General features: G+C 69.0%; 54 protein-coding genes, 1 tRNA gene and 2 riboswitches (2 of these 57 cut by a window edge). Of the genes, 19 read left to right on the top strand and 36 right to left on the bottom strand.

Annotated features, from left to right (window positions below; genetic code table 11):
• Positions 1–490, top strand: partial view of an RlpA-like double-psi beta-barrel domain-containing protein gene (locus QSK25_RS16195; protein ID WP_285639135.1) — the 3' portion only. The gene continues 209 nt to the left of window position 1, outside the view; only the last 490 of its 699 coding nucleotides appear in the window; its start codon lies beyond the left edge, outside the window; the stop codon is at positions 488–490.
• A gap of 133 nt (positions 491–623) precedes the next feature.
• Entirely contained in the window at positions 624–1,208 is a 585-nt protein-coding gene (locus tag QSK25_RS16190) for a hypothetical protein (RefSeq protein WP_285639134.1), read from the top strand.
• An 18-nt stretch (positions 1,209–1,226) separates the two neighbouring features.
• Here the strand turns inward: QSK25_RS16190 and recQ are convergent, their stop codons facing one another.
• Positions 1,227–3,218 carry a DNA helicase RecQ gene (recQ, locus tag QSK25_RS16185; protein WP_285639133.1) on the bottom strand — a complete coding sequence of 664 codons (1,992 nt, stop codon included), beginning with the start codon at positions 3,216–3,218 and terminating at the stop codon, positions 1,227–1,229.
• A 39-nt stretch (positions 3,219–3,257) separates the two neighbouring features.
• Positions 3,258–5,108, bottom strand: a complete 1,851-nt coding sequence (locus tag QSK25_RS16180; protein ID WP_285639131.1) for a Xaa-Pro dipeptidyl-peptidase — start codon at positions 5,106–5,108, stop codon at positions 3,258–3,260.
• A 98-nt stretch (positions 5,109–5,206) separates the two neighbouring features.
• On the opposite strand from QSK25_RS16180, the gene QSK25_RS16175 reads away from it, so the two are divergent.
• From QSK25_RS16175 to QSK25_RS16160, 4 genes are all read left to right on the top strand, one after another.
• Positions 5,207–6,145, top strand: coding sequence for a maleylacetate reductase (locus QSK25_RS16175; protein WP_285639129.1), 939 nt, complete (start codon positions 5,207–5,209; stop codon positions 6,143–6,145).
• 91 nt (positions 6,146–6,236) lie between these two features.
• Positions 6,237–7,529 carry an alpha/beta hydrolase gene (locus QSK25_RS16170; protein WP_285639127.1) on the top strand — a complete coding sequence of 431 codons (1,293 nt, stop codon included), beginning with the start codon at positions 6,237–6,239 and terminating at the stop codon, positions 7,527–7,529.
• Positions 7,526–9,976, top strand: coding sequence for a bifunctional lysylphosphatidylglycerol flippase/synthetase MprF (locus QSK25_RS16165; protein WP_285639126.1), 2,451 nt, complete (start codon positions 7,526–7,528; stop codon positions 9,974–9,976). The genes QSK25_RS16170 and QSK25_RS16165 overlap by 4 nt, the downstream gene beginning before the upstream one ends.
• 64 nt (positions 9,977–10,040) lie before the next feature.
• Positions 10,041–12,206, top strand: coding sequence for an ATP-binding protein (locus QSK25_RS16160; RefSeq protein ID WP_285639125.1), 2,166 nt, complete (start codon positions 10,041–10,043; stop codon positions 12,204–12,206).
• Between the two features lies 1 nt (position 12,207).
• On the opposite strand, the gene QSK25_RS16155 is transcribed toward QSK25_RS16160, so the two are convergent.
• The 4 genes from QSK25_RS16155 to QSK25_RS16140 form a co-directional block, all read right to left on the bottom strand.
• Positions 12,208–12,687 (bottom strand): LysE family translocator, encoded by a 480-nt coding sequence (locus QSK25_RS16155; protein ID WP_285639124.1) that lies wholly within the window; start codon positions 12,685–12,687, stop codon positions 12,208–12,210.
• Positions 12,633–12,815: a hypothetical protein gene (locus tag QSK25_RS16150; RefSeq protein WP_285639123.1), complete on the bottom strand. Its 183-nt coding sequence runs from the start codon at positions 12,813–12,815 to the stop codon at positions 12,633–12,635. Before QSK25_RS16150 ends, QSK25_RS16155 begins: the two co-directional genes overlap by 55 nt.
• A gap of 19 nt (positions 12,816–12,834) precedes the next feature.
• Positions 12,835–13,443, bottom strand: coding sequence for a LysE family translocator (locus tag QSK25_RS16145; protein ID WP_285639121.1), 609 nt, complete (start codon positions 13,441–13,443; stop codon positions 12,835–12,837).
• Positions 13,444–13,521: 78 nt separating this feature from the next.
• Positions 13,522–13,995, bottom strand: a complete 474-nt coding sequence (locus QSK25_RS16140) for a DUF4232 domain-containing protein (protein WP_285639120.1) — start codon at positions 13,993–13,995, stop codon at positions 13,522–13,524.
• 6 nt (positions 13,996–14,001) lie between these two features.
• Between QSK25_RS16140 and QSK25_RS16135 the strand changes: the two genes are divergently transcribed.
• The gene (locus QSK25_RS16135; RefSeq protein ID WP_285639119.1) at positions 14,002–14,568 is read left to right on the top strand and encodes a Rossmann-fold NAD(P)-binding domain-containing protein; all 567 of its coding nucleotides are present in this window, start codon (positions 14,002–14,004) and stop codon (positions 14,566–14,568) included.
• 58 nt (positions 14,569–14,626) lie between these two features.
• Here QSK25_RS16135 and QSK25_RS16130 read toward each other — a convergent pair whose 3' ends face one another.
• Together QSK25_RS16130 and QSK25_RS16125 are read right to left on the bottom strand one after the other, a co-directional pair.
• Positions 14,627–15,298: a response regulator gene (locus tag QSK25_RS16130; RefSeq protein ID WP_285639118.1), complete on the bottom strand. Its 672-nt coding sequence runs from the start codon at positions 15,296–15,298 to the stop codon at positions 14,627–14,629.
• Positions 15,295–16,866 (bottom strand): ATP-binding protein, encoded by a 1,572-nt coding sequence (locus QSK25_RS16125; RefSeq protein WP_285639117.1) that lies wholly within the window; start codon positions 16,864–16,866, stop codon positions 15,295–15,297. The genes QSK25_RS16130 and QSK25_RS16125 overlap by 4 nt, the downstream gene beginning before the upstream one ends.
• A 142-nt stretch (positions 16,867–17,008) precedes the next feature.
• Here QSK25_RS16125 and QSK25_RS16120 point away from each other — a divergent pair, with 142 nt between their 5' ends.
• The 3 genes from QSK25_RS16120 to QSK25_RS16110 are packed head-to-tail and all read left to right on the top strand — an operon-like array spanning position 17,009 to position 19,960.
• A complete protein-coding gene (locus QSK25_RS16120; RefSeq protein ID WP_285639115.1) occupies positions 17,009–17,983 on the top strand; it encodes a Bug family tripartite tricarboxylate transporter substrate binding protein in 975 nt (324 codons plus the stop codon).
• Positions 17,980–18,471: a tripartite tricarboxylate transporter TctB family protein gene (locus QSK25_RS16115; RefSeq protein ID WP_285639113.1), complete on the top strand. Its 492-nt coding sequence runs from the start codon at positions 17,980–17,982 to the stop codon at positions 18,469–18,471. Before QSK25_RS16120 ends, QSK25_RS16115 begins: the two co-directional genes overlap by 4 nt.
• Positions 18,464–19,960: a tripartite tricarboxylate transporter permease gene (locus QSK25_RS16110; RefSeq protein ID WP_285639112.1), complete on the top strand. Its 1,497-nt coding sequence runs from the start codon at positions 18,464–18,466 to the stop codon at positions 19,958–19,960. Before QSK25_RS16115 ends, QSK25_RS16110 begins: the two co-directional genes overlap by 8 nt.
• Here the strand turns inward: QSK25_RS16110 and QSK25_RS16105 are convergent.
• Both QSK25_RS16105 and QSK25_RS16100 read right to left on the bottom strand, forming a co-directional pair.
• Positions 19,957–20,547: a TetR/AcrR family transcriptional regulator gene (locus QSK25_RS16105; protein WP_285639111.1), complete on the bottom strand. Its 591-nt coding sequence runs from the start codon at positions 20,545–20,547 to the stop codon at positions 19,957–19,959. The two genes, QSK25_RS16110 and QSK25_RS16105, sit on opposite strands and share 4 nt — an antisense overlap.
• 10 nt (positions 20,548–20,557) lie before the next feature.
• Positions 20,558–21,349 (bottom strand): SDR family NAD(P)-dependent oxidoreductase, encoded by a 792-nt coding sequence (locus QSK25_RS16100; RefSeq protein WP_285639110.1) that lies wholly within the window; start codon positions 21,347–21,349, stop codon positions 20,558–20,560.
• A gap of 245 nt (positions 21,350–21,594) precedes the next feature.
• Between QSK25_RS16100 and QSK25_RS16095 the strand changes: the two genes are divergently transcribed.
• On the top strand, positions 21,595–21,957 hold the full coding sequence (locus tag QSK25_RS16095) for a helix-turn-helix domain-containing protein (RefSeq protein WP_285639108.1): 363 nt from the start codon (positions 21,595–21,597) through the stop codon (positions 21,955–21,957).
• 48 nt (positions 21,958–22,005) lie between these two features.
• On the opposite strand, the gene QSK25_RS16090 is transcribed toward QSK25_RS16095, so the two are convergent.
• From QSK25_RS16090 to QSK25_RS16070, 5 genes are all read right to left on the bottom strand, one after another.
• Entirely contained in the window at positions 22,006–22,596 is a 591-nt protein-coding gene (locus QSK25_RS16090; protein ID WP_285639107.1) for a ClpP family protease, read from the bottom strand.
• Positions 22,593–23,204: a ClpP family protease gene (locus QSK25_RS16085; protein ID WP_285639106.1), complete on the bottom strand. Its 612-nt coding sequence runs from the start codon at positions 23,202–23,204 to the stop codon at positions 22,593–22,595. Before QSK25_RS16085 ends, QSK25_RS16090 begins: the two co-directional genes overlap by 4 nt.
• A gap of 76 nt (positions 23,205–23,280) precedes the next feature.
• The gene (locus QSK25_RS16080) at positions 23,281–23,985 is read right to left on the bottom strand and encodes a lasso peptide biosynthesis B2 protein (RefSeq protein ID WP_285639105.1); all 705 of its coding nucleotides are present in this window, start codon (positions 23,983–23,985) and stop codon (positions 23,281–23,283) included.
• Positions 23,978–25,657: an albusnodin/ikarugamycin family macrolactam cyclase gene (locus QSK25_RS16075; RefSeq protein ID WP_285639104.1), complete on the bottom strand. Its 1,680-nt coding sequence runs from the start codon at positions 25,655–25,657 to the stop codon at positions 23,978–23,980. Before QSK25_RS16075 ends, QSK25_RS16080 begins: the two co-directional genes overlap by 8 nt.
• A gap of 44 nt (positions 25,658–25,701) precedes the next feature.
• Positions 25,702–25,860 carry a lasso RiPP family leader peptide-containing protein gene (locus QSK25_RS16070; RefSeq protein ID WP_285639103.1) on the bottom strand — a complete coding sequence of 53 codons (159 nt, stop codon included), beginning with the start codon at positions 25,858–25,860 and terminating at the stop codon, positions 25,702–25,704.
• Positions 25,861–26,201: 341 nt separating this feature from the next.
• Between QSK25_RS16070 and QSK25_RS16065 the strand changes: the two genes are divergently transcribed.
• Both QSK25_RS16065 and QSK25_RS16060 read left to right on the top strand, forming a co-directional pair.
• A complete protein-coding gene (locus tag QSK25_RS16065) occupies positions 26,202–27,416 on the top strand; it encodes an ROK family transcriptional regulator (RefSeq protein WP_285639102.1) in 1,215 nt (404 codons plus the stop codon).
• Positions 27,417–27,662: 246 nt separating this feature from the next.
• Complete coding sequence (locus tag QSK25_RS16060) at positions 27,663–29,315, top strand: hypothetical protein (RefSeq protein WP_285639100.1); 1,653 nt, start codon at positions 27,663–27,665, stop codon at positions 29,313–29,315.
• Here the strand turns inward: QSK25_RS16060 and QSK25_RS16055 are convergent.
• From QSK25_RS16055 to QSK25_RS16025, 7 genes are all read right to left on the bottom strand, one after another.
• Positions 29,312–31,453 carry an AAA family ATPase gene (locus tag QSK25_RS16055; protein ID WP_285639099.1) on the bottom strand — a complete coding sequence of 714 codons (2,142 nt, stop codon included), beginning with the start codon at positions 31,451–31,453 and terminating at the stop codon, positions 29,312–29,314. The genes QSK25_RS16060 and QSK25_RS16055 overlap by 4 nt on opposite strands.
• A 133-nt stretch (positions 31,454–31,586) precedes the next feature.
• Positions 31,587–32,435, bottom strand: a complete 849-nt coding sequence (locus QSK25_RS16050) for an SMP-30/gluconolactonase/LRE family protein (RefSeq protein ID WP_285639098.1) — start codon at positions 32,433–32,435, stop codon at positions 31,587–31,589.
• Positions 32,432–33,337: a sugar kinase gene (locus tag QSK25_RS16045; RefSeq protein WP_285639096.1), complete on the bottom strand. Its 906-nt coding sequence runs from the start codon at positions 33,335–33,337 to the stop codon at positions 32,432–32,434. The genes QSK25_RS16050 and QSK25_RS16045 overlap by 4 nt, the downstream gene beginning before the upstream one ends.
• The gene (locus QSK25_RS16040) at positions 33,334–34,113 is read right to left on the bottom strand and encodes a hypothetical protein (protein ID WP_285639094.1); all 780 of its coding nucleotides are present in this window, start codon (positions 34,111–34,113) and stop codon (positions 33,334–33,336) included. The genes QSK25_RS16045 and QSK25_RS16040 overlap by 4 nt, the downstream gene beginning before the upstream one ends.
• Before the next feature lie 90 nt (positions 34,114–34,203).
• Complete coding sequence (locus tag QSK25_RS16035) at positions 34,204–35,097, bottom strand: cellulose-binding domain-containing protein (RefSeq protein ID WP_285639092.1); 894 nt, start codon at positions 35,095–35,097, stop codon at positions 34,204–34,206.
• A 387-nt stretch (positions 35,098–35,484) separates the two neighbouring features.
• Positions 35,485–35,558 (bottom strand) — tRNA-Leu (locus QSK25_RS16030).
• A gap of 52 nt (positions 35,559–35,610) precedes the next feature.
• Positions 35,611–35,892, bottom strand: a complete 282-nt coding sequence (locus QSK25_RS16025) for a metal-sensitive transcriptional regulator (protein WP_090067635.1) — start codon at positions 35,890–35,892, stop codon at positions 35,611–35,613.
• A gap of 325 nt (positions 35,893–36,217) precedes the next feature.
• Between QSK25_RS16025 and QSK25_RS16020 the strand changes: the two genes are divergently transcribed.
• On the top strand, positions 36,218–36,559 hold the full coding sequence (locus QSK25_RS16020) for a histone-like nucleoid-structuring protein Lsr2 (RefSeq protein WP_053737894.1): 342 nt from the start codon (positions 36,218–36,220) through the stop codon (positions 36,557–36,559).
• A gap of 111 nt (positions 36,560–36,670) precedes the next feature.
• Here the strand turns inward: QSK25_RS16020 and pabB are convergent, their stop codons facing one another.
• The 3 genes from pabB to QSK25_RS16005 form a co-directional block, all read right to left on the bottom strand.
• Entirely contained in the window at positions 36,671–38,656 is a 1,986-nt protein-coding gene (pabB, locus tag QSK25_RS16015) for an aminodeoxychorismate synthase component I (RefSeq protein ID WP_285639087.1), read from the bottom strand.
• Positions 38,657–38,747: 91 nt separating this feature from the next.
• Positions 38,748–39,578 (bottom strand): hypothetical protein, encoded by an 831-nt coding sequence (locus tag QSK25_RS16010; protein ID WP_285639085.1) that lies wholly within the window; start codon positions 39,576–39,578, stop codon positions 38,748–38,750.
• The gene (locus tag QSK25_RS16005; protein ID WP_285639084.1) at positions 39,575–40,072 is read right to left on the bottom strand and encodes a SigE family RNA polymerase sigma factor; all 498 of its coding nucleotides are present in this window, start codon (positions 40,070–40,072) and stop codon (positions 39,575–39,577) included. Before QSK25_RS16005 ends, QSK25_RS16010 begins: the two co-directional genes overlap by 4 nt.
• Positions 40,073–40,161: 89 nt before the next feature.
• On the opposite strand from QSK25_RS16005, the gene QSK25_RS16000 reads away from it, so the two are divergent.
• From QSK25_RS16000 to QSK25_RS15985, 4 genes are all read left to right on the top strand, one after another.
• Positions 40,162–41,346, top strand: a complete 1,185-nt coding sequence (locus QSK25_RS16000; RefSeq protein ID WP_352235927.1) for a metallophosphoesterase — start codon at positions 40,162–40,164, stop codon at positions 41,344–41,346.
• 108 nt (positions 41,347–41,454) lie between these two features.
• The gene (locus tag QSK25_RS15995; protein ID WP_285639083.1) at positions 41,455–42,621 is read left to right on the top strand and encodes a type III PLP-dependent enzyme; all 1,167 of its coding nucleotides are present in this window, start codon (positions 41,455–41,457) and stop codon (positions 42,619–42,621) included.
• A 34-nt stretch (positions 42,622–42,655) separates the two neighbouring features.
• Complete coding sequence (gene speD / locus QSK25_RS15990; protein ID WP_285639082.1) at positions 42,656–43,051, top strand: adenosylmethionine decarboxylase; 396 nt, start codon at positions 42,656–42,658, stop codon at positions 43,049–43,051.
• A 29-nt stretch (positions 43,052–43,080) separates the two neighbouring features.
• Positions 43,081–43,896: a spermidine synthase gene (locus tag QSK25_RS15985; protein ID WP_285639396.1), complete on the top strand. Its 816-nt coding sequence runs from the start codon at positions 43,081–43,083 to the stop codon at positions 43,894–43,896.
• Between the two features lie 51 nt (positions 43,897–43,947).
• Here QSK25_RS15985 and QSK25_RS15980 read toward each other — a convergent pair whose 3' ends face one another.
• The 3 genes from QSK25_RS15980 to QSK25_RS15970 all read right to left on the bottom strand — a co-directional run bounded on the left by QSK25_RS15980 (position 43,948) and on the right by QSK25_RS15970 (position 48,075).
• The gene (locus QSK25_RS15980) at positions 43,948–45,996 is read right to left on the bottom strand and encodes a S9 family peptidase (RefSeq protein WP_285639080.1); all 2,049 of its coding nucleotides are present in this window, start codon (positions 45,994–45,996) and stop codon (positions 43,948–43,950) included.
• A gap of 85 nt (positions 45,997–46,081) precedes the next feature.
• A complete protein-coding gene (locus tag QSK25_RS15975) occupies positions 46,082–46,852 on the bottom strand; it encodes a DUF1295 domain-containing protein (protein WP_285639079.1) in 771 nt (256 codons plus the stop codon).
• Positions 46,849–48,075: an SAM-dependent methyltransferase gene (locus tag QSK25_RS15970; protein WP_285639395.1), complete on the bottom strand. Its 1,227-nt coding sequence runs from the start codon at positions 48,073–48,075 to the stop codon at positions 46,849–46,851. The genes QSK25_RS15975 and QSK25_RS15970 overlap by 4 nt, the downstream gene beginning before the upstream one ends.
• Positions 48,076–48,235: 160 nt before the next feature.
• On the opposite strand from QSK25_RS15970, the gene QSK25_RS15965 reads away from it, so the two are divergent.
• The gene (locus tag QSK25_RS15965) at positions 48,236–48,907 is read left to right on the top strand and encodes a COG4315 family predicted lipoprotein (protein WP_285639077.1); all 672 of its coding nucleotides are present in this window, start codon (positions 48,236–48,238) and stop codon (positions 48,905–48,907) included.
• 170 nt (positions 48,908–49,077) lie between these two features.
• On the opposite strand, the gene glyA is transcribed toward QSK25_RS15965, so the two are convergent.
• The 8 genes from glyA to QSK25_RS15925 form a co-directional block, all read right to left on the bottom strand.
• Positions 49,078–50,343 carry a serine hydroxymethyltransferase gene (gene glyA, locus QSK25_RS15960; protein WP_285639076.1) on the bottom strand — a complete coding sequence of 422 codons (1,266 nt, stop codon included), beginning with the start codon at positions 50,341–50,343 and terminating at the stop codon, positions 49,078–49,080.
• A gap of 13 nt (positions 50,344–50,356) precedes the next feature.
• On the bottom strand, positions 50,357–51,451 hold the full coding sequence (gene gcvT / locus QSK25_RS15955; protein WP_285639075.1) for a glycine cleavage system aminomethyltransferase GcvT: 1,095 nt from the start codon (positions 51,449–51,451) through the stop codon (positions 50,357–50,359).
• A gap of 99 nt (positions 51,452–51,550) precedes the next feature.
• Positions 51,551–51,638: riboswitch (glycine riboswitch) on the bottom strand.
• A gap of 1 nt (position 51,639) precedes the next feature.
• Positions 51,640–51,730: riboswitch (glycine riboswitch) on the bottom strand.
• Positions 51,731–51,775: 45 nt separating this feature from the next.
• Positions 51,776–52,078 carry a DUF3817 domain-containing protein gene (locus QSK25_RS15950; protein WP_285639074.1) on the bottom strand — a complete coding sequence of 101 codons (303 nt, stop codon included), beginning with the start codon at positions 52,076–52,078 and terminating at the stop codon, positions 51,776–51,778.
• Positions 52,079–52,092: 14 nt separating this feature from the next.
• Entirely contained in the window at positions 52,093–52,416 is a 324-nt protein-coding gene (locus QSK25_RS15945; protein ID WP_285639394.1) for a hypothetical protein, read from the bottom strand.
• A 234-nt stretch (positions 52,417–52,650) separates the two neighbouring features.
• The gene (locus tag QSK25_RS15940; protein ID WP_089917100.1) at positions 52,651–53,142 is read right to left on the bottom strand and encodes a transcriptional regulator; all 492 of its coding nucleotides are present in this window, start codon (positions 53,140–53,142) and stop codon (positions 52,651–52,653) included.
• A 164-nt stretch (positions 53,143–53,306) separates the two neighbouring features.
• Complete coding sequence (locus QSK25_RS15935) at positions 53,307–53,486, bottom strand: hypothetical protein (protein WP_266041674.1); 180 nt, start codon at positions 53,484–53,486, stop codon at positions 53,307–53,309.
• Positions 53,487–53,823: 337 nt separating this feature from the next.
• A complete protein-coding gene (locus QSK25_RS15930; protein ID WP_285639072.1) occupies positions 53,824–54,948 on the bottom strand; it encodes a CaiB/BaiF CoA transferase family protein in 1,125 nt (374 codons plus the stop codon).
• Positions 54,945–55,640: the 3' portion of an acyl-CoA dehydrogenase family protein gene (locus QSK25_RS15925; RefSeq protein ID WP_285639071.1), read on the bottom strand. The gene runs 441 nt beyond the window's last position; 696 of the gene's 1,137 nt are visible here — the last part of the coding sequence; the start codon falls outside the window, past its right edge; the stop codon is at positions 54,945–54,947. Before QSK25_RS15925 ends, QSK25_RS15930 begins: the two co-directional genes overlap by 4 nt.

The raw sequence follows: 55,640 nt of genomic DNA, 5'->3' as shown, positions 1-55,640 counted from the left end.
TCAACTACGGCTCACCAATCCCGCCAACGGCCGCGTGATCACCGTTTCGGTCATCGGCCCTTCCGCGCATTGCGCGATCATCAACACCGCGGCGCTGGATTCCCTGTGGTCCGACGAAACGGGCGAGGGCGGCGTGGACAGCGTTCTCCGCCGAATCCGCGTGGAGATCGTCGGAAACGCACCCGCCCCCACTCCTACCACCCGGGCCTCCGTTTCGCGGGTGCGTCCCTCCGGTGTCGTGGGTCGGGTCGTCTGCGACGGCGCGACCGTCGGCCTGTCCTCGGTGGGCGGCGAACCCGGTGCGTTCTCGTCGCAACTCCCGGTCGGGTCCGCGGTCCGGGTCACGAACCTCGACAACGGCCGGCAGACGACCGTGCGCATCCTCGGCGTCGGCCCGTCGTGCGTGGTGCTGAACAGCGCGGCCTTCGACCTCGTCGGGGAGTCCGGGAAGACGCTGATCACACGCGCACAGATCGAGAAGGTGACCTGACTTATGCTTCCTCCCGACCTGGGGGGTTGATGTGTTCCGACGTGCGCTGATCCTTGCCGTTCTCCTGGCAGGCTGTTCCACACCGCCGACCGCGCCACCGCCGTCCTCGACGGCACCGTCACCGAGCACGTCGGTGCCGGAGAAGTGGAATCAGCTGTCGGACCGCGCCGTGGCCGCGCTCGTGCCCAAGGACGCGTTCGCCCCGGACGCTCCCTGGAGCAAGGACATCCCGGCTGCCCCGGGCGAGATCGTCGCCCAGACATCGGGCGTGGCCGGCCTGTGCGGCGACGTCGAGGTCAAATCCGGCATGAGGGTGACGCGCCACAGGTTCTGGAGCGGCCCGCACAAGGTCGTGTGGGAAGACGTGCACGCCCTGTCCGAGGACAAAGCCGCCGACCTGCTCGACAGGGTCAGGGAGAAGGCACGCGCCTGCACGAGCTACGTCCGCAAGGAAGGCAAGCCGGAGCGGGTCGTGACCCCGGACGTGGCCATGGACCCACCGCCGGCCGGCTTCGACGACCTCTACGCCTTCTGCGAGACGGCACCGGACGTGCAGGAGGGCCAGCACAACTGCCAGGCCTACCTGGCCCGCGGCAATCTGCTGGTCAACTTCGGCACCAGCGTCTTCTCCGACGACCCCGTCCTCACGCGGGGAACGGCGCAGCAGCAACTGAAGGAGATGCTCCCGATCGTGGCCCAGGCAGCGGCGGCGGCCTGAGCCACGATCGGGAGCGGATCACCAGTCGATCGACTCGTCCGGCTCTTCCGGTTCTGGCCACTCGTCGGCCGCCTCGCCCGAGCCCCACGCCGCGCCGCCCTGGATGGCGGTGCGGGACCTGGGTTTGGCGGGCTCGGCGGCGGATGGGGTGGACTGGGTGGTGGCGGGTGCGGCTGGGCCCGCGGCCACCACCTCGAGGATCTGTTCGCCGTACTTGGTCAGCTTGGCCTGGCCCACGCCGCTCACGCCGCCCAGGGCGGAGAGGCTGGTGGGGCGGCTCGCCGCGATGGACTTCAGGGTGGCGTCGTGGAAGATCACGTAGGCCGGGACGCTCTGTTCGCGGGCCTGCTGGGCACGCCATTCGCGCAGGGCCTCGAAGAGCGGCGTCGCCTCGGCCGGGAGGTCGACCTTCTGCTTGGTGCCGCTCGACGACGGGGACTGGGCAGTGGTCCTGGTGCGGGCCGGGGCAGGGTCCTTGCGCAGCTTCACCTCGCGTTTGCGGCCCAGGACCTCGGAACTCGCCTGGGTCAGCACGAGGGTCGAGTACTCGCCCTCCACGGCCAGCAGGCCCTGGGCGAGCAGCTGGCGGACGACGCCGCGCCACTCGCTCTCGTTGAGGTCCTCGCCGATGCCGAAGGTGCTCAACTGGTCGTGGTCGAACTGGATCACCTTGGCGGTCTTGCGGCCCAGCAGGATGTCGATGGCCTGGCCGGCGCCGAACTTCTGGTTGCGCTCCTTGCGCAGGCGGTAGACCGTCGAGAGGAGCTTCTGGGCGGCCACCGTGCCGTCCCAGGACTCGGGCGGCGTCAGGCACGTGTCGCAGTTGCCGCAGGGAACGCCGGACTCGCCGAAGTAGTCGAGGAGCATGCTGCGGCGGCAGGTGATCGTCTCGCAGAGCGCGAGCATCGCGTCGAGGTGCGCCTGGGAACGGCGGCGGAACGCCAGGTCGCCTTCCGAGGACTCGATCATCTTGCGCTGCTGCACGACGTCGGAGAGGCCGTAGGCGAGCCAGGCGGTGGACGGCTGGCCGTCGCGGCCCGCGCGGCCCGTCTCCTGGTAGTAGCCCTCGACCGACTTGGGCAGATCGAGGTGGGCGACGAAGCGGACGTCCGGCTTGTCGATGCCCATGCCGAACGCGATGGTGGCGACCATGACGAGGCCGTCCTCGCGCAGGAACCTCGCCTGGTTGCGCTGGCGCACCGAGGCGTCCAGGCCCGCGTGGTACGGCAGGGCCGGGATGTCGTTGGCCACCAGGAACTCGGCGGTCTTCTCGACCGAGGCGCGGGAGAGGCAGTAGACGATGCCCGCGTCGCCCTTGTGCTCGCCGTGCAGCAGGTCGAGGAGCTGCTTCTTGGGCTCCTTCTTGCCGACGATGCGGTACTGGATGTTCGGGCGGTCGAAGCTGGAGACGAACTGGCGGCCCTCGGTCAGCTCCAGCCTGGTGAGGATCTCGGTGCGCGTCGCCTCCGTCGCGGTGGCGGTGAGCGCGACGCGCGGGACCTTCGGCCAGCGCTCGTGCAGGTGCGTCAGCGAGAGGTAGTCGGGCCGGAAGTCGTGGCCCCACTGGGAGACGCAGTGCGCCTCGTCGATCGCGAAGAGCGCGATCTCGCCCTGGTCGAGCAGGCGCAGGGTGGCCTCGGACGTCAGCCGTTCCGGGGCCAGGTAGAGCAGGTCCAGCTCGCCGTTGACGAACTCGGCCTCGACGAGCCGCCGTTCGTCCCAGGACAGCGAGGAGTTCAGGAAGCCCGCGCGCACGCCCAGGGCGCGCAACGCGTCCACCTGGTCCTGCATCAACGCGATCAGGGGCGAGATCACCACACCCGTGCCGGGACGGACCAGTGCGGGCACCTGGTAGCACAGGGACTTGCCGCCGCCGGTCGGCATGAGCACGAGCGCGTCGCCGCCCGAGATCACGTGCTCGACGATGGCGGCCTGGTCGCCGCGGAACTCGGGGTACCCGAAGACGCGCTGCAGGACCTGCAGCGCGTCTCCGTGCTCGGTTGAACCCATGGCGCCGATGCTAGCGAGCAGCACCGACAGTCCGGTTCGCTAGCCCAGCGCGCTCTTCGTACCAGCGGAAACGCTGGCGACGACGAGCGGAGCGACCGAGGCGGACGGCACGGTGCCCTTCAGCGGGACCCGCACCGAGGTGTCCGCCAGGTCGACGGTGAGCCGCGGCAGCTGGCTCGGCCGCACGATGGCGGTCGTGTCGGTGCCGCCGATCACCAGGCCCAGCCGGTGGCCCGCCGGAACGACCCAGTCCGTTGTGGACAGTCGGAACGTCATGCGGTACTTGGTGCCCGGCGTGATCGTGCGCGGGGTCGTGAGCGACTGGTAGTTCGCGAGGTCCGCCCAGCCGCGCGCGATGATCTGCGCGTCGACGTTGCCCGTCGTGGCCTCCGTGTTGCGGTAACACGCGTCATCGCCCGTGCGGCTCTCGCCCCAGCACGACTCCGTGGTCAACGTGCGGATGCCTTCGCCCGTGCGCACGCGCGCCGGTCCGTAGTCGACGAGGTACGCCGTGAGGTGCGCGGTCGACGTCGACGACGACACACCCACCGTGATCGACGACGTGCCGGCGATGCGCAGGTCCGAAGCCAGCGCGGCGGTCGACCAGATCGCCCTGCCGGTGTTCGAACCGGAGATCCAGTTCGTCGGCGTGCCACTGCCGTTGTCGGTGAACGCCGACGTGCCCGTGCCCGCCGCCGTGCCGAGTCCGGAAGAAGAAGGACGCAGCACGGTGCTGACGGTGCCGGCGGGTGGCCACGTCTGATCGGTCGCCCACACGTCCGGCGCGCGCTCCGCGGACACCTGAGGCTCGTTCTCGATGCCGTTCTGCACGTCCAGCAGCCAGCGGTCGAACCAGCGGTGCAGCGTCGGCACCCACTCGCTGCGCCGGAAGTCGAACGGGTCGACGTGCGCGGTCTGCGAGAACCACAGCTTCTTCGGCACCGTGGCGGGCACCGCGTCCCAGAACTGGCCGTACTGCAACGTCTTCACGTTGAGGTCGTTCAGCCCGTGGATCGCGAAGATCGACGCCTTCACCTTCGACGCGTTGCGCACGAAGTCCCGTGTCTGCCACATCGCCGTGTAGTCGCCATTGGCCGGGGAACCGTTCGTCATCTGCGAACGCACGGCAGCACACCGCGAGCGCGCGTTGGAGTTCTCGAACTGCGACCCGAGCCCGGTCGGAGAGCTGTAGCCGGGGTAGGCGACACCGTCCGAGCGGAACCAGTCGTACCAGGAGCTGATGGCCGCGATCGGCACGATCGTCTTCAGGCCGTCGACACCGGTGGCCGCGACGCCGTTCGCGATCGAGCCGTCCCACGACTTGCCGATCATGCCGACGGCGCCGGTCGACCAGGACGCCGACTTGGTCGTCGAACCGGTCAGGGTCGAGTAGCCGGTGCGCCGGCCGTTCAGCCAGTCGATCACGGCGGTGCCGGAGGCGATCTCGGACTGGCCGCCGACGTCGACGCAGCCGCGCGACCGGTTCGTGCCGAGGAAGTCGACCAGCACGACGGCGTACCCGCGGGGCACGAAGTAGTTGTCGTAGAAGAGCGGGAACTTCACCGGCACACCGGCGGAGTCGTAGGTCTTGACCTCGCTCTCGTTGCCGCGGCCCGCGCTCTGGTAGTAGGGACTGGCGTCCATGATCACGGGCACGCGCCCGGTCGTGGACGGCCTGATGATGTCGGCCGCGACCCGGTCGCGGGTGCCGTCGCCGTCGAGGTCGAGCCCGGAGTCGACGTAGACGGTCTCGCGGACCGCGTCGGCCATCGAGTGGATCGGCGCGGTGACGCCGCCGGACAGCTGGAACGCTGGTGTCGCCGCTGTGGCAGGGATTGGCGTCAGGGTCAGGGCCCCTGCTAACGCCACTACAACACGAACACGCTTCATGAAGATTCACGCTAAGGAGTGACGAAGTCACCCGTCAGAGCCGAAAGGCTTGACCCTCTGGTGTTGCGCCGGGCTCGCGCCTCACGTATTCGTCCTGGGTGAGCTTCACCTTCGAACCCGGCCGCACCCGCGTGGTCTTCGGCCGCGGCACCGCCTCCACCGTCCGCGCCGAGGCCGAACGGCTCGGGGCGACGCGCGTGCTGCTGATCGCCCGCCACGGCGGTGACAAGGTGGCCGCCGAACTCGGCGCGCTGCTGGTCACGCGGTTCACAGGCGCTGCGATGCACACGCCGATCGAGGTCACAGAGCGCGCGCTCGCGTTGTTACGCGAGCACGACGCGAACGGCATCGTGTCCGTCGGCGGTGGATCGAGCACGGGCCTGGCGAAGGCCCTGGCGATCCGCACCGGCGTGCCGCAGATCATCATCCCGACGACCTACGCGGGGTCCGAGGTCACCCAGGTCCTCGGCGAGACGGCGGCCGGGCTGAAGAAGACGCGGCGCGACCCGGCGATCCAGCCGGACACCGTGATCTACGACGTCGACTTCACGCTGGACCTGCCCCTCGACGTCACGGTGACGAGCGCGCTCAACTCTCTCGCGCACGCCGTCGCGGCCCGCGGCAACGAGAACCCGTTGATCGACGCCATCGCCACCAGAGCGATCGAGGGCGTTTTGCACGCTTTGAGCGGAAATCCGTCCACTGTGGATGCGCGCACCGAGCTCTTGTCCTCGGCCTGGCTCGGTGGCACTTGTCTCGCGTCCGTCCCCATGAGACTGCACCACAAGCTCGCGCACGTTTTGGGCGGTACATTCGGTTTGCCGCACGCCGCCACACACACGGCGCTGCTCCCCCACACGGCACCTGAGGATCTGGCGGGTCGCATCCACGACACGGCCAGCCGGTTCGGTGCCGTGACATCGTTGCGGGAACTGGGAATGGCGGAGTCCGATTTGTCCCGAGCCGCGGAGATCGCCGACCACCCGGACGCACTGAGGACGCTCACGAACGCCTGGCGCGACGCACCACGCGTCTGATGGGTTGTCATTCTTAAGGCTGATGTTCACGGCTCTGAACAGAGACGATCCTCCGATGCGGTTCCTGAAGACTTCCTGAAGCATTGAGCGCATGCTCAGCCCGTTGGACCTGTCCCTGATACACGGACCGGTCCCGAAGGCCGCCACGGTCGCGGCCGTGCTCGCCCTCACCTACCTGGCGATTCAGAAGAACCGGACCTGGTGGGCCCGCGTGGTGCCGATCGTCGTGCTCACGTGCGCGCTCTTCGTGACCGGTCTGACGCTGGTGGTCGACCACCTGTGGAAACCGTGGCCCGAGCCGCTGCCGATCGTTCTCATGGTCTGGCTCGGCGCCGCGCTCGTCGCCCTCGCCTTGGCCGTGGCACGCCTACGGCCGTCACGGTGGTACGGGCGTGTGCTGAGCGTCGTCGCCGCGATCGTCGTCCTGGCGAGCGCGGTCACGGCCACGAACGCGTACTACGGGCAGTACCCCACCGGACGGGCCGTGCTCCAGGTCTTCCACAACCCGAGCGTCGACCTGCCGGACACCGCGCCGCCCTCGGACGTGCTCGAGGTGCCGGAGGGCAAGACGCTCGCCGACGTCTGGACGGCCACGGGCCTGCCGGACAAGGGCACGATGTCCGAGGTCCCCATCCCCGGCGCCTTCAAGGCGCGTCCGGCCTGGATCTACCTACCGCCCGCGTACGCGGCCACGCCGCGGCCCCGGCTGCCGGTGATCGTGCTGCTCTCGGGCCAGCCGGGCACGCCCCGCGACTGGTACGACGCGGGCGGCATCGTCGAGAACATGGACGCGTTCGCGCGCGCCCACAACGGACTCGCGCCGATCGTCGTGATGGCCGACCAGATCGGCGCGACCACGGCGAACCCGCTGTGCCTCGACTCGAAGCTGGGCCAGACCGAGACCTACCTGGCCAGGGACGTGCCCAACTGGATCAAGGAACGCCTCACGGTCGACGAACGCCGGGAAGCCTGGACCATCGCGGGCTTCTCGCACGGCGGCACGTGCTCCGTGCAACTCGCAGTGCGCGCGCCTGACGTGTACGGCAACTTCATCAACCTCTCCGGTCAGCGCGAGCCGACGCTCGGCACGCGCGAGGAGACGGTCAAGGTCGCTTTCGGGGGCGACGCGGCGGCGTTCGCCCGCGTCAACCCCCTCGACATCCTCGCCCGCGAGAAGTTCCCGCGCACCGCGGGCGTGATCGTGGCGGGCAAGGACGACGCTCTGTACCGCCCGGCCGACGCCGAGGTGTTCGAGGCCTGTCGCAAGGCCGGAATGGACGTGCAGTGGAAGGAACTCCCGGGAGGACACGACTGGAACGTGTGGCGGCCGGGCCTGTACAGCTCGCTGCCGTGGCTCGCACAGCGAACAGGGCTGGTCAGATGATCGCCAAGCTGTTCCGCGCCGCGCCGCTGACCTGCGCGTTCCTCATCGTCTTCTGGACGGTCGGGACGCTCACCGGCGCGGTCGGCGGCGCGAGCGACGACCTGCTCGCGCGCACCGCGTTCGGCACCGGGAGCCCGTGGTGGACCGTCCTCACCTCCGCGCTGTGGTCGATGGACCTGCTGGGGTACGCCGGGACCACGGTGCTACTGCTGGTCGGCGGAGTGCTGGCGGAACGCGAGTTCGGCGCGCTGCGGACGGCCGCGATCTTCCTCGCCTCGCACGTGCTCGGTTCGTTCCTCGGGCTCGGCCTCGTACTGCTCGGGCGCGACCTGCACTGGGGCTGGCTCGAGTCGCTCGTGGGCGAGGTCGCGGCCGGTCCGTCGATCGGCGGGGTCGGGCTCGTGCTGGTGCTGACGTTCCGGATGCCGCCGCTGTGGAGGCGGCGCGTACGCCTGCTGATGATCTTGTCGGTGCTGGTCCTTACCCTGTACTCGGGTTGGCTCGAAGACGTGCTCCGACTGTCCGGTGGCGTGGCCGGACTGCTGATCGGGGCGCTGCTGCTGAGGACCGGGCCGGTGAGCAGGGCGCGTTCCTTGCAGGAGACGCGAGTGCTGGTGGCGTTGCTGATCGCGGCGTCCGCGCTCGGGCCGGTGGTGTCGATGATGTCGCCGTACCCGAACGGACCGCTGTGGTGGTTCGCCGACGTGGTGGCGGTGACCCAGCCGCTGCAGGACGACGTCGACGCGACCTGCCTGGCCGACATGGTCGAGCAGTGCCGGACAATGACCGTCCAGCTGTCGTACGGCCGGTTCCCTGCGATGGTGATGTCGTTGCTGCCGGCGTTGCTGTTGCTGGTGCTGGCAGAAGGTCTGCGACGTGGACGGCGGTTCGCGTGGCGGACGGCGCTGGTGTTCAACCTGGCGTTCGCGGCGTTCATCGGTTCGTACGTCGTGTACGTCGCGCAGTTCCCCGATGCGAGCTTGCTGGAGTTGTCGGTCTCGTTCGGTGTGCCGATGCTGGCTCCGCTGGCGATCATCGTGGTGCTGCTGGTGACCCGCGGGCACTTCGACGTGCGGCTGCCCCGTCGTGCCGTCGTGAAGTTCTGGCGGTTCACGGCGATCAGCGTCGCGGCGCTGTCGGCGTTGTACGTCTTCGGCGGGTACCTGGTGCGCGAGGAGTTCACGCCGGAGCCGAGCTTCGGCGCGCTGCTCGCGGACCTGCCGACGCGGTTCCTGCCGCCGGGGTACCTCGACCTGGTGCCGTTGCGGTTCGCCGCGGACGGGTTCTTCGGCACGCTGCTGTTCGAGTACACGGGCGTGGTGTTCTGGCTGATCGTGCTCGCGGGCATGCTGATGGCGTCGTGGCGGGCGTGGCCGTCCTCGTGCGAGGAGTCGGCAGAGCGCGCACGTGACCTCATGCGGCGGCACGGTGGTTCGTCGTTGTCGTACATGACGACGTGGCGCGGCAACCAGTACTGGTTCACGCCCGACGGTGAGAACGCCATCGCGTACCGGGTGGTGGCGACCATCGCGCTGACGGTCGGCGATCCGATCGGCCCGGCGCGGGTGGACGCCGTGCGCGGGTTCGCGGAGTTCTGCGCGCACAACGGCTGGACGCCGTGTCTTTACAGCGTGGGCGCGGAAACGCGGACCGCGGTGGAGGGGCTCGGCTGGTCCGCGGTGCAGGTCGCCGAGGACACCGTGATCGAGCTGGACGAGCTGAGCTTCACCGGCAAGAAGTGGCAGGACGTCCGCACGGCGCTGAACAAGGCCGGCAAGGCCGGCATCACCGCCGAGTGGTGCACGTACGCCGACGCTCCGTACGCGATCACCGACCAGATCCGGTCGATCTCGGCGGAGTGGGTGGCGGACAAGGGGCTGCCCGAGATGGGCTTCACCTTGGGAGGCCTGGAAGAGCTGGCCGGTGACGGCGTGCGCTGCCTGCTGGCGATCGACGCCGACCGGACGGTGCACGGCATCACGAGCTGGCTGCCGGTGTACTCCGATGGCGAGGTCGTCGGGTGGACGCTCGACTTCATGCGGCGCCGCTCGGACGGGTTCCGCGGCTCGATGGAGTTCCTGATCGCCTCGGCGGCGATGGAACTCCAGGCGGAGGGCGCGCGGTTCCTCAGCCTGTCCGGGGCTCCCCTGGCCCGGCTGGACCGGGGCGAACGGCCTCGGGCGTTGCAGCGCGTCCTGGACTTCACCGGGCAGGTGCTGGAGCCGGTGTACGGGTTCCGCTCGCTGTTCGCGTTCAAGGCGAAGTTCCAGCCGACCTACCAGCCGATGTTCATGGCGTACCCGGACTCGGCGGCGTTGCCGCGCATCGCGAACGCGGTGAGCCGCGCGTACCTGCCGCACCTCAACGCGCGGCAGGGGCTGCGGCTCGCAAGCAAGATGATCATCCGCACGCGCGACCGCGTGACCACGCATGGTCGAACTCGCTAGACCGAAAGGGTGGTGAGGCGATCCTCTCCGTCACACTTCGGTGCTGCTAGGCGAAGATGCGCCGATGACCGTGCGGGGCAATCTGCCTGCTCAGACCACGACGTTCGTCGGCCGCGGGGCCGTGCTCGCCGACACCGAGGCGCTCCTGCGCCGGTCGCGGCTGGTCACGCTCGCGGGGGCGGGTGGAGCGGGCAAGACCCGGATCGCGGTGGAGACGGGCCGTGCGCTGGTGCGGGCGGCGGCGTTCCAGCACGGGGTCTGGCGGGTGCGGCTCGGCGACCTGCACGACCCGGCGGCGCTGACCCGCACGGTGGCGACCGAGTTGCGGATCGTCGACAACTCGCCGGAGCCCGGACTCACCCGGCTCGTGGAATCGTTGTACGACAAGCACTTGCTGCTGATCCTCGACCACTGCGAGCACCTGCTGGAGGCGGTCCGCCACCTGGTGCACCACCTGTTGCGCGACTGCGAGGGCCTGACGATCCTCGCGACCTCGCGGGAGCCTCTCGGCGTCTACGGCGAGCAGTTGCTGCACGTGCCGCCGTTGAGCATTGACGACGCGGCACGCCTGTTCAGCGAACGGGCCGAGGCCGTGCCGGAGGACGTGAACGCGTTGTGCCGGGCGGTGGACGGCCTCCCGCTCGCGATCGAGCTCCTCGCGATGTTGCAGGCCGGGGTGGTGACGGCGGAGGCGGCACACCTCCCCGAACCCGCCACGCTGGAACAGGTGCTGGAGTGGACGGCGCAGGAGTGCACCGACGAGGAACGACGGCTGTGGGCGCGGCTGTCGGTGTTCCCGGCCGACTTCGACCTCGCCGCGGCCGAGGCGGTGGCGGACGCGGACGTCCTGAAGCCGTTGTCCGCCTTGGTGACCAGGTCGATCGTGGGAACGGCGACCAGCCCGGTCACCGGGGAGACCCGCTACCGGCTGCTGGACACCGTCGCGCAGTTCGGCGCTCGTCTGCTGACGGACGCCGACGAACCGTTGCGGCGTCACGCCGTGCACTACAGCGAGTTCGTGGACGCGGCTGCTCGCTCGTGGTTCTCGGCCGACGACGCGAGGTGGACGGGCAGGCTGTGGGAGGAGTGGCCGAACATCCGCACGGCCGTGGCGCACGCGCTCCGCGTCCCTGATCTGGCCGCGATGGGCGCTGCCGTGACGATGAACGTGCAGCGGGCCCGGTTCACGTCGTTCGCGGGCATGCTCGGCCAGGCCTGGGACCTGCTCGCGGCCGCCCGCGCGGTGATCACCGACGCGCCGCTGCGCACGTCGTTGCTGGCGCACTGCGCGTACATGGCGCAGGCGCGCGGCGACGGCGCGTTGGCGTTCCCGTTGATGAACGAGGCACGCGCGTTGCCCCGGCAGCCCATCACCGACCTCCACCTCGTCCTCGCCGAGGCCACGCATCTCTTCTTCGTGGACGGCTCACCGGACTGCGTGCCGTTGTACGCGCACGTCGTGGAACTCTGCCGGCAGCACTCGGCCCCCGGCGACGTCTACATCACCGAGCTGATGCACGCGATGGCGGCGTGCTTCCTGCTCGACGCCGAAGACGCGGACAAGGCCACCACGGCCCTGGCCCGGCAGGCCGAGGACAACGGCGTCACGTGGTCGCACGCCTGGGGACTGTGGCACCGCGGCCTCTACGAACTGCTGCACGGCGACCCGGCCAGGGTGCACCCGCTGGTGATCGAGGCGTTGCGGGTGCAGCTGACGCTCGGCGACACCTGGAGCGCGCCCTTCAGCCTGTGGCTGCTGGCCTGCACGTGCGCGGAACTCGGGGCGTTCGACCGCGCGGCACGGCTGCTCGGCGCGCTCCGGTCGCAGGAACGGATCTCACGGCTCTCGTTCGCCGGCATGAGCCCGTTCCGCCGGCAGCTGGACCGCGCGGACCGCACCGTCCGGCGGTCGCTGGGCGACGACTACCAGGTGATCACGACGCTCGGCGCCGACCTGCGCCCCGACCAGGCGATGGCGTTCGCGCTCGAACCGGTGCCCGACTCCGAACGGCGACCGGCGAAGCCCCTGCTGCCGGGTGGGTTGACGAGGCAGGAGTTCACGATCGCCGGGCTGGTCGCGGAGGGCCTCACGTCGAAGCAGATCGGGGCGCGGCTGTTCATCTCGCCGCGGACCGCCGACCGGCACGTGGTCAACATCCGGGTGAAGCTGGGCCTGTCGAGCAGGGTGGCGCTCGCGGCCTGGCACCGCTCCGCCGCCGGGGGACGCTGACTCAGCGGGCGTCGAGGGCCAGCGTCAGACCGAGGCCCACGAACACCGACGCCGTCAGGCGGTCCAGCAGAAGGCGTTGGCACAGCAGGAAAGCACGCGCGCGGTCGGCCACCAGGACCAGCAGGGGCAGCCAGACGAGGCCCAGTCCCAGGTGGATCGCCACCAGTGCCGCGCCCCAGGCCGGTTCGCCGGCCGGCATGAACTGCGGCAGCAACGACAGGTAGAACACACCCACCTTGGGGTTGAGCAGGTTCGTCAGCAGGCCCACGCGCAACGACGCCGCCGCGCCCGGCACCGGGCGGGTGTCCTCCGGCGAGGTGGCCTTGCGGGAGTCCCACAACGCCTTGGCGCCCAGGTACATCAGGTAGGCGGCGCCGAGCCAGCGTACGACGTCGTAGGCCAGTTCGGACGCCTGCAACAGCGCGGTCAGCCCGGCCAGGCCCGCCACACCCCAGAGCAGGCAGCCCAGCGTGATGCCCACGACCACGCCCAGGGCCGCGCGTTGCTGCTGAGCAGGGCGGTGCGCAGCACCATCACCGTGTCCAGGCCGGGCGTGAGGACGGTGAGCAACGCGACCAGCGTGAAGCTCAGGAGTGTGGCGGCCGGCATGGGGAGAGGAGATCACACGTCAGCGTGCGTCGGCCGCGGTCTTCAAGCCGAACGCGATCAGCGCTGTGGCGGACAGCCGGTCCAGCAGGATGCGTTGGCGCAGCAGGAAAGCGCGGGTGCGGGCGGCGGCGCTGATCAGGACAGGGAACCACAGCAGGCCGATGCCCAGGTGGATGGCCACCAGCACGCCGCCCCACGCCGGTTGCCCGACGGGCAGGAACTGGGGCAGCAGGGAGATGTAGAAGACACCCGGCTTGGGGTTGAGCAGGTTGGTCAGCAACCCGACCCGCACGGCCGCGCGCACCGACGGGACCGGGGCGGGTTCGTCCACCTCAACGGGGCGCCGGGAGTTCCACAAAGCCTTGCCGCCCAGGTAGATCAGGTACGCCGCACCGAGCCAGCGCACGATGTCGTACGCCAGTGCGGACGCCTGCAGCAACGCGGTCAGACCCACCAGGCCCGCCGTCGCCCACACCAGGCAGCCCAGCGTGCTGCCGACCACCACGCCCATCGCGGCGCGGCGGCCGACCAGCAACGCCGTGCGCAGCACCAGCAGCGTCTCCAGACCGGGCGTGATGACCGTCAGCAACGCGACCAGCGTGAAGCTCAGGAGTGCGGTGGTCGACATGCCGCCATCAGAACACGGAACGGCGGCGCCGCCGCAAGAATTAACACGCCGGACACGGTGCGCCCGGCGCCGCAACGGTCAGCGGTACCAGGCCCGCACGCCCAGGCGGCCGGTGCTGCCGAGGTCGATGAGGACCGCGCTCTGCGGGGACGTCGCCACCAGCGGCTGCCAGGCGCCGCCCGGTGCGGTCGCGATGTCGACGTGCCTGCCCACCAGCGGCGGATCTGCCGACGCGTGTGTGTTCCGCCACACGAACGCGCTCTTCGCGCTCTCCCCAGGTGCGACCGTGATCGGCTGCGGCGGGGTGTCGAAGCCGTCGATCGCGGCGATGCCGCCGGAGCCTTCGAGGATCGCGACGTCCAGCCGCGCCCGCCCGGCGTCCAGCACCTGCACCTGCGGATAACCGTTGATCTGCACCGGTTCTGTGCCGCAGTTGGTCACCTCGACGACCATCAGGCGCAGGCCCGTCGCAGCGCCGGTGCCACTGGTGGTGAACCGCACGCCGGAGTCGCACGGTTGGGTCGCGGACGAAGTCGGTGCGCCTGCTGCCATTGCGACGTGCTGATCGGCGCCGACGGCATCCGCTCGACCGTCCGCACGCTGATCGACCCGCACGCCCCGAGCCCCGAGTACGTCGGCCTGCTCGGTTTCGGTTCGTACGCAACGGGAAGCGGCGTCCGGGCCGACGCCGAGACGATGTACTTCGTCTTCGGCGGCTCGTTCCTCGGCTACTGGGCCGAACCCGACGGCACCATCGCGTGGTTCACCAACCTCGCCGTCCCCGAACCCCTGGCGACGGCCGAGATCGCGAACACCGTGATCGGCGCCGGGCCGATGGAGATCATGCCCAGCGTCCCCCGCTGGCACCGCGACCGCATGGTCCTCGTCGGCGACGCCGCGCACGCCCCGAGCGCGAGCTCCGGCCAGGGCGCGTCACTCGCCGCGAATCCGCCGTGCAGCTGGCGCGGTGCCTGCGCGACATCCCGGACGTCCCCGAGGCTTTCGCGGCCTACGAACGCCTGCGCCGCCCTCGGGTCGAGGCGATCGCGGCCCGCGCGGCCCGCACCAACAGCACCAAGCGCGGCATCGGCCCCGTCACGCGCCTGCTCATGCCACTCGTCATGAAAACCTTCGGCAAGCGCGCCTTCACCAGGGACCAGAACTACCGCGTCGACTGGGACGCTCAGGTCAGCCGATAACCGTGCGCGGGGCGGTTCGCCATGCCGTAACGCGGCTGCACCTCCGCCTTGCCGATCGTCACCAGGTGCTCCAGGTACCGTCGCGCGCTCACGCGGGACAGCCCCGCCCGGTCCCCGACCTCCTGGGCCGACAGGTCGTTCTCGCTGTCCCGCAACGCGTCCGTCACGAGCCGCAGCGTCACGGCGGACAACCCCTTGGGCATCGCCGGGGTGCGCGGCCGGTGGTGCATCAGCGAGTCGACCTCGTCCTGGTCCAGCACCTGCCCGAGCCGCTGCACCTCGATCCGCTGCGCCAGGTACTCGCGCATCCGGTCCAGGAACGCCGTGCGCGTGAACGGCTTCACCAGGTAGTTGTCTACGCCCCGGGACATGGCCTGGCGCACGGTCTCCCGTTCGCGCGCGGCCGTCACCGCGATCACGTCGACCGGCGGCCCGCCCCGTGCCCGCAGCCGCGACAGCACCTCGAGGCCGGACATGTCCGGCAGGTGGATGTCGAGCAGCACCAGGTCCGGGCGCAACGACTCGACGGCGCGCAACGCCTCGCCACCGCGGTGCGCCTCGCCGACCACCTCGAACTCGGGCATCGCCTCCAGGAACCCGCGGTGGATCGCCGCCACGGCGAAGTCGTCGTCGACCACGAGCGTCCGCACGCTCATCGGTTCCCCGTTTCCGGCAGCCACACGTCGAACGACGCGCCGCCGAGTTCCGAGTCGGTGATCGCCACCCGGCCGCTGCGCCGGGTCACCACCCTCGACACCAATGCAAGACCTATACCCCTGCCGTGCGCGCCCTGGACGTCCTTCGACGAAACACCCAGGTCGAAGATGCGGCCGCGTTGCGATTCGGCCACGCCCGGCCCGTCGTCGTCCACGACCACCCGCACTCCGCTCACCGACGAGCGCACCAGCACCCGCACGGTTCCGCCGGTCTCCACGGCGTCGACCGCGTTGTCGACCAGGTTTCCCAGCACGGTCAACGCGTCGTCACCCGCACGAATGTCGACGTAGCTGCCGGGATCGAGCCGGAGCTCCACACCGCGTTCGTGCGCGGTGGAGGATTTTGCCAGCAACAGGGCCGCGAGCGCGGGATCCGCGTTCGCGCCGTCGATGATGTCGGCGGTGAGGGACCCCGCGCCGCCGACCCGTTCGATGTAGGCGACGGCGTCCGCGCCGCGGTCCAGGTCCAGCAGACCACCGATGACGTGCAGGTGGTTCGAGAACTCGTGGGCCTGCGCGCGCAGCACCTCCGTCACGGTCCGCTGGCCGTCCAGCTCGCGCAACGCGTCGTGCAGTTCGGTGCGGTCGCGCAACGTCAGCACGACGCCGACCGCGCGGTCGTGCGTCTTGGCCGTCATCCGGTTCGCGACCAGCACCCGTTCCCCGGCGAGGACGAGCCGGTCCGCGACGTCGTCGTCACCTCGGGCCAGGGCGAGCAACCCGTCGTCCAGGACCTCCGCCGCGAGCCGTCCGCGAGGGTTCTCCGCGAGCTCCAGCAACCGCATCGCCTCGTCGTTGACCAGCGCCAGCCGTTCCTTCTCGTCCACCGCGACCACGCCCTCGCGGATGCCGTGCAGCATCGCGTCCCTGGTCTCCAGCAGCTGCGCGATCTCGGCGGGTTCGAGCCGGAACGTCCTGCGCCGCACGAGTTGCGTGATCAACGCGGCGCCGAGCACGCCGATCAGCGCGGCCGCGGCGAGCCAGCCGATCAGCTCCGGCAGGTCCTCCGCGAAGTCGTCGGAGAGCTGGCTCTCCAGGATGCCGACCGACGCCATCCCGATGATCTTCCCGTCGGCGTCGCGCACCGGCACCTTGGCGCGCAACGACGTGCCGAGCGTGCCGGTCTCGGTGCCGACGAACACCTCGCCGGACAACGCCGACGTCGGATCGGTCGACACCCGCTCGCCGATGCGCTTCGGGTCGGGGTGCGCGTAGCGGACGCCGTTGTGGTCGGTGACCACCACGTACGTCACGTTGGACGCCTTGCGGATCAGCTCGGCGAGCGGCTGGATCGTCGCGGGCGGGTCAACCGAATCGAACGCCTCGACCACCGTCGGTAGCCGCGCCACGCTCTCCGCGACCGACAGCATCCTGTCCTTGTAGGAGTCGCGGATCCGGTCGCTCTGCAGCTTGGCGGCGAGCAGCCCGGCCGCGCAGACGGTCATCAGCACGATGACCACCTGCAACGCGAGCAGCAACGCTCCAAACGACACAGATCGGCGGAACATGAATGGAATCATGACGCATCCGGTGTGAAACAGGTCACGAACTAAACGACCAATACGGAACTTACGACCTAACCCTTACGAGGCGCCCACCAGTTACCTAGCGTCCCCGCCCAACGTTCGCGACGAGGCGAGGAGTGCTCGAATGACCACGGCATGGAGACGAGCGGTGGCGGTCGCCGCCGCCGGGCTGGTGCTCGCGGGATGCGGTCAGGGGGCGAAGAGCGCGAGCGGCGGTGACTCCATCGCGAAGTTGGAGATCATGGCGCCCGCCGACCCCGGTGGTGGCTGGGACCAGACCGCGCGGTCGATGCAGTCCGCGGTACAAGGGGCCAAGCTCGCGAACTCGGTGCAGGTCACCAACGTCGGGGGCGCCGGTGGCACGGTCGGCCTGCAGAAGCTGCTGAACGAGCGCTCCGAGTCGTACCTGATGATCACCGGCCTGGTGATGGTCGGCGCGGTGGAGACCAACGCGTCGCCCGCCCGGCTGGAGGAGACCACACCGATCGCCCGGCTGACGGCCGAGGACGAGGTCGTCGTGGTGCCGGCGGACTCGCCGCACAAGACGATCGACGACCTGCTCGCCGCCGTCAACGAGAAGGGCAAGGGCGTCTCGATCACCGGCGGTTCCGCGGGCGGCACCGACCACATCCTCGCCGGGATGCTGCTCAAGGCGAAGAACATCGCCCCGGACAAGCTGAACTACGTGCCGTACTCCGGTGGCGGCGAGTCGCTCGCGGCGTTGCTGGGCAAGAAGGTCGACGCGGGCATCTCCGGTGTCGGCGAGTACAAGGAGCAGATCAAGGCGGGCAAGCTGCGCGCGCTCGGCACGTCCGGCCCGAACCCGGTGCCCGACCTGAACGCGCCCACGTTCGGCGACCTCGGCGTCGAGCTCATCAACTGGCGTGGCGTCGTCGCGCCCGCGTCGATCTCGGCGGAGGCCAAGACCCGGCTCACCAAGCTCGTCACGGACATGCACGCGAGCCAGCAGTGGAAGGACGAGCTGTCCAAGAAGGGCTGGACGGACACGTTCCTGACCGGCAGCGAGTTCTCCACGTTCATGGCCAAGGAGATCGGCCGCGTGAAGCCCGCACTGCAGGACATCGGGCTCGTGAAGTGATCACGGCAAAACTCGAGGAGTACGCGTTCGGCGGTCTGGTCGCGGCGATCGGGGTCTTCACCCTGGTCGACGCGACCACGATCGCCGCGCGCGATGACAACGTCGTAGGACCACGCGCCTTTCCCTACGCCGTGGGAGTTCTGCTCGTCGTGACCGGCATCGTGGCGATCATCGCGACGGCCAGGGGCAAGCTCGGCGAGGCCGAGGAGGGTGAGGACGTCGACGAGAACGTCCGCACCGACTGGATCACCGTGGGCAAGCTCGTCGCCGTGCTGATCGCGCACCTGGTGCTGATCGACCTCGTCGGCTGGCCGGTCGCGGCAGCGCTGCTGTTCTTCGGCGCGGCCTGGACGCTCGGCGCGACCTGGTGGCGCGCGCTGCCGATCGCGATCGTGCTCGCGCTGGTCGTGCAGGTGGTGTTCGCGTACGGCCTGGGTCTCTCGCTGCCCGCCGGGATCTTCGAAGGGGTGCCGTTCCTCGATGGATAGCATCACCATGCTCATGGAGGGCTTCGCGACCGCCGCCCAGCCCGAGTACCTGCTGTACGCGTTGCTGGGCGTCACGCTCGGCACGGCGGTCGGCGTGCTGCCGGGCATCGGCCCGGCGATGACGGTGGCGTTGCTGCTGCCGCTGACGTACACGCTCGACCCGACGGCAGCGCTGATCATCTTCGCGGGCATCTACTACGGCGGCATGTACGGCGGCTCGACGACGTCGATCCTCTTGAACACCCCCGGCGAGTCCGCGTCCATCGTGACCGCCTTAGAGGGCAACAAGATGGCGAAGGCCGGGCGCGGTGCGGCCGCGCTCGCGACCGCGGCCATCGGCTCGTTCGTGGCGGGCACGATCGCCACGGTGCTGCTCACGCTGCTGGCGCCGACCATCGCGGACGTCGCGGTGCAACTCGGCCCGGCCGACTACGTGGCGTTGATGGTCGTGGCGTTCACGACGGTCGCGGCACTGCTCGGGTCCTCCCCCGTGCGCGGCCTCGCGTCGCTGGGGCTCGGCCTGTTCATCGGCCTGATCGGCACCGACACCCTGAGCGGGCAGCAGCGTTTCACGCTCGGCATCACGACGATGGCCGACGGCATCGACGTGGTCGTGGTGGCGGTCGGCGTGTTCGCGGTCGGCGAGGCGCTGTACGTGGCGTCGCGGCTGCGGCACGGGCCGATCGAGGTCGTGCCGATCGGCGGTAAGTGGATGACGGGCGAGTTCTGGAAGCGCTCGTGGAAGCCCTGGCTGCGCGGCACGTTCATCGGCTTCCCGATCGGCACCGTGCCGGCCGGTGGCGCGGACGTGTCGACGTTCCTGTCGTACGCGGCGGAGAAGAAGCTCTCGAAGCGGCCCGAGGAGTTCGGCAAGGGCGCGATCGAGGGCGTCGCGGGCCCGGAGGCGGCGAACAACGCGGCCGCGGCCGGTGTGCTGGTGCCGTTGCTGACGCTCGGCCTGCCCACCACCGCGACGGCGGCCGTGATCGTGGCGGCGTTCCAGAGCTACGGCATCCAGCCGGGTCCGTTGCTGTTCACCAACAACGGCCCGATGGTGTGGGCGTTGATCGCGTCGCTCTACATCGGCAACGTGATGCTGCTCGTGCTGAACCTGCCGCTGGTGAAGATCTGGGTGAAGGTGCTGCAGATCCCGCGGCCGTACCTCTACGCGGGCATCCTGTTGTTCGCCGCGCTGGGCACCTACGCGGTGAACTTCGTGACGGACGACCTGATCGTGCTGCTGGTCATCGGTGTGATCGGCTTCTTCATGCGGCGGCACGGGTACCCGGTCGCGCCGCTGGTCGTCGGCCTGATCCTCGGGCCGATGGCGGAGGAGCAGGTCCGGCGCACGTTGCAGATCAGCGAGGGTGACCTGAGCGCTCTCGTCACCAGCCCGTTCGCGGCGACCGCCTACGGGATCCTGGTCGTGCTGCTGGTGGTGACGGTCGTGCTTCGGTTGCGCCGCAAGAAGTCCGAGGTGACGGTCTAGGCCCGCACGGCGGCGAGCGCCTGTTCGTACAGTTCGAACGCGTCGGCCTTGCCGCCGTGCAGGACCCACAGTTCCGTCGCGGCGTCCACGCACGCGAACGTCGTGGCGATGACCCCCATCGCGCGGGCGTCCGGGACCTCACCGGACTCGATGCCCATCCGCTGCTCGATCACCGGCACCAGCGCGTGCTGCCAGCGCAGCCGCTTCTCGAAGTAGCGGGAGCGCAGCGACGCGGTGGTGAAGATGAGCCGCGAGATCTCCAGCACCCGTTGCGGGGTGTGGTTCGAGGCGGCGAGGATCGCGGTGAAACCGGCCCGCAGAGCGTCCCAGGTGGACAGTTCGGCCGGTTGCGCGGCGACCGCGCCGACCAGCACCTCGCCCAGTGCGTCCTGGTCGCTGCAGACCAGGTCCTCCTTGGTGCCGAAGTAGCGGAACAGCGATCGCTGCGACACCCCGGCCTTGCTCGCGACCTGGGCCATGGTCGTCGCCTCGTACCCCTGCTCCTCGAACAGGGTCAGCGCCGTGTCGACGATCTCGGCGACCGCGGCCTGACGCGACCGCTCCCACAGCGACGCCGACTTCTCCATGCAGCCCACTTTAGCTCTGCCGCGACATCCGCCCGATGAGCCTCGCCCCCATCGCGCGCGAGGTGAAGTGGCGTCCGGTGAACGCCAGCACGCGGTTCATCCGGCCCGAGATGACGCCGACGGGCGTGACCCGGCGGTCCAGCGCTTTGAACGCCGTCGTGACGACCTCGCCGGCGGTCTGCGTCCTCAGCCCGTCCATCATCTCCTCGATGCCGGAGACCTCGGCGAACTCGGTGCGCGTGGCGCCGGGTGAGAGCACCATGACGCGCAGGCCGGTGCCCTGCGACTCGATCCACAGCCCCTCGGTGAAGCTCACCACGAACGCCTTCGTCGCGCCGTAGACCGACGACCACGGCGTGCCCTGGTACGCGGCCATGCTCGCCAGGTTGATCAGGAAGCCGTGACCGTTGGCGCGCAACGGTTCGATGAACGCCCTGCTGATCTCGACGACCGCGTTGACGTCGACCGCCACCTCCTGCCGCAGCCGTTCCGGCTCGTTCTCGTGGAACGCCCCGAAGTTCGCGAACCCGGCGTTGTTGATCAGGCTCGTGACGCCGAACTCCGCCACCTCGCCCGCCAGCCGCGCGCCGATGCCCGGTTGCGCGAGGTCCGCCGCCACGACGTGCACCGTCACGCCGTGCTTCGCGCGCAGTTCGGCCGCCAGTTCCTCCAGCCTGTCCTTGCGGCGCGCGACCAGCACCAGGCTCGACCCGCGTGCCGCCAGCCGGCGCGCGAACTCCGCGCCGATGCCCGAACTCGCCCCGGTGACCAGCACCGTCTGCTTCCCGAAGTCAACTCCCACGTCGACACCGTACGCCAACCTGTCAGTCACTGCCAAGCTGTCTGCATCTGCCTGCCTCTCCCCGTGACAGGAAGGCGATCGCCTAGCCGATCAGCAGTCTCATGTTCTTTCTTCGGTGTGGGTTGCACTGTGAGGAAGAGCCTGCTCAGCGGTCTTTCGGTCACCTTCGGGTGGATTCGGGGCGGTCGTTCTGCTCCTAGCAGAACGGCGGCTGCGGGCCCTCGTGGTGCTGTCACCATGACGACATGGCGGAGATCCTGGACTTCAAGCGCACCCCGGAACCCCTGTGGCGTGAGGCCCTGGGCCGCAAGCTGCGCGAGACGCGCGAGGACCTGGGCGAACGCCTGGTCGACGTGGCCGACCGGGCCGGCATCTCGGTCCAGTACCTGTCCGAGATCGAACGGGGCCGCAAGGAGCCGTCCAGCGAGATGATCGCGGCGGTGGCCGGCGCCCTGGGCATCGACCTCGCGGACCTCCTGATCGGGATCGCCGGCCAGGTGCGCAACCTGCGCGGAGGCGTCGTCGGGGGCACCCAGTTCCGCACCTCGCGTCCGGTCGGACGCCCGTCCGGCCCGGTGGCGATGGTCGGCGCGCTGATGGCCGCCTAGCAGCGGCCGGTGTGCCCAGGACACCCCCAACGGCCCTGGGCACACCGGTCACGGCCGTTGGTCCAGCACCCGGTCCACCAGCCCGTACTCGACGGCTCCCGGCGCGTCGAACACGCGGTCGCGGTCGGTGTCGTGCCGCAACTCGTCCGTCGAACGCCCGGTGTGGCGAGCCAGGATCGCCTCCAGCTGCGTCCGCACCCGGACCACCTCGTCCGCCGCGAGGATCAGGTCCGGAATGGTGCCCCGCCCCTGAGCGGCCGGCTGATGCAGCACGACCCGCGAGTGCGGCAGCACGGACCGGCGCCCCTCCGCCCCCGCCGCGAGCAACACCGCCCCCGCCGCCACCGCCTGCCCGACGCACGTGGTGGCCACCGGCGCCTTGATGTAGCGCATGGTGTCGTACAGCGCGAGCATCGCCGAGGGATCGCCGCCCTCGCAGTTGATGTAGAGGTTGATCTCCAGGTCCGGGTTGTCCGCCTCCAGGTGGAAGAGCTGCGCGATCAACGCGTTGGCCACCCCGGAGTCGATCCCGGTGCCGAGGTAGACGATGCGCTCGGACAGCAGGTGCGAGTAGACGTCCATGACGCGCTCACCGCGGGCGTCGCGCGTGATGACGTTCGGAATCGTGTAGGTGCTCATGCGACAGCTCCGGAGTGCAGGCCCAGCTTGTGCGTGCGGACGGGAACCACCTGCGCGAGGTCGCTCACCACGTGGTCGATGAACCCGTAGTCGAGCGCCTGCTCGGTGGTGAACCACCTGTCGTGCAAGGAATCGGTGAAGATCCGGTCGAACGACTGCCCGGTGTCCTCGGCGATCAGCCTCAGCACCGTGTCCCTGGTGTGACGCAGGTCGTCGGCCTGCACCTCGACCTCCACCGCCGACCCCCCGATGCCCGCACTGCCCTGGTGCATGAGGATCCGGGCGTGCGGCAACGCGAACCGCTTGCCGGGAGTGCCCGACGAGAGCAGGAACTGCCCGGCACTGCAGGCGAGGCCCAGCGCGAGCGTGGCCACGTCACAGGGCACGAGGCGCATGACGTCGCGGATGGCGAGCATGGACGGCACCGAGCCGCCCGGCGAGTGGATCCACAGGGCGATGTCCTGGCGCGGGTCCTCGCTGGCCAGCGACAGCATCTGGGTCATGAGCACGGTGCCGTTGTCGTCGTCCAGCGCACCGTCGAGGATCAGGACGCGCTGGCCGAAGAACCTTTCGCGCAGCCCAGGGGTGAAGAGCTTGTCGGTCGTCATGGCACCGACGATGCCGAAAGGTGTTGTGGCTCCGCCGCTTTCTCTGCTGACGGCAGATCAGCCCACAGCAGCGTCCTCAGACCGCCAGCACCCGCTGGTAGGTGTCGGCCACCGGTTCGTCGTCGCCGCGCTGCACGACCACTCCTCCGGACTCGACCCATGAATGAAAAGTCAGCGGATCGCGCGAATGCCCGAAGCACCACTCGAGCCCTTGCCGCCTTGCCGCACCCATCAGCACCGTCGTGAGCGACAACTCCATGCACGCCATCCGTCCGGGGAACCAGCGGCTCATCGCGTGCGCGAGTTCGAGCACCGCCAGGCCTTCGGTGACGGTCGCGGGCCGGCGCACCAGGTTCCGCTTGAGCCGGAGCACGACGGCGATCGACGCCCGCAACGGCAACCTCAACAGCACCACAGCCACGAGCAGACACCCCACCGCCAACGCCCTGCTCCCCGGCCCTGCGGAGACGTCCTGCCGCTCCGGCAACGCGACGGACACCCCGCCCGCGTGCCGCGCCAGCCGGAGGAGGTCCCGTTCCACGAGATCGGTCACCAGCCGGTCCACGTCGACCCGCAACGCGTCGGCGTCGACAGCGGGAAAGCGCTCCTCCAACGCCGTTACCGCACACCCGAGGTCTCCAGTGCGCCGAAGCTCGTCGAACACGACCCGCCCGGTCTCGTTCAGCAGGTGCCACTGCCCGGTGTGAGCGTTGAGCAGAACCATGTCCCCGCGCTCACCACGCGTCACATGCACGCTGGACGGAACCACGAAGTCAGACATCGACGTCACTCCTGGTCAGCTCGCGCAGCCACAACTCGACGGCCAGCACCTGGTTGAGCGGGGCCCACGCCGTCGCCAGTCCCCGCGCCGCCCGTTCCAGCGCCCGCCGCACCCGAACCGGATCGATCAGCCCGATCTCCGCACTGATCGGCTCGTCGAGCGTCTTCCTCAACGCGTTCAGATTGCGCCGCAGACCCTGATAGGAGGTAGCCGTGTAATCGCCCTTGGTCCGCCTGCTGAACACCGCCTGCGGCACCACACCCGCCAACGCCTTGCGCAGCAACGGTTTCGGACTGGCAGGGTCACACCGCAGCCACGCGGGCAGACTCAGGCACACCCGCACCACCTCGGAGTCCAGGAAAGGCGCGTGCACCTCCACACCCCGTTCCGCGCCGGTTTCCCGCACAGCTCGCTGCGTGGCTCCCGCGAAGTCCAACTGCACGAGCGTCGCCCGGTCGCACGCGTCCATGCGGTCGTCGTCATCGGCCGCCGCGATCAACTGTCCGGCGAGCGCCTCACGTGCCTTCGGCGCCAGCCAATCGCACAGCGGCGCGCCCCACGAGGCGATGTTGTGCTCTTCCCAGGACGGCACGAACGACTCGGGGTACGCCCGTTCCAGCCGCCTGGCGAACCCCGTCAGGCCCTGTCGCCGACTCGTCGTCGCCAGCGCCACGGACTTCCTGAACAGCGCGAGAGGCGATCGTTGCCGCAACCTCCCCCAGGCAGAACAGCGCTGCCACAACGTCACGAAGTCCCTGCGCCGGGCAAGATCCACGAAATAGGCGAGTGGTGCACCGAGTACGAGGTCGCCGCCCTCCCCGACCAGATGCACCTGGGCACCGAGCGAAGCGGCCGCAGCCACGCGCAGTCTGGTCGGGCCCATAGCCAGGTAGCTCGGATGTGGCAGATCGGCCGAGGACGACCAACTCTGGTACGGAAGGTGCTCCCCTTCGCCCATCACGACGTGGGGCTTCAGCCTCGGGTCGAGCCGCCCGCACAGCTGCGCGTGCCTCAGGTCGTCATCGACCGGCGCTCCGTCTTGTGCATATGTGACAACAGGAACCTTGTCGTTGTCGAGTGCCGCCAGAAATGCGAGTGACGTGGAATCCAGGCCGCCGCTGAAGTCCGAGGACATCTTGGAGTCAATGGAAGTTCTCGCCGACACGGCAATGCGCAGACACTCTCTCAACTGTTCGGCGCAGTCAGCGAGAGTCGTGTCCGCCACGGCCGTCAATGACGTGGCAGTGGTCCGACTCATCCCACCGGCGCCCCACCTCAAGGCCGCACCCGGTTCAAGTTGCTGTACACCTTGAAAAGCGGTCCTGCTCACCAGCAACTCAGGAACCAGCGGGCACACGATCTGCGCGGCCAGATGGGCCAGGTCCAACCGGACCCCGGCCTGCTCAGCCACTGCGTGCGCACGCGAACTGAACACAACGTCGTCTCCGGAAGTGGACACGTAAAGTGGAAACTGGGCCGAGGCATCAGACGCGAGAACGACCTGCCGATCACGGACCACCACAGCGGAGTACGCACCAGGCAACGACATCAGTGCGCGGAGGTCGCCACTTCGGGCTCGCACGAGGTCATCGCTCGCGAAGCAGTGTCCGATGAGGACGGTGGCGAGATCCCGGCCCCGGACGACGCGGCACCCGCCGCGGTCGATCGACACCCGGCTGCCGCCGGCCCGTCCCGGGTCCCGCACGGCTCGGCCGATCAGCTGAACGACTGCCCACTGGCGTCACCGGAGCCACTGGAACTGCCGCGAGTCACCTGCACGACTTTTCCGGCATCGAAGACGGCCGGTGGCTCGTAGAGCGAAATCTGGGGGTCCTCGACTTCGGGGAAGCCATCATCATCGCTGGTCATGGCCATTCGCCCCCTAGGTAAATCCGGAGAGTTCGCGCCAAGTGACTTTCAGCAACAGCCTACGGGCCTCGCGCCGGTCCCTGAAGGGCCGAGTGGGGGAAGTGCGAGCGCCGGCATGTCGCAGGAGTGGACAAACCAACTCCGCGACCGGATCGAACTCAACTGGAGCCCAAGTTCCATTCTGGTAGAGCCCAGCCAGCTTCGTATGCGGTCCGCCAGCCTAGCCGTTATGGTCTTAGCTTCAAAAAGCTACCCAGGATTACGCGAGGCGGGACATGTGTATACGATCTTGCAACCAACCCTGCTTCAACTTGAAGATACACTAAGATAGACTTGATTGGGTGCTGATGACTTCACAAGACGGCAGGGTGCATGACGCGCGCGAGTTGCTGAGCACGAGGCCCGACTCGGTCCGCGAAGGCAACAAGCGAAGGGTCATCCGCGCGGTAATGGCACAGCCCTCGACACAGGTGCAGATCGCCAAGCGCACACACCTGTCCCAGGGCACTGTCTCAGGCGTCGTGCAGGAACTCGAGGCCGACAACGTGTTCCGCGTCGACGGGAGCGACGGTGAACGAGGCAAACGCATCAGCATCGGATCGGTGCGCGGCGTGGCGGTGGGCGTCGAGGTCGGGCACGACAGACTGACGGTCGCCGTCCGGTGCGTCGACTCCGAGGAAACACTGGACAGCACGGTGAACTTCGGAGCGACCCAGGGCATGGACGCGTGGCGCCGCGAATGCGTTTTGATGATCCGGGACCTGGTGGCACGAACCGGCCTCAGCACTGAGCACGTCGTGTCCATCGGGCTCGGCATCCCCGCGGCCATCGACCCCCGCAGCGGCGAGATCTCGCAGGTCGCTTCCTCCCTCGACTGGGACCTGCAGGGCAACCCGATGCAGTGGTTCGAGGAGAGCTTCCCGAAAGTCCCGGTCATCCCCGACAACGAGTGCAACTTCGCGGCCTTCGGCGAGCACCTCTACGGACACGGCCGGGACCGCGAGACCCTGCTCTTCGTGAAGTCGTCCGCCGGCATCGGCGCGGGGCTCATAATCGCCGGAGCGATCACCCGCGGACGGCATGGCCTCGCCGGCGAGATCGGTCACCTCACGATGGACCCGCGTGGCGACGTGTGCCGTTGCGGCAGCCGCGGTTGCCTGGAGACGCTCGTCGGCGGAGCAAGGCTGGTCGAGCAGGTCCGCATCGCTTACACGGGACACCGCGTCAACCTTCCCAACAACCTCGAGAACCTCATCAACCGCGCGAAGACCGGCAACAAGGTGTGCCGAACGGTGCTGAAGATCGCCGCCGACAACATCGGCCTGGCACTGGCCAGGGTCTGCAACATCATCAATCCCGAACTCGTCGTGATCGGGGGTGAACTCGGCCAGGCGGGCGACCTCGTGGTCGTTCCCGCCAGCGAGACCTTCCAGCAGAACGCACTGGAGGGCATGTTCAAGCACGTGAGCCCCACCGAGGTGAAGCTGTCTGAGCTGGGGATGCTCGCAGGCCCGCTCGGTGCACTCGCGTTCGCGCTGCAAGTCGACCGTCAACCCAGCTGATGTTTGGACCGAAACCTGCAACTCGAACTTCATGAATCTTTGATTTGAAGATATGCTGGGCCTCGGGGAACTGGACACGCGAACCGAGGGCAGGTTGCACGATGCTGTGGACCACCATGTCAAGACCACCGTTGCAGACACTCGCGGACCGAGACTCGCGAGTGTCCTCACCGGCACTGCGAGATCTCGCCCACCGGCTGCCGGCCGCCCTGCGCGGCCGAACATCTCGCGTGACCGGTGAACGCTGTGGACCATGACCCGCCCGATCTGGGCCCCGCCGCTCACGACGCACTCGACTGGGAGACCTGCTCCAGCGAGCTGATCATCTACTGCTTCACGCGGACGCTCGTCTCCGCGATCCAGCTCCACCAGGAGCTGCGGGTGTTCGAGGGCGATCCCGAGGTCAAACTCGTGTGGGTCATCTGCCCCGGCTCCCGGTTCAGGCGGGAGATCGACGATTGGCTCCGCGCCAAGGAGATCAAGCCGATCCCCTACTCCGCCGCAGCGACAGGCCGTCGGGATGTGATCCTCACCACCAGCGAGTGGATCGATCCCCTCCCCTTCGCGCCGACGCCCATCCTCGTCCTCCTGCACGGCGTGGGGTTTCACAAGTTCGTGAAGAACCGCGAGACCGGCGAGTACCGGCTCGCCGGCCTCGCCCGGCCGGAAGGCCTGGTGACCGGCCAGACCACGCAGACGGTCACCCACCCCGATCAGGTTCGCCAGTTGGCCGAGGCCTGCGAGCACACCGTCGGCAGAACCGCTTTCGTGGGAGACAGCAACTTCGACCTCCTGTGCGCCAGCCGCGGTGAGCGCTCGAACTACCGGAAGGCCCTGGGAGTCACCGAGGACCAGCGCCTCATCACGTTGAGCTCGACCTGGGGCCGCAGCTCCCTGTTCGGCCGGCGAGCCGGACTGATCGACCTGCTCCTCGCCCAACTGCCGTGCGAGCGCTACCGGCTGGCGATCTTCCTGCACCCCGCCGTCTGGTCTTACGAGGGCACCAGCGAGATCCTGCGGAGACTGAAGCCCCACATCGAGTCCGGCAGGCTGATGGTCATCCCGACAGCGGCGGGCTGGCACGCGACGGTTCTCGCCAGCGACCTGGTGATCGGCGACTTCGGCTCGACGAGCCTCTACAGCGCGATGATGGACATCCCGCTGCTGCTCGCCACCTTCAGCAAGAACGTCGTACCTGGCACCGTGATGGCCGACCTGGGCAACGGCATGGCACGGCCCATCGTCCTCGGCCTCGACCTGCGGGAGCAGATCGAGGCCGAGATCGAACGGCACGACCACTCCAGGGCAGCCCACCTGGTCGAGCGGCTGATCACCCACCCCGGACGGTCGGCCGGACTCCTGCGCGACCTCTGCTTCCGCACTGCCAAGAAGAAGGCCCAGCCACGCGAGTTCGAGGTGCGTTCGGCACCGGCGCCCGAGCCGTACCTCCACGCGGCGCACTACTTCAGGTTCGACTTCCGGGTCGACGGCACGGAAGTCACTGGCGATCTCTACCTCGCCCCCTTTCGCGAGAAGCTCCGCCTCACCGGAGAACGGCTCCTCGCCGAAGTCGGCGGAAACCTCCTGAAGCGCTACGACAACGCTTCCGTCATAGTCGACCCGACGCCCGCCTCCGCCTGCTCCACCAAGGCTCACCTGGCGGAGCTGTCCCAGCGGTACCCGGGCTGCCGGGTCGTGGGGGTGCTCCGGGATGACGGCAGCAGCGAACTCCTGGCGCGGGACGGACGCCGGTTCCAGGTGAGCTGTGACAGGGCGTTGCCCGCGCGGATGCTCGCGGCCGCCTGCTATTCGCTCGTCGTCGCGAAACAGGAGCTGCGCGGTGAGTTCACGCTGCGCACCAGCCTGGGTGTGGCCACGATGACCGTGACCCCGGTCTAGACGGTCAACCTCTGCAGGTGGGCGACGAGACCCTCGAGGTTCGGTGCACCACTGGCCCGGCGGATGTGCAGCACCCTGGTCAGGTTCTCCCGCGCTGAGCGCAGATCTCCCTCGTGCTCGGCCACCTCGGCGAGAGCCTCTCTGGCCTCCGCCTCGTAATGCGCGGCCTTGGAACTGGTGAACACGCCGACCGCGCGTTCCAGTTCGCGCCTGGCCGCCGCGCTGTCACCGCTGCGGAAATGGGCGACGCCCAGGCTGATGGAGCCTCGACCCGCCATGCGGACGTCATTCACTTCGAGCAACAACCGGTGAGCGCGTTGGAGGACTTCCAAAGCCGCCGTCTGGTCTCCGCCCGAACTGATGGCGCAGCCGAGGAAGTACGTGGCCAGCGCGACTCCTCTCCGTTCACCGGCTTCGGTGTTGCGTTCGATCGCGCGTTGATAGGCCTCGGCGGAACTGCCCGGATCGACTCGATCCCGATATCTGCCGGTGAACTCCCACACCGAGGCGATCAGAACGGTGTGCTCGGACCGTTCGGCCAGCACCAGCGCTCGTTCGAGGCGCGTCCGGGCGAGGTCCAGCTCCCCCAGTTCGGTGTACGCCCTCGACACGACGCTGAGCAGCCTCGCCTCCGCAGCCGCGTTGCCCGCGCGATCTGCGGCCGCCGCCCCGATCTCGCTGGCCTCGACCCAGTCGTCGAGGAAACGCCGGTTGAGGTACAACGCGTGCAGCGACTCGCAAAGCTGCCAGGCCGAGTCGTCCCAGCCCTGATCCGCCAGCGCGTGCAGGACAGCGAGCAGGTTGCCCCGCTCGTCGCACAACCACTCGAGCGCCGCGGCCTTGCCCGCCTCGCCGGGGAACGGGTCGGGTTCACCTTCGAGCAGGTGCCCCAGATCCGCGATGCGCATGCGCTTTCCCATCACCGCGCGGTCCGCGAACGCGGACTTGCGCAGGTAGTGGGTGCGGATGCGGTCGAGCACCGATTCCCGTCGCTCAGCCGAGTCTTCGTCCATCGAGCGTTCTCGTGCGTGCAACCGGACGAGGTCGTGCATCGTGAATCCGTTGCCGGGCAACTCGTCCAGGAACGAAGCGTCGACGAGCACGTCCAGCGAGCGCTTCGCCCGAGCCAGGGGGAGGTCGAGCACGACCGAGGCCACCTCGACGCTGACCTTCCTCATCGGAGCGATCCCCAGGCCGCGGTAGAGAGCCGCTGCTTCAGCCGGAAGTGTGCGGTAGGCGTTGTCGAACACAGCAGACACGAGCGGTTCACCTCGCAATGAGAAGGCCGCCAGCCTTGTGGTCTCGTCCGCGAGCTCGCCTGCGAGGCAGGCGATCGTCAGCTGCGGCCGGGACATCAACCGCGCGGCGACGATGCGCAGCGCCACGGGCAGCCCGGCGCAGAACCCCACGAGCTTCGTCGCCACCTGAGCCTCGGCCAGCACTCGCGCCGGGCCGCAGAGTTCCCGCAACAACGCCAGGCCGCTCCTTTCGTCGAGCGGCTCCAGCACGAGCAGGTGCGCACCGTCCAACGCGAGCTCGGATAGCCTGTCGCTGCTCGTGACGAGGACGACGCTGCCGTTCGAGTTCGGCAGGAATGGTGGTACTTGGGCGGGTTCCGTGACGTCGTCGAGCACGACGAGCACCGGCGCCGTAGCGGTCATCGTCCGGAACAGGTTCGCCCGAGAGGAAAGCGTGGCCGGAATGTGTTCGTGCTGCACGCCGAGCGCCAGCAGGCAGTCGGCCAGTGCGTCGTTCACCGGAGCACCGGAATCGGTGCGGACCGCCGCGTAGTCGACGTAGAACTGTCCCCCGGAGAAGCGCTCAGCCCACTCGTGCACCCATCGTCGAACGACGGCGGTTTTGCCGACACCCGCCAGGCCGCTGATCACGACGAACTGCCTGGGTGCCGACGAACCCCCCAGCAGCAGTTTGTCCAAAGTAGACAAAATGGTTTCGCGATCGACGAACCCCCGCGGCGTCGGCGGGACCTGGCGAGGCCGATCGAAGGAGCCCCCGGGCTGGTGCACGACGAGATCACCCGTCAGCGAGCCGATCTGCACCGCGTTGCCCGTCACGGTGCGCACCACGTTCCGCGCGTCGGACCGCGCGATCCGTCCGTCAGGGTTCGGGTCGCCCATGGCAGCTCCGGGACTCAAGTCTCCTGTCGGACTTCGGTGGCCTATTGTCGGACCACCGTACCAAGGACGGCCCCAAACATCCGCCCCGCATTGGCCGTTCCGGTGCCCATCACCGGAACGGAGGACATCGCCGCTACTCGGCAGTGGTCCGGGTGTCCGACGACGGGACGTACTCGTCCGCCGGGCGGCCTGGCACGTCCACGTCCACGGCGAAGAGGGCGCCGTCGTGCAGGCTCGGCCGGCGCAGGCCGTGCTTCGCGGTGGTGATGAAGAGGCGGCTCAGGTCGGGGCCGCCCAGGCAGACGCTCGTGGGCTGGCGGGCGGGCAGGGTCACCTCGCGGTCCAGGCGGCCGTCGGGGCGGTAGCGGCGGACGACCGAGGCTCCCCAGAATGCGATCCAGACGTTGCCGATCACGTCTGTGGTCATGCCGTCCGGGGTGTGGTTGGGGGTGTGCACGAAGACTCGGCGGGCGCCCAGTTCGCCGTCGCGGCCCACGTCGAAGCGGTGAACGGTGCCGCGGGCGCTGTCGGCCAGGTAGAGGTGCCTGCCGTCCGGGGAGAACGCCGGGCCGTTGGGGATCGTCAGTCCTTTGAGGACTGGCGCGGGCGTGCCGAGGCGGTGCAGGGCGCCGGTGCCCGGTTCGGTGTCGTAGGCCATGGTGGTGACCCAGAAGCGGCCTTGGGGGTCGGCCACGGCGTCGTTGACGCGCATGCCCTCGCCCGCGAACTCCTGTTGCCGCGGGCCGTTCAGGAGGCCTGCGCCTGTTCCGGTGGCGGCGATGAGTTCGTCGCGGCCCCGCACCGGGGCGACGGCGCCGACGGGTGCCGGGAGGGTGGCCAGTTCGGTGAACGGGGCCGGGACGGTGCCGCGTGTTTCGAGGACGCGGCCTGCCAGCAGGTCCACGACCACCAGCCTGCCGTTGATCCAGCGGGCGCCTTCGCCCAGTTCGAGCTGTTCGAAGTTCCACTGCGTCAACGTCATCGGACGGTGCTCCCCGCTTGCAGGTCCAGCAGTTCCAGGTCGGTCCGGGTGGGCAGGCCCTGCCAGTCGCCCGGTGTCGCGACGGCGAAGGCGGCCACGGCGTTGCCGCGCCGGACGCGGTCGCCGGGGTCGAGGCCGTCGAGGCGCGCGGAGAGGTAGCCGGCCACGAACGCGTCGCCCGCGCCGGTGGTGTCGGCGACGGTGACGCGGTGGGCCTCGGCCGACCACGAACCGTCCGGCGTGTGCACGGTCGCGCCGTCCGCGCCGTGCTTCACCACGACCTCGGGCACCTCGTGGTCGCCGGCGATGGGGAGCTCGTCGTCGGACGCGATCAGCACGTCGACGTTCTCGAGCAACGGCCTGATGGTCTCGGCTGCCTGCGTCGCGGTCCAGAGCTTCGAGCGGAAGTTGACGTCGAGGCTGACGGTGCTGCCGGTCTGCCTGCCCAGGTGGACCGCCTCGGTCACGGCGGCGAGCGCGGACCCGCTCAGCGCGGGCGTGATTCCCGTGACGTGCACGATCCGCGGCACGCCCAGGTCGAACGAGCGCCGGACGTCCTCAACGGACAGTCGCGACCCCGCGTACCCCTTGCGGTAGTAGAGGACCCGGGTGATGTCGGCGGTGCGCGGTTCGAAGAGGATCAGCCCGGTCGACGCGTCCGGGGTGGTCCGGGCGGCCTGGACGTCCACCTGTTCGGCCAGCAGCGTGCGGCGGACGAGCGACCCGATCTCGTCGGCGCCCGTCACCCCCGTCCAGCGCACGGCGTGGCCGAGGCGCGCGAGACCGATGGCCACGTTCGACTCGGCGCCGGCGACGGTCAGCTCCGCGGTCCCTCCCAGGCGGAACGGACCGGCGGCGCGGAACGCCCCCATGGTCTCGCCCAGGGTGAGCACGTCGGTCATGCGGTTCCTCCCACGAGAGCGGTGATCGTCAGCCGCCAGCGCACCGATCCCGACGCGGGCACCACCGCGACCGGACGGCTGGTGTCCGCGCGGTCGAAGGTGCGCCCGAGCATGGGTTCCACGCCGATGCTGCGGTACGGATCGTCTTCGGGCCAGCCCCTCAGGTTGCGCCACAACGCGATCGAGACGGGCTGATCGGCGCACTCGACGCGGAGGTCGAGTTGCTGCTCTCCGTCCACGACGCGGATCTGCCCACGTTCGAGGACCGCGCCGGTGGCGGTGCCGTCGTCGGGGCCGAGCGCGTCGAGGCCCGCAGGCCAGAGGCGTGGGGCGGGAACCGGATCGGTGATCAGCACGGAAGTGCCGGGCGGAGCGGCCAAACGGGCAAACGGGCTCACGTCGAGGAGGGCGTGGGCGGCCCAGACGAAGCGATAGCCGGGGGTGGCGCGCAGCTCGTAGTCGGCGACGATCGCGCCGGCTTCGGAGCCGAGGGCGCGGGTGAGGGTGAAGTCAGGACAGTCCACCTGGGCCCCGTCGGGGGTTTCCCGCCAGGGGCGGCTCCAGGCGTCGCCGTGGTCGGGCAGGCCCCGGACGGTCGGGACGCACTCCTCCAGGCCGCCCGCGTCCACGAAGGCGGCGTTCGGGCTTGCCCCGGCCCGGGCTGGGTCAGGGCGGTGCCAGAGCCACTCCCGGTGGTCCGTGCGGAGCGAGGTCCAGCGGCCGCCGAGGTGGTGGTCCACCTCGGCGTACAGCGGCACGACCCTTGTGACCTGCACTGTTCATCCCCGGCGCGATCAAATCAGTAGTAAATTACTAATTTATCTTGCCACGGGGTGCTGCCGGCGCCAACAGTCGGCGCCCGGCGATCAGGACGTCGTGCAGGCCGCGCCGTTCAGGGTGAACGAGTCCGGCGAGGTGTTGCGACCCCGAGAGGAGCCCAGGAAACCGAGCGAGGCTTCGGCGCCCGGCTGGATGGCGCGGTTGTGGTCGGCGGCGGTGGCGGTGACCGCGGAGCCGCGCTGGGAGGCGGAGGCGTTCCACATGTCGCGGACGGTCTGGCCGTCGGCGAAGGTCCAGCTCAGGGACCAGCCGTTGATCGGGGTGCGGCCGGTGTTCCTGATGGTGATCTGGGCCTGGAAGCCGCCCTGCCACTGGTTGTCGGCGCGGTAGCTCACGGCGCACGGGGGCGGGGGCGGCTGGGTCGTCACGATCGGGGGCGGCGGGGTGGTCGTGGTGACGGCCTGCTGTGAAGGGTCGGGCTGTTGTTGCGACGGGGCGGTGGAGGTGGTCGTCGTCGCAGTGGAAGAAGGGGTGGCGTCCATGCCGTTGCACGGGGCGCCCCAGAGGCCCCGGTCGTCGCGGGCGGCGGCCAGTTCGGCTTCGACCAGGGAACCCGCGGCGTCTTGGGCGCGGAGGATGCCCTCCCGCACCGCCAGCAACGCGTAGTCGGTGCCGTCCTCGAGGCGGAGGTTGACCTCGCCCGGGGTCATGGCGCTGACGCGGACCGCCTTGGCGAGCAACCACTTCTCGGCGAACGCGCGGGCGCCGGGGGCCCAGCAGTCGGCGGGCTGGGCGAGCTGGGAGATGCGGACGCGTTCGCCGCCGTCCAGTTCGATGGTGCGGCCGTCCACCACCGCGCGCACGGTGGCGGACACCTCGCCGCGCGAGTCGTTGATCAGGGTCGGCACCTGGAGCTGCACCGGCGCCGACACCGGACGTGACGGGCTCTCGGTCGTGCACGCGCACACCAGCAGAACCACGAGAAGAGACAAGGACTTCCGAAACACCGAAGGACTCCCGCACACGTTCATGCAATCCAGCACGAACCGTAGCGGCGCCCAGCACCGCTCACATCCGCCGTTCGGCCTTGATCAACGACGGAGGGACCACCGCGCAACGGGCGGAGCCAAGACCAATACTCAACTTCATTACGACGGCACGCCTTACACGCACATCCCACCCGAGCAACAGTGATTCACCGATTCCACAATGGAATGGCCCACACAGGACGGGTCGAGCGAAGCGAAGACCCGAAGCGGGGTCCGGGGCGCAGCGCCCGGCTGGGGGTCTGGGGGCTCGGCCCCCAGAAAACACCACGGGCGAGGCATGGTCTGCGCTTTCCGCAGACATACCTCGCCCGAAGTCCGTGCCCCCGGTGCGACTCGAACGCACACTGGACGGATTTTGAGTCCGCTGCCTCTGCCGATTGGGCTACGGGGGCGTAGCAGGGTGAACTCTAGCGGATCAGTCCAAGGGGTTTGTCCAGGGACCCCCTACGACTTGACCAGCCTGCCGATCGCCGCCGACGCCTCGGCGAGCTTCTCCTCGGCCACCGCGCCGCCTTCCGCCGCGGCTTGGGCCACACAATGCTTGAGGTGCTCGTCGAGCAACCCCAGCGACACGGCCTGCAGGGCCTTCGTGGCCGCGGAGATCTGGGTGAGGACGTCGATGCAGTATTCGTCGTTCTCGACCATGCGCTGGAGGCCGCGGATCTGTCCCTCGATGCGGCGCAGTCGCTTGAGGTATGCGTCCTTGTCCGCGGTGTACCCGTGCATCGGCTCCTGACCTTCCCTACCCCGTGCGGGTATGTCGAGGATACCCGCACCGGTTGGCGGTGCGTTATGTGCGACCACTGCTCCGTCAGCGGGAATGGGGAAGCGTCCGGCAAGCCCAGCAACGGGCCGAAGTGAGACGACTAGCTGCACATTTTGGACCCATAACACCCGTGTGGTTTACCCCGGAAATGCCCCGACCGGGCGGTTGGGGTCACATTTTAGCGGCGAAAGGTTCGCCGTTTTTCCTCGTGTGGACTATGGTGTTGTCGAAGCACGTGGTTACGTCGAGGATCCGCGTGCTATGTGAGTACCCAACGGAGGAACAGTGGCACAGCAGACCGTCGTCCAACTCATCGACGACCTCGACGGCGGAGAAGCCGACGAGACCGTGACCTTCGCACTTGACGGTGTCGAGTACGCCATCGACCTGTCGAAGGGAAATGCGGAGCGGCTTCGTGAGTCGCTGGCGGACTTCGTCGCCAAGGCTCGCCGTGCGGGCGGCCGCAAGCAGCGCAAGGGCACCGGCAAGTCCACGGTGAAGGCGACCGACAAGGCAGAGGCGCAGCGCATTCGCGACTGGGCTCGCGCTCAGGGTCACCAGATCTCCGACCGCGGTCGCATTCCGCAGAACCTGGTCGTGCAGTTCCAGGAAGCGCACGCCTCCTGACCTGCGCGAACACGCGAGGTTTCCACACGTCGGCCGGGCCGCCGGCCGACGTGTTAAACCCTTGAGCCCACCACATCCCGGTTCGTTCACACTATCCCCGGAACGCTCGGTTCATCTGTCGGGAAAGTGCGCTCCGAACAGGCGTAACACGGCAGCGGCCTTGACCGCTGTCTCCTCGAATTCCTCGTCCGGGTCGGACAGCGAGATGACCGCTCCGCCCACCCCGAAACTCACCTGGTCGGAGTTCGCGACCAGGGTTCGGATGACGATGCTGAAGTCGGCGGCTCCGTTGAGCGAGAAGTAACCGAGCGCTCCCGAGTACACCCCACGTGGACCGGCTTCCAACCCATCCAGGATCTGCATGGTCCGGATCTTCGGCGCACCGGTCATGGAACCACCGGGAAACGCTGCCCGAACACATCGGACGGTAGAACTGTCCGGCCGAAGTCGGGCCCGCACGGTGCTCACCAATTGGTGTACGGTCGCGTAGCTCTCGACGTCGAACAACCGCGTCACCTCGACCGAACCGACTTCCGCGCACGTGCCGAGATCGTTGCGGACCAGGTCCACGATCATCAGGTTCTCCGCGCGGTCCTTGACCGATCGCGCCAACGTTGTGCGCAACATCTCGTCGGATGCCTCATCAACGCCCCGGGGACGCGTGCCCTTGATCGGCGATGACTCCACCACGCCATCTCGGCCCACCCGGATAAATCGTTCGGGTGACGTGCTGAGCACGGAGAGGTCACCGAAACGCAGCAACGCCCCGAACGGAACGGGATTTGCGGCGCGAAGCAGCCGATAAGTGTCCCACGGGTCGAGCGAGGCACGCCACGACATCATGTTCGTCAGACAAGCCTCGTACGTCTCCCCCGCCGTGATCGCTTCCTGGCACGCGGCGATCAGCTTCAGGTAGTGCGCGCGCGGATGCCGCAACGTCACCTCGGACACGACCGGCCTCGAAGGTTCGGTCAATGGCGACAGACGAACCAGAAGTGCGGAAACCTCGTCGAACCACGCGTCCTCGCTCAACGACAGCAAATAGACGCAATCATCGGCGTGATCGAGAACGACGGCCCGGTCCGCGAAGACGAACGACGCGTCCGGCTGTTCCGCGCGGTGGGCGAAGTCGCCGCCGCACTCCGCCTTCAGCTCGTACCCGAGGTAGCCGACCCAGCCGAGCGCGAAGTCGAACGGCACGTCTGGCTGCTCGACGGTCCACCGCGCCACGTCCTCGTCGAGCCAGCCGAAGAACGACTCGCACGCCTGCGGGACGCCGTCGAGGGTCAGCACGCGGTCCGCCACCGAGTACTGCGCGACGCGGGCGAGCGGCCCGGAGGCGTCACCGAGGAACGAGAACCTGCCCCCGGTCCCGCTGTCCAGCCAGAACGCGGCCCCAGAAGCGCCGTGGAGCGCCGCGAACGCCTGTTCCGCGTCGACGGCCACAGCGAGCTTCCGGACGTGCACTGGGCGCTGCTGAGGCGCCGGACGAACCTGAGGCGGTTCCGGAACGGCGGCGGTCCGCGTGGGCGTCAGCGCGGCGAAGTTCGCGAGCATCTCGCGCCCCGCGTCCGTGCAGATCGACTCGGGGTGGAACTGAAGACCCCACGCGGGTCTGTCCAGAGCGCGCACACCCATCAGGACGGAGTCGTCGCTCCACGCGACGGGTTCCAGAGCGGACGGCAGATCGGTGACGGCCAACGAGTGGTAGCGCACGACGTTCAACGGCGACGGCAGCCCTGCGAACACATCGACGCCCGTGTGTGTAACCGGCGAGACGATTCCATGCCGCGGCACGGGCGCAGGGCCGACAGTGGCGCCGTACGACAGACAAAGTCCTTGGTGTCCCAGGCACACGCCCAGCAACGGGATCTCGGCGTGGTCGATCACCGCGCGGCAGATGCCGAAGTCGGCGGGATTTCCCGGTCGGCCGGGGCCGGGCGAGATCACGACGTTGTCGAACGACCTCAGCGCGGACAGCCGGAAGCGCGGGTCGTCGTTGTGGACGACCACGGGCTCGGCGCCGTTCACCTCGGCGAGGTGCTGGAAGAGGTTGAACGTGAACGAGTCGTAGTTGTCGATGAGCAGTGTCCGCATTCCGAGGCGGCACTCTACCTGGCAAAACACCCGAAAGGACCAACGAGAGAGGGCGGTCACGAATCGTGACGGCCCCCGAGCATTTCGAAACTCACCTGGCGATGGCGAACCTCGGATCGGTCGCAATCGCGGCCAGCTGCTCGTCGGTGAACACGTCGCTCTCCAGACCGGGGCGTCCCCGCTCGTACCCGACCTGCCGGTCCTGCATGACCGTGACGACCGTGCCGTTGGACGCCCGGAAAGACGCCGCCACGTCGACCTTCCGGCGGTCGTCGACGGCGCGTGCCACACCGACCTGCTGCCCGTTCACGCTGACGTACCCGCAGTCACCGCCGGTCCCGCCCAGCAACAGGGAAGCGGCACAGCTGTCGGCGGTCGCGTCCGGTCCGAGTGCGCGCACGTAGACCTCCAGCACCCCGACGCGGTCTTCCTTCTGCACGGCGATGCGTGCCTGGTAGAACCAGACATCGCTCACCGTGCCCTCTTCCTCGCCGGGTGTGGGGATGGCTCGGAAGATCTCGGACTCGTTGTGGTCGTACCGGGCGTCGTAGGGCTCCAGCTTCGGGATCGAGTACCCGGCGGGGACCACGGTTTTCAGGTCGCCCAGCAGTTTCTTCGCGTTCTCGTACCGCGGCCCGCTGAGAGGGGGCTTGAGGTGGGGAGAACCGCCGGGGGGTCTCGAACTGCTGCTCGGGCCCGTCCCCAGGAGGTGGTCCTCGGTGGCTGCGGGGTTCAGCGCGAACGCCGTTCCCAGGCCGACGCCGACGACCAGCACGGCGACCACCGCCCCGGTGACGGACGCACGCCGTTTCGAACGGGCCTGGTGCGCCTTTTCGAGCGCGATGCCCGGATCCATCGAGGGCGGCGGGCTGCTCGCCACCACCACGTCCTGGAACGCTCGCTTGAGGTCCTCTTCGTTCATCGAACCCTCTCCTGCTCCGAAAGCAGGCCGCGCAGCGTCTGCAGCCCCCGCGCGGCCTGGCTCTTCACGGTTCCTCCCGAACACTTGAGGACCGCGGCCGTCTGCTCGATCGACAGGTCCTCCCAGTACCGCAGGACGAGGCAGGCGCGTTGCTTCGGAGGCACCTTCGCCAGCGCCTCCAGCAACACCACGCGTTCCTCGGGGTGACCGCCCGGCGGGGCCGCCGCGTCGGCGACCTCGTCGCTCGCCGACTCGAACCGGAACCACCCGCGCCGCCGCTCGGACAGGAACGTCCGCACCAGGATCTGCCGGGTGTAGCCGTCCAGCGCCTCGTGCCGGCCGAGCCTGCCCCAGGCCAGGTACAGCTTCGTGAAGCTCTGCTGCACCAGGTCTTCCGCCCGATGCCAGTCGCCGCACAGCAGGTACGCCGTGCCGCGCAGGGCGTCGGAACGGGCCGCGAAGTAGGCCTGGAACGCGGCGTCCCGGTCACTCATCAGGTCTCCCCCTGTCTGCGGTGCCGGGTTACTCACGCCACCAGGGGCCTGGCGGGTTGCACGGAGTTCACGAAACGCATACTGATGTCGTGATTTTCCTTTTGCTCCTCGGCGTCCCCGTCGCGTTGGGCCATTTGTACCTGTGGCGGCGCCTGGTCGTGGACACCACGCGTCCGCGCACGCTGGGTCGTCGCACGGGCACCGTGGCGATCGTCGGCGCCTTCCTGGTGCTGATGAGCGCTCTCGTCGTCACGCGCCGTGTGCCGCCGGAGTACGGGAAGTTCTTCGCCTGGCCCGGGTTCGTCTGGCTCGCGGTGCTGTTCTACCTGGCGCTCGCGCTCGGCATCGCGGAGATCCCGCGGCGGATCCTGCTCCGGCGCGCGGCGGCCGCGCCGGTGCCGGTCGGCGCCGGCGCCGAGGCCGTGGAACCGGTCGAGGTCGTGCCGGACCCGTCGCGGCGGCTGTTCATCGCGCGCTCGGTCGCGATCGGTTCCGGTGTCGCCGCGGGTGGTGTCGTCGGATACGGCATGACGCAGGCGCTCGGTGACCCGCAGTTGCTGAACGTGCCGGTGACACTGGACAAGCTGCGGCCCTCGCTGTCCGGGTTCCGTATCGCCGTGGTGAGCGACATCCACCTCGGGCCGCTGCTCGGGCGCTCGCACACCGAGCGGATCGTGCGGATGATCAACGAGCAGGAGGCCGACCTCGTCGCGATCGTCGGCGACCTGGTGGACGGCACCGTCGCCGAACTGGGCGAGGCCGCCGCGCCGTTGAAGGACCTGGTGTCGAAGCAGGGCAGCTTCTTCGTGACGGGCAACCACGAGTACTTCTCCGGGCACGAGCAGTGGATCGCGGAACTGGACAGGCTCGGCGTGAACCCGTTGCGCAACGAGGGTTTGACGGTCGCCGGCGGCATCGAGGTCGTGGGCGTGAACGACGTGACCGGGAAGTCTTACGACGACGGACCGGACTTCGGCCGGGCCCTCTCGGGCCGGGACCGGAACAACCCGGTCGTCCTGCTGTCGCACCAGCCCGTGCAGGTCAGCGACGCCTCTTCACACGGCGTCGACCTCCAGTTGTCCGGTCATACACACGGCGGACAGATGGCACCGTTCAACTTGTTCGTACCGCTGCAGCAACCCAGCACCGCCGGGTTGTCGAAGGTGGACGACACGTGGCTCTACACCAGTCGTGGCGCGGGTTTCTGGGGTCCGCCGGTGCGCGTCGGCGCCCCGCCGGACATCACGATGATCGAGCTGCGATCTGCTGGGTAAATCACACTCGCCTGGACTGGCTTGCGCACTTGCGGTGTCCAGGCCGTAGAGTGGACGGCCGTGCCCGCGTACGGAACGCGAGGCGGATGAAGGGGGACCCCTGGGGAAATGACCGAGAGCTTCGCCGTTGATCGGCGCAACGAGGCAGAGGCTCGTATTCGGCGTTTCCTGGACCAGGAGAACCCGTCGACACCGTGCTTGGTGATCGACCTCGAGACGATTCGCGCGCGCTACCAGGCGATTCACGCCGCGATGCCGTTCGTCGACATCTTCTACGCGGTCAAGTCCAACCCCGAGTCCGACGTGGTCGCGACGCTGGTCGCGCAGGGTTCGCAGTTCGACGTGGCGTCGCCCGCGGAGATCGACCTGTGCCTGGCGCGCGGCGCCGCGCCGTCGTCGATCTCCTACAGCAACCCCATCAAGAAGGCCGCGGACATCGCGTACGCGTACTCGCGTGGCGTGCGGATGTTCGTGTCGGACAGCGAGCAGGACGTGCGGTTCGTCGCCGAGCACGCGCCCGGTTCGTCCGTGCTGGTGCGGATTCTCGTGCACAGCAAGGGTTCCACCTACCCGTTCGGCAACAAGTTCGGCTGCGATCCGGAGATGGCGACGGATCTCTTGCGGCTGGCGCACGGGCTGGGGCTCGTTCCTCTCGGCGTCGCGTTCCACGCGGGATCGCAGCAGCTCTCCGTGGAGGGCTGGGACTCCGGCATCGCCGACGCCGCCCTGATCGCCGCGAAGCTGCGCGCGGAGGGCATCGAGACGTCGACAGTGAACCTGGGCGGCGGGCTTCCCGCCGTGTACCAGGAGTCGACGCCCTCACTGGAGGCCTTCGCCTCCGCCATCGAGGCTTCGGTGGCGCGGCACTTCGGTTCCGCGCGGCCCAGGGTGATGATCGAACCGGGCCGGGCGATCTCCGCCGAGGCAGGCATGATCCGTTCGTCGGTGGTCCTGGTGTCGCGGAAGTCCTATTCGGACGAACGCCGCTGGGTGTACGTCGACATCGGTCGCTACCAGGGCCTCGCCGAGACCGAGGGCGAGGCGATCGCGTACCGGTTGCGGACCTCGCGCGACGGCGGCGAGACCGGCCCGATCGTGCTCGCGGGCCCGACGTGCGACGCGGACGACGTGATCTACCAGCACACCCGCTACGACCTGCCGCTCGACCTGGTCGCGGGTGACCACGTGGACATCCTCCACGCGGGCGCCTACACCTCCTCCTATTCGTCCGTGTGCTTCAACGGCTTCCCGCCGTTGGCCACGTACTGCATCTAAGACCGTTTGCACATCACATAGTTTGGAGTGATTGATGTCCGAAGCGCCCTGTCAGACCGAGGAGACCGTCGGTTTGTTCGCGGGACAGCACGTACTTGCAGAGCTCTCGGGTGTGAGTGCCGAACTGCTCGACGACGAGCAGTTCCTGAAGCACGCCCTTGGTGAGGTTCTCACGCAGGCCGACGCAACCGTGCTGGAGGTGATCTCCAAGAAGTTCGATCCCCAAGGAGTCACCGTGCTGGCCCTGCTGTCGGAATCCCATGCGTCGATCCATACCTATCCCGAAGTGGGTTCGGTGTTCGTCGACGTGTTCACCTGCGGTACGCGTGCGAAGCCCGCGCTCGCCGTCCAGCTACTCGCTGACGCCCTGGGCGCCGCTCATGTGAGCACGGATCTCGTCACTCGTGGCGTCAAGGAGCATGTCGCGTGAACACGATCAACGAGCCGCTCGCCGAGGGCATGACCCGCCACTGGCGCGTGGACGAGGTGCTGGTCGACACCAAGACCGACTTCCAGCACCTGGTGATCGCCCGCACGGCCCAGGGGTTGTCGCTGTTCTGCGACGACGACCGCCAGTCGACGGAGTTCAGCCAGCTGACCTACCACGAGGCCCTGATGGTGCCGGCGCTGCTGCTGGCCGACACCGTCGAGCGCGTGCTGGTCATCGGCTCCTCCGAGGGCGTCGTGTGCCAGATGGCGGTCGAGCACGGCGCGTCGGTCGTCGACCACATCGACATCGACGAGCAGGCCGTGAAGCTGTGCGCGGAGCACCTGCCGTACGGCTACACGGTCGAGGAGCTGGCTCTCGCGGAGAAGGGCGACGGCCCGATCCGCGTGCAGTACATCGACGGGTTCGAGTACATCCGCACGACGTCGGAGAAGTACGACATCGTGCTGGTGGACCTGCCCGACGAGCGTGAGGAGGAGGCGCAGCACAACCGCCTGTACGGCGCCGACTTCCTGCGCATGTGCAAGGCGCTGCTGCGTCCCGGTGGCGTCGTCGTCAACCAGTCCGGTTGCCAGACGATGTGGCGCAACACCACGCTGATCCGCTCCTGGCAGCGGTTCAACGAGGTGTTCGACACCGTCGCGTACTACGGCTCCGACGAGCACGAGTGGGCGTACCTGTTCGGGCGCGCGGACGTCGTCGAGGACCCGACGGCGCTGATGGTCGAGCGGTTGAAGACGGCCGGGTACCAGCCGGAGTCGATCGACGACCTGGCGTTGGTGGGCAACAGCATTCCGCCGTACCGGGTGCGGCAGTCGCTGGCCTGATCGGCGTTTTCGGACGGGGCGCTTCCTCTCGGGGAAGCGCCCCGTTCTCGTTCACCCCAGGGACTGCTTGAGGAAGTCGACCTGCAGGAGCAGCAGGTTCTCCGCCACCTGTTCCTGCGGGGTCATGTGCGTGACGCCGGAGAGCGGCAGCACGGTGTGCGGGCGGCCCGCGGCCAGCAGGGCGCTCGACAGGCGCAGGGTGTGCGCGGCCACGACGTTGTCGTCGGCGAGGCCGTGGATGATCATCAACGGGCGGGAGAGCTTGTCCGCGTCGTCGATGAGCGAGTTCGTGTCGTAGACCTCGGGCTTGTCGTCCGGGTGGCCCAGGTAGCGCTCGGTGTAGTGGGTGTCGTAGAGGCGCCAGTCGGTCACCGGGGCGCCCGCGATGCCCGCGTGGAAGACGTCGGGGCGGCGCAGGACGGCCAGCGCGGACAGGTACCCGCCGTAGGACCAGCCGCGGATCGCGACCCTGGTGAGGTCGAGGTCGGGCTCGATCTCCGCCGCGGCTTCGAGGGCGTCGACCTGGTCCTGGAGGGTGGCGCCGGCGAAGTCGAACGCGATCTCCCGTTCCCACTTCGGGCCACGCCCCGGCGTGCCGCGGCCGTCCGCGACGATGACCGCGAACCCCTGGTCGGCGAGCCACTGGGACGCCAGGAAGGCGTTCTGGGCCGAGACCACGCGCTGGGCGTGCGGGCCGCCGTACGGGTCCATGAGGACCGGCAGCCTGGTGCCCTGGACGTGGTCGCTCGGCAGCAGCAGGGCTGCCCGCAGACCGCGCTCCCCCAACGTCAGCATCTTCGGCCGTGCCCTGATCACCGGCGTGTCGGCCCACGACTCGATCACGTGGCCGTCGACTTCTGCCTTCGTACCGTAGGTGTCCAAAGTGGCCGAAATCTTGACAACCGTGCGGCCGCCCCGGATCGCCGAGTGCACACCATCCTCAGTGGACAGTCGCTCGGTCTTCTGGCCGACCTCGTAGACGTGCGTCTGCGTCGGGTCGTCCTCGGAGGCGGCGACGAGGATCGAGTCGTCCCGCACGTCGAGCACGCGGCGCACCTGCAGGCCGGACGTCACCACGTCGTCGCCCACCTGGAGCGCGTACTCGTCGCCGTGCGCGACGATCCGCACGAGCCTGCCGTCCGGCGTCCAGGCCGGGGCGCCGTCGGTGACCTCGAGCCACACCGGGTCGGTCTCGACCACGAGCTCGGTGACGGCACCGGTATCGGGCGTCATCGTGTAGATGCGGCGGGTGCGCTGGTCACGGGTCTGCGTGACGATCAGCGGCGCGCCACCGGAGGACCAGTGCACGTCGTTGAGGTAGTCGAAGTCGACCAGCACCGGCACGAACGTGCCGTCCAGCGACACCACGTGCAACGACACCGCGGCGTTGGCCGTGCCCGCCGCCGGATAGGCGATCTCGGTGGCCGCCGTGCCGGGGTTCGCCGGGTCGGCGATGTACCAGCGCCGCACCTCGGAGTTGTTGACCCGCGCGGCGATGAGGCGGGTGCCGTTCGGCTCCCACCAGTACCCGCGGTAGCGCGACATCTCCTCGGCCGCGATGAACTCGGCCAGCCCGAACGTGACGTCCTCACCGTCCGGCACCGCGACGGCGTAGTCCTCACCCGACTCGAGCTCGACCACCCGCAACGTGCCGCGCGTGACGTACGCCACACGCTGCCCCGTCGGGTCGACCCGCGGGTCGATCACCCCGCCCTGCGTGGGCAACTCCCTCGCCGTGCCGCCGACCAGGTCGGCCACGAACAGCCGCCCGGACAACGCGAACGAGGCCACCGAGGCGTCGCGCGACAGCGCGTACCCCACGATGCCCGCGCCGGACTCACGCGTGCGCTCGCGGCGTGCCTTCTCCTCGGCCGGCAGGTCCTCGGGGTCGGACAGCAGCGCGGCCGGGTCGGCGAGCAGCCGCTCGGCACCGGTGGAGGTGTTCAGCTCCCACAGCGCGTTCGCCCGGCTCGTGGCCGTGGCCGGGCGCAGGAAGAAGACGCGGCCGCCGTCCGCCGACACCGCGAAGGTCCTCGGTGCGCCGACGGTGAACCGCTGGGTGCGCGCCTGTTGGCGCGGAAACGAGATGTCATTGCCCACCCGGCCACACTAACCCGCGCGGGCTCGCGGCACGGGCCTGGTGACGTGCGCCGGCGGCAGGAAGTCACCCGCCGCCGGCGCCCGATCAGCTCACCTTGCTCTTCGGCGGCAGCGGGAAGAACCCGCTCGTGCGCCGCACGTAGTCGGCGTAGCCGGGTCGCCGCGACACGATGTCCTTCTCCAGCAACGGCTTTCCACTGCCCTTCGCGAGCAGCCACGTCATCACGATCGGGCCGATGACCGTGAGCGCCGACTGCCACGAGTGCAGGGCGAACAGGAACAGGCCCCACCACACGACCGAGTCACCGAAGTAGTTCGGATGCCTGGTGTAGCGCCACAGCCCGCGGTCCATCACGGCGCCCTTGTTCGCCGGGTCCGCGCGGAACCGCGACAGCTGCCAGTCCCCCACGGCCTCGAAGACGAAGCCGACCACCCACAGCGCGACGCCCAGGACGTCCAGCACCCCGAAAGGTGCGTCGAGGTGCTGTGCGGCCTGGACGGGGAGGGAGACGATCCACATCAGGACGGCCTGGAGCAGGTACACCCGGTACATCCGCAGGCGCGGGTTTCCCTTGGCACGCCTCAGGATGTCCTGGTAGCGCGGATCCTCGTCCTTGCCCCGGTTGCGCGAGTGGATGTGCACGCCCAGGCGCACGCCCCAGATCACCGTGAGCGCGGTGACGACGAGCTGCCGAGTCAGTTCGCCCTCCGCGAGCAGCAGGGTCAGCACCGCGATGACGGCGAAGCCGGGACCCCACACGGAGTCGATGAGGTCGTAGCGCTTGCGGGAGTCGGCGTACAGGAACAGGCCGCTGAGCAACACCAGGACAGCGACGAGGGTGATCAGGTACGTCATCGGGCCACCAGCTCACGACGCACGCGCGGCATGCCGCTGCGGCCGTTCTCGCTGCGGCGCACCGCGAGGATCTGGTCCACGCCCATCCGGCCCTCCTCGAACGTCAGCGCGCCGCCCGCGAGGTACAGGCGCCAGACGCGGGCCTGGCCCTCGCCCACGAGCGCGACGACGTCGTCCCAGCGTTCTTCGAGGGTCTCGGCCCAGGCCCGCACCGTCCACACGTAGTGCTCGCGCAGTGCGTGCACGTCACGGATCTCGAGGCCGGCGGCCTCCAGGAACGCGGTGGTGGCGCTGACCGGGCGCATGTGCATGTCCGGCGCCACGTACGACTCGATGAACGCGCCGCCGCCGGGTGCGTTGTGGCCCCGCGACATCTGTTGCAGCAGCAGGCGTCCCTCGGGCTTCAGGAGCCGGTGCAGGGTGGCGGCGTAGGTGGGGTAGTTGCTCTCGCCGACGTGTTCGCCCATCTCGATGGTGGAGATCGCGTCGAACGGCTCGTCCTGCACCTCGCGGTAGTCCTGCAGGCGCACCTCGACCCGGCCGGTCAGGCCCTCGGCCTCGATGCGCTTCAGGATGTGCGCGCGTTGCTGGGCCGAGATCGTCACGCCGGTCGCGTGCACGCCGTAGTGCTTCGCGGCGTGGATGATCATCGAACCCCAGCCGCAGCCGACGTCGAGCAGGCGCATGCCGGGCTCCAGGCCCAGCTTGCGGCAGACGAGGTCCAGCTTGTTGTGCTGGGCCTCGGCCACCGACTCGTCCGACGACGTGAAGTACGCGCACGAGTAGGCCATGCTCGGGTCGAGCACGAGTTGGTAGAAGTCGTTGCTCAGGTCGTAGTGGTGCGAAATGGCGTCACGGTCACGCCCCTTCGAGTGCAACGCCCCGCGCAGCCGGGCTTCCTCCTTCGGCGCGTCCGGGTTGGGCCCGAGCACCTTGAGCCGCAGAGCGAGCTTCACGACCTCCGCCACGCGGGGCCGGCGCGTCACGCCCCGGCGCACGAGTCCCCAGATCTGCGAGAGGCCGAGCGCGAGGTCACCCTCCACGTCGAGCTCCCCGCTCACGTACGCACGCGCGAGGCCCAACTCGTTCGGACTCCACACGAGCCGCCGCAGCGCGTCGCGGGACCGGATCACGAGGACCGTCCCGTCCTGCGGGCCCGCCACGCTCCCGTCCCACGCCCGAATTCCGATCGGCAACGGCGCACCCAGCACCCGTTCGGCCATTCCCGCCAGCTGACCAGCGACGACCACCTTGCACCTCCTGCGTGACCTGACTCCCCCCGACGTTCGAGACAGCAAGAGGTTCGGTTCGTTTCTGAACCGAGACGCAACCCCGGCCGTATGGCCTCGATAGAGCGAACGGATGGACAAGGAGGACATGAGTGTGATCCGACGTAACCGCATCGCCATCGGGCTCGCCGCGGGACTGGCAGTTGTGCTGGGTCTGGGTGTCTGGAGCGCCACGGGCAGTGGCTCGAGCAACTCCAAGCCGGTGGCACAGACCGAAACCGACCTGGGCGTCCTCGGTGACTACGGCGACGTGGGTCAGCCCCCGGTACTCCAGGAGCCCGCGCAGGCCCCCGAGACTCAGGTGCAGCAGCAGGCCCCGGAAGCTCCCGCGCAGCAGCAGGCACAGCCGCCCGCGGCCGCACCGGTGAGCTCGATCAAGCTGGTCGGCAAGGCCGTCGAGAAGATGGGCAACGTCGTCCAGGACGGCGACGGCCGCACCCTCTACCGCTTCGACAAGGACGTCCCGAAGCCCGAGGGCAAGTCCAACTGCAACGACCAGTGCGCCGTGACGTGGCCGCCGGTGCTGTCGGACTCGATCCCGCAGCTCGAAGGCGTCGACTCGAAGCTGGTGTCGCTGATCACCCGCGCCGACGGCAAGAAGCAGGTCGCCATCGACGGCTGGGCCCTCTACACCTACTCGAAGGACCCGGCTCCCGGTAAGTGGGCGGGCCAGGGCATCGGCAACACCTGGTTCGTGATCCAGCCCGACGGCAAGCGCAACGTCGAGTGCCTCCCGCCTGGAACGGTCGTGGCGCCCGCTGCGTAACACCCCCACAGTCCCGTTAGGACGGTCCATCTGAAAGACACAACACCCTGACACGGTGACACCCCGGCCCTGGGGAAGGGGCCGGGGTTCCCGTCGTTTTCGCTCCGGGGCAACGAGAAGGGGCGCCACCCGAACAGCGGGTGGCGCCCCTTCGTCGTCCGCGAAGCAGATCAGAGCGTGGAGTACAGCGGGTGCTTGGCCGCGAGCACCTCGACGCGCGCACGAAGCTCCTCGACAGCGGCGCCCGGCTTGAGGGCCTCCGCGATCACGTCGGCGACCTCGGTGAAGTCCACCTCGCCGAACCCGCGGGTCGCGAGCGCCGGCGTGCCGATCCGCAGGCCCGACGTCACCATCGGGGGACGCGGGTCGTTGGGGACGGCGTTGCGGTTGACCGTGATGCCGATCTGGTGCAGCACGTCCTCGGCCTGCTTGCCGTCGAGCTCGGAGTTCACCAGGTCGACGAGGACCAGGTGCACGTCCGTGCCGCCGGTGAGGACCTTCACGCCCGCCGCGGCCACGTCGGCCTGGGACAGGCGGTCGGCCAGGATCCGCGCGCCCTCGAGCGTGCGGCGCTGGCGGTCGGCGAACTCGGGCGACGCGGCGTGCTTGAACGCCACGGCCTTCGCCGCGATCACGTGCTCCAGCGGGCCGCCCTGCTGACCGGGGAACACCGCCGAGTTGATCTTCTTGGCGATGTCGGCCTCGTTGGAGAGGATCACGCCACCACGCGGACCGCCGAGGGTCTTGTGGGTCGTGGTCGTCGTGACGTGCGCGTGCGGCACGGGCGACGGGTGCAGGCCCGCGGCCACGAGGCCCGCGAAGTGCGCCATGTCGACCATCAGGTAGGCCTCGACCGAGTCCGCGATGCGGCGGAACTCGGCGAAGTCCAGCTGGCGCGGGTAGGCGGACCAGCCGGCCACGATCAGCTTCGGGCGGTGCTCCTGGGCCAGGCGCTCGACCTCGGCCATGTCGACGCGGCCGTCACCGTCGGAGACGTGGTACGGCACGACGTTGTAGAGCTTGCCGGAGAAGTTGATGCGCATGCCGTGCGTCAGGTGGCCACCGTGCGCGAGGTCCAGGCCCAGGATCGTGTCGCCGGGCTGGAGCAGCGCGAACATGGCGGCCGCGTTGGCCTGGGCGCCGGAGTGCGGCTGGACGTTCGCGAAGCCCGCGCCGAAGAGCGACTTGATGCGCTCGATGGCGAGGCGCTCGACGACGTCCACGTGCTCGCAGCCGCCGTAGTAGCGACGGCCCGGGTAGCCCTCGGCGTACTTGTTGGTGAGCACCGAGCCCTGGGCCTGGAGCACCGACACGGGGGTGAAGTTCTCCGAGGCGATCATCTCGAGCGTGCCCTGCTGGCGCGCCAGCTCGGCCGCCACGGCCTGCGCCACCTCGGGGTCGTACTCCGCGAGGGAAGCGTTGAACTGGTCGGACATCGGAAAGATCTCCCTACTTGGCGCGCTTGTAGAACGGAAGTGCGACGACCTCGACCGGCTGCTTCTTGCCGCGGACGTCGACCAGCAGTGGGGTGCCGGGCTCGGCACTGGCCCTGTTCACGTAGGCCATGGCGACGGAGTAGCCGAGGGTCGGGGACAGCGCGCCCGACGTCACCTCGCCCACGACCTCGTCGCCGTTGAGGACCGCGTAACCGTGGCGGGGCGCGCGGCGCTCGGGCGTCTTCAGTCCGACCAGGACCGAGTCCACATCGGACTCCGACACCTTCGTCAGCGCGTCGCGGCCCACGAAGTCGCCGGGCTTGTCGAGCTTCACGACGCGGCCGAGACCCGCGTGGTACGGCGTGAGCGAGGTGGTGAGTTCGTTGCCGTACAACGGCATTCCGGCCTCGAGGCGGAGCGTGTCGCGGCAGCCGAGACCGCACGGCTTGAGCTCGTGCGCCTCGCCCGCGGAGAGCAACGCCGCCCAGACCGCGGAGGCGTCGGCGGGGGCCACGAACAGCTCGAAGCCCTCCTCGCCGGTGTAGCCGGTGCGGGCCAGCAGCGCGTCGACGCCGGCGACCTGCGACGGGTACGAGGCGTAGTACTTGACCGTCGACAGGTCCGTCTCGGTCAGACCCGACAGGATCTCGACCGACTTCGGGCCCTGGATCGCGATCAACGCGTAGTCGGTGGACTTGTCCGCGACGACCGTGTCGAACCCAGCGGCGCGCTCGACCAGGGCTTCAGCCACCACTGAAGCGTTGGAGGCGTTCGCGACGACCATGAACTCCTCGTCGCCGAGGCGGTACACGATCAGGTCGTCGATCACGCCGCCGTCGGCCTGGGTGATCATCGTGTAGCGGGCCTTGCCGACGGCCAGCGCGGAGATGTGCCCGACCAGCGCGAAGTCGAGAGCCTCACCCGCCTGCGGACCGGTCAGCACGATCTCACCCATGTGCGTGAGGTCGAACAGGCCCGCCGACGTGCGCACGGCGTGGTGCTCCGCGAGTTCGGACGAGTAGCGCAGCGGCATCCGCCAGCCCGCGAAGTCGGTGAACATCGCGCCGAGCTGCTCGTGCTCGGCGTTCAGAGGCGTGAGGCGGGACATCAGAACGCTCCTCCAGGGTGCGCCGAAGAGCCGGACGCGGCCGGCTGAGGCATCAGAAGAATGACACGGTCCATCGGAGACTCCTCACTTGAGCGAGCCTCCCCCTCTGTCATGAGCCTGAGAGCTTCGCCACCGGAGTGGCTTGCACCGTGGGCGAGGCTGCCGAGCAGCCTGCTTTCCAGAGTTGCCTTCGTCGTGCGGTACCTGTACCTGAGAGATTCCGGGGAGGAGTTGCTCCTACGGTGCCTCCATCGAAGGAGGCTCTCCCGCGCGACATCGACGGCCGTGTTCAGTTGGTAGCCCCAGACGCTAGCAGGCCAAACGTCACAGCGGCACGCCCTGCGCCGTCTTCTCGACCACCTTGCGCTCCGCCCAGAACGACAGGAACGGGATCGTGCCGGCGATCAGCACCAGCGCCGTGCCCTTGATGGACCAGCGCAGCTTCAGCGCCAGGTCGACGGAAATCACCAGGTAGATGGCGTAGAGGAAGCCGTGGACCGGGCCGACGACCTTCATCGCGCCACCCATGTCCGCGGCGTACTTGAGCACCATCGCCACGACCAGGAGCAGCAGGAAGACTCCGACCACGTAAGCCATGACCCTGAACCGGGTCAACGCACCCTTCATCTGCCCGCCTTCGCTCAACGACCGTCCCGCGCGTTGAGGTCCGCGAGCATGCGGTTGTAGGCCGCGAGCTCCGCGTCTTCTTCGTCGTCGAAGTGCTCGACAGGCGCGGGTTTGACGGCGACAACCGTACTTTCCTGCCGGGGAGCGGGTGCAACCGGCTCGGGTGAGAGAGCCTCGTCACGGCGTTCGCGCGCGAGCTTGCGGAACCGCCAGACCATGAAGAGGGGGAAGAGGCCGAACAGCGGCCACTGCAGCACGTAGCCCAGGTTCTGGAACGTGCCGCTGGCGGACTCGAACCGCTGCCACTGCCAGTACGCGAGCCCGCAACAGACGACCATCGCCGCCAGACAGGCGAACGCGATCAGCACACGTTGGGGAGTAAGGAGGCCGCGCACGACCTCCACACTACTTGGGTGAGGCCTCCGCGAAGAGGAGGCCACCCCTTGGGGATCCGGGGGCTCGCCCCCGGGCGGGGGCGTGGGGGCTCGGCCCCACAAAACACAGCGGAGCGATCGCGGTGAGCGCGTTCCGCGAACATAGGGGGCCCCAATCGCGGAGCCCCGTGTCCCGACTTACGCGACGCCGTCCCGGCGCTGCCTCTGCAGACGTGCGACGCACCAGGCCGCGGCGGAGCCACGACGGAGGTGCTGGAGAACCGTCATCGGTCCCAGGCGCCGCCCGAGGTCAGCAGGCGTGAGGCCGGCCGCGCGGTAGTCGAGCGCGCGCTGGTCCAACGGGCTGATGCCCGCGTCCCACCACTGCTCGGCCTCGGCGACGTCGCCCACGAGCTGCCAGTAGCTCGCCGCGGCGGCGAGCAGTGCCTCGGGTGCCTCCGGCGCCCGCTTGCGCATCGCGGCCACGTAGGCCGGATCCGCCGAGTCGACCTTGACCAAGCCACGCGACCCACTCCTGCCTCCCCGCTGCACGGGGATGCCGGGCGCCGAGGGGGGAGCCTCCGCGAGCCACGCGTTCTTGATCCGGTTCACCTCCTGCATCTCTGCGTCATCAGACCGTTCAGCCGCCCACTGCTGCAACAGCTCGTGGACCCCGGAGTCCTCGACCATCAATGCCTCCTCGTCGGTCGGGGATCGGCCATTGCAGCGGAAGGTATTCGGTAGGTCTGACAATCGCCAGACCCTGAATCCCCAGAACACCCGTTACCAGTGCGTGATTGGCCGCATTCCACCCGTCCGGCTCAACGCAGACGGTCGAGGATCACCGTCCGTCACTAGCTGAGCGGGGTGGCCGTCCCGAAGAGGCTCCTGACGAAGGTGATGATCGACTCCGCGCCCTGACGCAGCCAGCCGAGGACCTGCTGGACCGCCGAAGCGGACTGCTCGGGCTGGGTGATCAGGAGGAACAGCACCAGCGCGACGCCCGCCAGCACTAGCACCTTCTTGAGGTTCACAGGTACCTCTCCGTCCGTGTGGTTCACCGGTCAGGCGGCGGACCGCCCGTGTCACCCGTCATGGTCCCTCATTCACCCGGCCGATGAACAACGACCACGCCAAACTCTCGCCGGGTTCTGCCTGCGGCACACGCCTGCACAGCGGCCAATGTCACCCGAATGGCGGCTAAAGAGGGGCTTCAACTGCGCCGATGTCCTGGGCACGAGGTGAACACGAAGACCCTCGCATCCCACAGCTTGGAAGAAGGACTGTTGCACCGGGGCTCACCCGGATGCCGAACACGGCCCATCACGCACCGTCACGCCCTCGTGGCGCCTTTAATGCGCACCCGAGCATTCATCCAATTACTCCAGACCGCCGCAGTTCCATAATCCGCTCGTCCGCCACACCCATGTCGGCAAGCACTTCGTCGGTGTTCGTTCCGGTCGAAACAGGTGCCGTCGGAATCGCCGCCGGGGTGCGGTCGAACCGGGGCGCGGGAGCCGGGTGCGACGAACCGGACACGTCCACGAAAGTGTTGCGGGCTGCGTTGTACGGGTGATTCGCCGCCTCGGCCGGGGTGAGCACCGGTGCCAGGCACGCGTCCGTGTCCCGTGCTAGGTCCGCCCACTCGTCGCGCGGCCGGGTCTTCACCGCCGCCGCGATGCGTTCCCGCAGCTCAGGCCAGTTCGCCGGGTCGTTGCGCGACGGAGCGTCCTGCAGGCCGAGCACCCGCACCAGGTCGGCGTAGAACTTCTCCTCCAACGCGCCGATGGCCACGTACCTGCCGTCGGCGGCCTCGTAGACGTCGTAGAACGGCACTCCGCCGTCGAGCATGTTCTCGCCGCGCCCGCCGGACCACATGCCCGCGGACCGCATGCCGTGCAGGAACGTCGTGAGCAGCGCCGCCCCGTCGACCATGGCGGCGTCCACCACCTGGCCACGCCCGGAGCGTTCCCTCTCATACAGCGCGGCGAGCACGCCGAGCGCCAGCAGCAGCCCTCCCCCGCCGAAGTCGCCGAGCAGGTTGATCGGGAACGACGGCGGCCCGCCGGCCCGCCCCAGCGGCTCCAAGGCGCCCGCCACGGCGATGTAGTTGATGTCGTGGCCCGCCCGGTCGGCCAGCGGCCCGTCCTGGCCCCACCCGGTCATGCGCCCGTAGATGAGGCGCGGGTTGCGGGCGAGGCACTGCGCCGGGCCGATGCCCAGCCGTTCGGTGACGCCCGGCCGGAAGCCCTCGATCAGCACGTCCGAGCGCTCGACCAGGCCCAGGACCAGTTCGGCTCCCTCGGGCCTGCGGGTGTCCACGGCGATCGAGCGCCGGGAGCGGGTGAGGAAGTCGCCGGGGACGGTCGACCGGCTTCCCGGCTTGTGCACCTGGATCACGTCCGCGCCCAGGTCGGCCAGCACCATGGCACCGAACGGCGCGGGTGCGAGTCCGGCGAGTTCGACGACCCGGAGTCCTGCCAGGGGGCCGCTCACAGGGACCTCGCGATGATTTCCTTCATGATCTCGTTCGTGCCGCCGTAGATCCGCTGCACGCGGGCGTCGGACCAGGCACGCGCGATCGGGTACTCGTTCATGTAGCCGTAGCCGCCGAAGAGCTGCACGCACTCGTCGACGACCTTGCTCAGCCGGTCGCTCGCCCACCACTTCGCCATCGCCGCGGTCGGCACGTCCAGCTCGCCGCGCAGGTGCTTCTCGATGCACTCGTCGATGAACGCCCTGGTCACGGCCGCCTCGGTGGCGCACTCGGCGAGCTTGAACCGGGTGTTCTGGAACTTGATCAGCTCCTTGCCGAACGCCTGGCGCTCCTTCACGTACTTCAGCGTCAGCTCGGTCGCCGCCTCGATGCCCGCGATGCAGCAGACGCCGATGATCAGGCGTTCCTGCGGCAGCTGCTGCATGAGCTGGACGAACCCGAGCCCCTCCTGCCCGCCGAGCAGGTTCGCGGCGGGCACGCGCACGTCGTCGAAGAACAGCTCGGCGGTGTCCTGGCCCTTCATGCCGACCTTGTCGAGCACGCGGCCGCGCCGGATGTCGTTCTCGACGACCAGCAGCGAGATGCCGGTGGCGCCCTGCGTCGGATCGGTCTTGGCGACGACGATGACGAGGTCCGCGTGCACGCCGTTGGTGATGAACGTCTTCGAGCCGTTGATGACGTACTCGTCGCC

The organism is Lentzea sp. NBRC 102530 (assembly GCF_030269365.1).
Lineage (GTDB): Bacteria > Actinomycetota > Actinomycetes > Mycobacteriales > Pseudonocardiaceae > Lentzea.
The sequence above is the reverse complement of the archived record's forward strand: the minus strand, read 5'-3'. Positions and strand labels throughout refer to the sequence as shown.

What these genes read in the sequence shown, in the direction of transcription:
- QSK25_RS16065 (WP_285639102.1), top strand. Translation starts at nt 26,202, where the DNA reads ATGACTTCACAAGACGGCAGGGTGCATGACGCGCGCGAGTTGCTGAGC.
- gcvT (WP_285639075.1), bottom strand. Translation starts at nt 51,451, where the DNA reads ATGTCCCGCCTCACGCCTCTGAACGCCGAGCACGAGCAGCTCGGCGCG.
- QSK25_RS16050 (WP_285639098.1), bottom strand. Translation starts at nt 32,435, where the DNA reads ATGACGTTGACGCAGTGGAACTTCGAACAGCTCGAACTGGGCGAAGGC.
- recQ (WP_285639133.1), bottom strand. Translation starts at nt 3,218, where the DNA reads ATGGGTTCAACCGAGCACGGAGACGCGCTGCAGGTCCTGCAGCGCGTC.
- QSK25_RS16110 (WP_285639112.1), top strand. Translation starts at nt 18,464, where the DNA reads ATGGATAGCATCACCATGCTCATGGAGGGCTTCGCGACCGCCGCCCAG.
- QSK25_RS15950 (WP_285639074.1), bottom strand. Translation starts at nt 52,078, where the DNA reads ATGAAGGGTGCGTTGACCCGGTTCAGGGTCATGGCTTACGTGGTCGGA.
- QSK25_RS15975 (WP_285639079.1), bottom strand. Translation starts at nt 46,852, where the DNA reads ATGACGTACCTGATCACCCTCGTCGCTGTCCTGGTGTTGCTCAGCGGC.
- QSK25_RS16105 (WP_285639111.1), bottom strand. Translation starts at nt 20,547, where the DNA reads ATGGAGAAGTCGGCGTCGCTGTGGGAGCGGTCGCGTCAGGCCGCGGTC.
- QSK25_RS16125 (WP_285639117.1), bottom strand. Translation starts at nt 16,866, where the DNA reads ATGTTCCGCCGATCTGTGTCGTTTGGAGCGTTGCTGCTCGCGTTGCAG.
- QSK25_RS15940 (WP_089917100.1), bottom strand. Translation starts at nt 53,142, where the DNA reads ATGGTCGAGGACTCCGGGGTCCACGAGCTGTTGCAGCAGTGGGCGGCT.
- QSK25_RS16095 (WP_285639108.1), top strand. Translation starts at nt 21,595, where the DNA reads ATGGCGGAGATCCTGGACTTCAAGCGCACCCCGGAACCCCTGTGGCGT.
- QSK25_RS16130 (WP_285639118.1), bottom strand. Translation starts at nt 15,298, where the DNA reads ATGAGCGTGCGGACGCTCGTGGTCGACGACGACTTCGCCGTGGCGGCG.
- QSK25_RS16140 (WP_285639120.1), bottom strand. Translation starts at nt 13,995, where the DNA reads ATGGCAGCAGGCGCACCGACTTCGTCCGCGACCCAACCGTGCGACTCC.
- QSK25_RS16005 (WP_285639084.1), bottom strand. Translation starts at nt 40,072, where the DNA reads ATGAGTGACCGGGACGCCGCGTTCCAGGCCTACTTCGCGGCCCGTTCC.
- QSK25_RS16120 (WP_285639115.1), top strand. Translation starts at nt 17,009, where the DNA reads ATGACCACGGCATGGAGACGAGCGGTGGCGGTCGCCGCCGCCGGGCTG.
- QSK25_RS16170 (WP_285639127.1), top strand. Translation starts at nt 6,237, where the DNA reads ATGCTCAGCCCGTTGGACCTGTCCCTGATACACGGACCGGTCCCGAAG.
- QSK25_RS16165 (WP_285639126.1), top strand. Translation starts at nt 7,526, where the DNA reads ATGATCGCCAAGCTGTTCCGCGCCGCGCCGCTGACCTGCGCGTTCCTC.
- QSK25_RS16080 (WP_285639105.1), bottom strand. Translation starts at nt 23,985, where the DNA reads ATGTCTGACTTCGTGGTTCCGTCCAGCGTGCATGTGACGCGTGGTGAG.
- QSK25_RS15945 (WP_285639394.1), bottom strand. Translation starts at nt 52,416, where the DNA reads ATGGTCGTCTGTTGCGGGCTCGCGTACTGGCAGTGGCAGCGGTTCGAG.
- QSK25_RS15985 (WP_285639396.1), top strand. Translation starts at nt 43,081, where the DNA reads ATGACCCGCCACTGGCGCGTGGACGAGGTGCTGGTCGACACCAAGACC.
- QSK25_RS16045 (WP_285639096.1), bottom strand. Translation starts at nt 33,337, where the DNA reads ATGACCGACGTGCTCACCCTGGGCGAGACCATGGGGGCGTTCCGCGCC.
- speD (WP_285639082.1), top strand. Translation starts at nt 42,656, where the DNA reads ATGTCCGAAGCGCCCTGTCAGACCGAGGAGACCGTCGGTTTGTTCGCG.
- QSK25_RS16160 (WP_285639125.1), top strand. Translation starts at nt 10,041, where the DNA reads ATGACCGTGCGGGGCAATCTGCCTGCTCAGACCACGACGTTCGTCGGC.
- QSK25_RS16055 (WP_285639099.1), bottom strand. Translation starts at nt 31,453, where the DNA reads ATGGGCGACCCGAACCCTGACGGACGGATCGCGCGGTCCGACGCGCGG.
- QSK25_RS16070 (WP_285639103.1), bottom strand. Translation starts at nt 25,860, where the DNA reads ATGGCCATGACCAGCGATGATGATGGCTTCCCCGAAGTCGAGGACCCC.
- QSK25_RS16145 (WP_285639121.1), bottom strand. Translation starts at nt 13,443, where the DNA reads ATGTCGACCACCGCACTCCTGAGCTTCACGCTGGTCGCGTTGCTGACG.
- QSK25_RS15995 (WP_285639083.1), top strand. Translation starts at nt 41,455, where the DNA reads ATGACCGAGAGCTTCGCCGTTGATCGGCGCAACGAGGCAGAGGCTCGT.
- QSK25_RS16010 (WP_285639085.1), bottom strand. Translation starts at nt 39,578, where the DNA reads ATGAACGAAGAGGACCTCAAGCGAGCGTTCCAGGACGTGGTGGTGGCG.
- QSK25_RS16180 (WP_285639131.1), bottom strand. Translation starts at nt 5,108, where the DNA reads ATGAAGCGTGTTCGTGTTGTAGTGGCGTTAGCAGGGGCCCTGACCCTG.
- QSK25_RS16090 (WP_285639107.1), bottom strand. Translation starts at nt 22,596, where the DNA reads ATGAGCACCTACACGATTCCGAACGTCATCACGCGCGACGCCCGCGGT.
- pabB (WP_285639087.1), bottom strand. Translation starts at nt 38,656, where the DNA reads ATGCGGACACTGCTCATCGACAACTACGACTCGTTCACGTTCAACCTC.
- QSK25_RS16085 (WP_285639106.1), bottom strand. Translation starts at nt 23,204, where the DNA reads ATGACGACCGACAAGCTCTTCACCCCTGGGCTGCGCGAAAGGTTCTTC.
- QSK25_RS16150 (WP_285639123.1), bottom strand. Translation starts at nt 12,815, where the DNA reads ATGCCGGCCGCCACACTCCTGAGCTTCACGCTGGTCGCGTTGCTCACC.
- QSK25_RS16025 (WP_090067635.1), bottom strand. Translation starts at nt 35,892, where the DNA reads ATGCACGGGTACACCGCGGACAAGGACGCATACCTCAAGCGACTGCGC.
- glyA (WP_285639076.1), bottom strand. Translation starts at nt 50,343, where the DNA reads ATGTCCGACCAGTTCAACGCTTCCCTCGCGGAGTACGACCCCGAGGTG.
- QSK25_RS15970 (WP_285639395.1), bottom strand. Translation starts at nt 48,075, where the DNA reads ATGGCCGAACGGGTGCTGGGTGCGCCGTTGCCGATCGGAATTCGGGCG.